We start from the raw sequence: 57406 nt of genomic DNA on the forward strand, positions 1-57406 counted from the left end.
AATGTAAGCCCAAAGGCTAAAATAGGAATAATCCCTTGCTTTGGTAACTCAATGGAGCCGACAATAATGGAAAGCGATTTGGTGGTATTTTGCCACGATGGGCAGGAGGCAATAGAGGGCGCGATATATGTTTGCAGATATGACAACGAGCTATTAGTTAAAAGGTTTAAAAAGCGCCCATATTTTGCGCTAATAAGCGACAATAGAGACTACGAGCCGATTAAGATAGAGGAGCTTTTAACAGTTGAAATTATCGGTCGCGTTGTAGGCTCATATTCTATAAATTCAAAGAGATTTTAGAGGGAAATTTTTATAAAAAGGAGAAACAATGCAAGAATTTGAAATTAGTTCGGTTGCCGATTTGATTGAGGCTAAGGATTTTATGATCCGAAATCAAAATGATATTAAAATAACAAATATTTCAGAGCTTGAATATAAAATTAAGCTCAGCGGAGGAAGATACGATAACTATAATTTTGAGTATATCGATGCTGACGTGGCAAGAATAATTTTAGAATATCAAGAGCAATATAATAATTTTGTTACTGCATTAGAAAAACGCTTCAATATTCAAATACCTCAAAGCCAAAAAGTGCTAAAATTCAAGCTTGAAAAAGGTTGTTTGGAAATTTCTACAGATCTAAAAGATATTATAAAAGAAGGATTTAAACACATGAACGGTTGGCATATAATGGTTGTTTTTATTATTGCCATTGGCGGATGGTATGCTAGGGATAGTTATCACAAATACATAGAATTAGAACAAAGTAAGGTAAAATTAGAACAAAGTAAAATAGAATTGGAACAAAGTAAAATAGCAAGCGAACAAGAGGTTAAGGATAAAGAGATAGAAAAAGAAAAACTTAGTATCGTTCTAAGCAATATTAACGACCTTGTATCAGGCAGAGAGCTACAAGAACCTGCCAACCGTGCAAAAAAAGCCATTGCAGCTACACTACAAGAAGGGGAGAGGGCGATCATAAACCCTGACATAAAAGAACAAGCCAATAAGCCGATAACAGTTGAAGACAAGGATAAATTTAGAGTAGTTTTGCCTCAAGAAGAAGAACTTCCTAGCACTGAAGAAGAGATTGACGATATTTTTCACATAGAAGCACAACATTTTACTCCAAATAAAATTTTTAGGATAAAAGAGTTGAAACTAAACGTAAGTTCTACGCCAATCAGCGCCACAAAAAGAATGGAAATTATAAGAAAAGCCGATAGGCAAGAGCCAGTAAGACTAAAAATAAAACTTATAAAAAATGCAAAAACTGGAGGCATAGAGGAAGCTTTAATTCTAGATGTCATCAATTAACTTCTTGGCTATCCTAGCGATAGCCTTTCCACTTCTTGCAAATCCCGCTAAAGTCGTCAAAATATCTGACGGCGATACCATTACCGTGCTAACACCACAAAAAGAGCAAGTCAAAGTAAGGCTTCACGGTATAGACGCACCAGAGAAAAAACAAGCTTACGGCAACAAATCGCGACAATTTTTATCAAATTTAATAGCTGGCAAAGAAGTTGAAGTCAAAGAAAAAGGCAAAGATATATATAAGCGCACGATCGGCACGATATATTTAAACGGCACAGACATAAACACCCAAATGGTCGCTAGCGGTTATGCTTGGGCTTACGTGAAATACTCAAAAGATTATGTAAATTTAGAAAAAGAAGCTAGGAGACAAAAGCTAGGGCTTTGGCGAGATAAAAAACCTATCCCGCCGTGGGAGTTTAGGAAGCGTTAACCTATTTTTTTACTACGTCTATAAAACATGCATGTTACAACAAAAGGGAGAGAAAAAATTACAACCGCAAACACTGCAGCCCCCGTGTCCATTTTATTGTCTTGCGTTATAGCAGTCCCCCAAGAAATTAAAGCCAAAGGGGCTGTTATAAGAAATGCTATTGTATAGCATATTTTTTGCCACCATGATAATTTTCTAGTTGTTATGTCCTTATAGTGCTTATCCTGCTCTTTTTCTATTTCTTTATACGTCTTGCCTTGTTTTTCTGCTATTTTTTGCAAGATAGCGTTATCGCTATACATTGCATCGGCTTGTTCAAAACCTTTAAATATTTCAAAAACATAGTCAGTCATTACTTCTCTTCGTTTACCGGTCAGAACATTTGAAAACTCTGTTTTGCTGATTATTTCATCCAATTCCCCATTTATTTTTGTTAAATTTTGAAAAATTTCGTAATTACGAGTATCTTGTATAAAATCTACAACTTGCATATTGCTATTAAGAGCAAAAAGAATTGTTTTTTCTGAATACCCACATTTTTTTATAAAATCAAATAAACAGTTATCATTAATATGTTTTACTTTATTCAAAAAATGCTCTTTGTCGGCTCGTGCCAACTCTGCTTGAGTAGGCTGTTTTTCTCTTGTTGGGCGATATGTGAACCTCAATCCCATAAAACTTTTGCTAAGACTAACCCCCATTTACTATCCTTAAAATAAAAAGTTAATGAAATTATAGCCAAAAACACCACGCTATTCAAAATTACCAAAATATAACTTTTTATTACCAAATAACTTACTTTAAGTAATCTTTAATCTTACTTTTAGTAAGATTTCACTATCCAAAGGCTGGATGACCTAAAAGGTCTTGACCGACAGAGCCTGAAACGAGAAAGTTTCAAATCTGGTTTTAATCGGAAGCACCACAGCAGAAGGTGCGAGCATTCGGAGGCAAAAAGCCAATGATTGCACCTGCCGTTTTAACAAAAAACGACCAAGTACCAGCCCTGATAGTTGCACGTTCAGGGGTAGAAAAATCCGTGCAAAACCTTAATATGTAAAGCGATATAATTTAAGGCAAAGGAGTTAATATGAAAGATCAAAAAAATATCGAACTATTTGATTATTATGCGGGCATAATTTTTGCGCGATTAATAGATGAGTTTCCGCTGCCTTTTAATGAAAAAATAGCCGACTTACTGCGTAATGATATTGATTTTAGCGATGATACGGAGCTTACAAGACACAACAATATCATCTACTATACCGTTATGTGGCTTCGCGATAACGGCTTTATAAAAGTAGATCAATGCACTAGGGGCGTGATAGTGAGTGCGGTTTTGACGCACAAGGGACTTGAAATTTTAAAACAAGTGCCTCAAAGCATAGACGGCAAAAGCTTAGGGGATAATCTAAAACAAGCCGTCAAAATAGGCAAAGACGAGCTTATAAAAACCGCCGTTAATAAAATCTTTTCCGTTTCACTTACCAGTTTGCAAAAACTATCTGAAAACTTTTAACTCAACCGGCTCGGTTTATCCGAGCTACCCTCTTTAAATTATATCGCTTTACATTTTCTTTAAACCATATCCCTACTAAACCCATTTAGGCAAATCCTTACTCTAACTCGTGAACAAACTGCTTAGAGGGGCTTAGTATGAGTAACACGCAAGGAGCAAAATAATGGAAAATTTTAAAAGCATAATACTAGAAATTCATCAGAGGGGGGACTACTTCAGCTCTGCCGAGTATAGAGCTGAAGTAGTAAAAGAGCTTGTCAGGCTATGTGGTGGTGTAGAGTTTGCGATAAAAGAGATAAATAAACTAAGACAAGAAAACTCACAGCTAAGCAACTCTATCGTCTGTACTAACATACTTTGCGTTTTAAAAGAGAAAAAGGATAGAAAGAGTATTTAAACGCCCTCGTGGCGGACTGATACAAAATATCAGATTTTGGTTAATAAAAAGGATATGAAATGTTTATATTTTTCATCACGTTTACCGCTACGTTTTGCGGTTTTTTACTAGGCTTTCACGTCGGCGCAAAAATAACAAAGGCTTTCTGATGAACGACGAATTTATCCCTGTAGGGATCTTCGCAAAAATAAACGAAGTAAAGATAAGATCGCTTTACGTGTCGTATTTTTACGATAGAAAAATCGGCAGAACCGACCGTTTCAAAAAGATAGACGGCAGGCTTTATGTCACAAGCTTCTACCCGCAAACAAAGAAAATACACGACGATATAGAGCGGGTTACGGAGCTTTATTACGAGATTTCAAAAAATTACGAAAGTGATTTTCTTCTCGCAAAAGACCTGCTTAAATTTTTGCCGTTTATAACCGTATATAACATATATCAAACACTAATTGTTTTTAAATTTCAAAAACATACAGTGAAATTTATAGAGGCCTTTGAAAAACTAAAGGCCGAAAGGAGCAAAGATGATAGCCAGGTTGTTTAGGATACTCGCAAGACGCGGCGGTTTTATAAAAAACATTAAATTCTTGAAAGTAGAGAGGGCTTGAAAATGCTAGAACACGTAGATTACGAGTTCATTAAAAATGAACAACGACAAAACGAGATAAGCAGATATTGCGACGAATATGAAGAAAAAGTGATTACGCTTCTTGAGACAATATCACGCAAACTCAAGGCTCTCCGCGAAGAGTATGAGCCAATTATCGGTTTTGGTAATTGCGACGAGATAGACGGCTATGTATGGGACAATAGATTTTAAAGAAGGCAAGATGAGATACGACGAATTTTTATCTTGGCGCGCAATGCTGCCAAAGGACATCACGGGCTGGAGCTTTGCGGATTTTATCCGTTTTGTAAGATCGCATAAAAGGAATGCAAACAGAGCCCGATCGCCTAGTGCGAATGTTGGAATTAATAGTAAGAAATAAAACGGAAAGGCAAAAAAATGATAACCATACTAAGTAAAATTCAAACGGAGCTAAAAGCCCCAAAGGGGCAATTTAATAAATTTGGCGGATATTCGTATAGAAGCTGTGAAGACATAACCGAAGCCGTTAAGCCTTTGCTAGAAAAATACGAAGCCGCGCTTACGATAAGCGACGAGATAGTGCAAACGGCTAATCGTATCTATGTCAAGGCTACGGCTACTTTGCGAACAAAATCGGGCGAAATAAGCGCAACGGCTTACGCTAGAGAAGCCGAAACCAAAAAAGGTATGGACGAAGCGCAGATAACAGGTTCAGCTTCAAGTTATGCTCGCAAATACGCCCTAAACGGACTGTTTGCGATAGATGACGAAAAAGACGCCGACGCTACCAATACGCACGAAAAAGAGCCGCAAGGGCAAAATGCGAGTAAACAAACGCAGTCTGCACCCCGCGAGCCTTTAAGCTTAGAGCAGATAAACGACCTAAGCCACTTAATCGAGATAACCAATACCGATACGCGCCAATTTTTAGCCGCTTTTAAAACAAGCGACATTAAAAACGTGCCGTTTGACAAGGCAAAGGCGCTACTAATGAAAAAGCTAGACAAAATGAACGGAGTGCAAAATGCAAGTTAAAAATAAAAACATTATCAGCGTCAGGCTGGATGACGAGCTACTAGAAAAGCTGAAAAAGGATGCAGAAAAAGAGTATAGACCACTAGCTATGCATATACGTAAAATTTTGATTGATTATTTAGTAACTAAAGGCTAAATTTTGTATAATTGAAACTAAATTTTAAGGAATAGTAATGACAGCAGACAAACTAAAAGCGTTTTGTAAAGAACGGAATTTGACTTATAAGGAGCAAAAAAATGTCTGAAAAAGCATTAAAATCCCTTGCCGACGGCGTTTTAAAAATAGGCGACACCGAGCTTGACGTATCCGTTTTGGAAAATGGGGTGCGCGTCGTTAAGCAAACTGATGTTTTTAGAGCATTAGGGCGCGACCCAAGAGGAAATTCAAGAATAGATCAAATACCCGCTTTTATGGACGCTAAAAACCTGCAAAGCCTGATTTCATCGGACTTACAAGCGGTGATCAAGCGAGTGCCGTATCTAGATAAAAACAACAAAGAAAAAGAGGGTTTTAACGCCGATATTTTGCCGCTTGTTGCTGATTTATATCTCAAAGCTAGAGACGCGGGAGTTTTGGTCGCAACGCAGATAGACACGGCTAAAAAAGCCGAAATGCTGATCCGCTCGCTCGCTCGCGTCGGTATCACTGCATTAGTCGATGAAGCTACGGGCTATCAATACGAACGCGAGCGCGACGAACTTCAAAAGATACTAAAAGCCTACATCAGCGAAGAACTTTTAAAATGGGAAAAACGTTTTCCCGATGATTTTTACAAAGAAATATTTAGACTTAACGGCTGGGATTTTACCGTTAGCGGTATCAAAAAACGCCCCGGCATTATAGGCAAATGGACGAATACGCTTATTTACAACGAACTTCCTGCGGGTGTTTTGCAAGAGTTAAAAGAAAATACGCCCAAACACGCGCGCTATCATCAACGCCTAACGCCCGACATCGGACAACCTAACTTAACGGCTCAAATTTACAAGGTTATCGGCATTATGCAAAGTAGCGACAATATGCAAGAAATGTGGGAACGCTTTAAAAAGATTAAAGCTAGAGAACAAGACGATAGCGTAGAGTTTGACGAAAACGGAAGGATAAAGGAATAATAATGGAAAACGAAAATCTAATAAAGCAAACCTGCAAAGAGCTAAATTTAACGTATAAACAGCTTGGCGGAGATTATCGGAAATTCAGAAGTAACGATACATTCAGCCATAGTAAAAGCCAAATTTTAGTCCCTTTTTTATAGAATTTAGGGATTTTGTTTCAAAAAAAGGGGAGTTGAAATGACTTGGATTTATAGAATTTTTGTTTGCATTATGCTTATTTTGATATACATTAGAATTGGCGATATGGAAGATTTTATAGATGATATTGTTGGTAGCTATGTTGGTGGTGTAGAGCAAGAACTAACAAACAGGCTTGATGATATAGATAGTAATTGCAGATAACTTGGAAAGGACACAAAATGGCGGATGAAAAAGATACAACAACAGGTAGCTACAATTTACAAATTAAAATTCCAGTGGAATTAAAAGAAAAATTGGAGCTTTTGGCAAAAGAAGCAGGCGTTTCACTGAACCAATACATAATGTTTATGTTTATTAGGGAAACCAAAAAATAGGCATTCGGATTTTAAACAGATGGATTACGCAAAGGAGATAAGATGGCAGAGGAAAAAGAAACAAAAGGAAGCAACCTTATACAAATAAGAGTTAGCGACAAAATGAAAGATGATTTACAGAAAAAAGCCGATGAATTGGGCTTACCACTTACAACATATGTAGTATTTTTGATAGCACAAGACTTAAAAAAGCCCTAAATTTGGGCTTTACCATAATTTTATGGAAAACTATACTACATTTAGTATCGCTTTAAAATATTTCTTTACTACATTAAGAATATATTAAACATATATATTATATGATTTCATCATATAAACTTACTACAAAGGACATATGATGAATATCACAATCTATAACAACCAAAACATAGGGGCTGAAATTAATTCAGCTAATGCAAGAGAGCTTCATTGTTTTTTAAATTCAGGTCAAGATTATTCTGACTGGATTAAAAACCGTATCACCCAATACGGCTTTATCGAAAATCAAGACTACATTATTCAGATAGTTTATACCAAAGGCAGACCCCGCAAAGAATACTTCATCACACTAGATATGGCGAAAGAGCTTTGTATGGTAGAAAACAACGATAAAGGCAAAGAAGCAAGGCAGTATTTTATAAAGTGTGAAAAAGAACTCCAAGCCTTAAAATTTCAACACTACGTTGATAAAATCTCCGCCCTTGAAACAGGTAGTCGCTTAGAATCCAAACATCATCAAAACCAAATCAACGGCTACTTAGGGCAAATCGCAAAGCATAATCAAAAAATAGAGGTTTTAAAAGCCGAGCTTGTATTGGCTAAACAATCGCCAAATTTATACGAGCGGATCGCTATGCTTGAGCTTGAACTGAAAAATGCAAAAGCGGACGCGCATAATTACAAGCTCGATATGAATTTTTATATGAGAAAGTATAGAGAGCTAAAAGACGAGAGCGTAAAGACCGAAAACGTATCTATAAAAGCCCTTGATACGATACAAGGACAAATGGAGCATATTTTTACGGCGATAGGTGCCGTCAAGAGCTTTATCAATGACGGCGATGAATATTTTATGAGAGAAAAAGGATTATTGAAAGGATAAAAATGCAAGTTAGTCTAAAACAAAACAGCCCCGAGTGGCTGGAATACCGCAAAAGCAAATTTAACGCTAGCGAAGCGGGCGATGTTATGGGCGTAGGTTTTAACAAGCCCTACCGATTAGCCGAGATCAAATACGCGGACGCACAAACTTTTCAAAACGAAGCGATGAGACTGGGGCACGAATACGAACCGGCTATACGCGAATACCTAAAGGCTAAATTTCATCTTGACCTGCTCCCCGTCGTTTGGTGTAGCGATGATGACGAAAGGTTTAGCGCGAGCCTAGACGGCTATGATTTGATGGAAAACGCCTTTTGCGAGATCAAATTTAGCGATAAAGAATTCGCTTATTTAAAAGAGCACGGACGCCCAAGCGATAAATACTTTTATCAAATTCAGCACCAATATTACGTAACGGGCGCTAAGCGGTGCATTTTTGCGGTCGGGCGTATTGATGAGGATTTTGAGCTCGAGATAGAGTGTATCGAAGTGGCGCGCGATGAAAAAGCCATAAAAGAGCTTATTAAGGCGTGGAATAAATTTGAAGCCGAGTATAAGCCAAGCGGTGCGCTAGACGACGAGTGGCTAGAGATTTCAGGCAAGCTAAGCGAGCTAAGCGCACAAAGCAAGGCTATTGAGCGCGAGATTAACGAGCTAAAAGAGCGTGCGATCGCTAAAGCGGGCGGGGTTGAGATAAAAGCCTACGGGCTAACGATTTTTAAAACCGAGCGCAAGCCAAGCTATGACTATAAAGCCTTTTGCGAGCACAGCGGGGCAAAAATCCCCGATGAATACATAAAGGCGGGCTCGGTTAGCTGGAGCGTGCGTGTAGCGAGCTAAGCCGTGTTAATTTCATCAAAATTTAACCGCTTTATACACGGGGTTATTTTAAGCGAAATTAGGCGACTTAGGTATCTTGCTTTTAACGAGCACCGCATAGCGATCCGCCCGTTTTATTTGACCGACGAAACGCTAAAACAACTCTTAAAGCGGTTAGATTTTGATTATCCAAGAGAGAAAAACGGTGAACCATTAAGTTACACCAAGCTTAGGGAAGCGGACTTTTTAAGCCATATCGCCTTTTTAGAAACGATAATGGCGCAAAACGGCTACGAGCCAAAATATTTAGACGAATTAAAAAAGGAAAAATTATGTTTAACAAAATAATTCTAGTCGGTCATCTCACACGTGATATTGAGCTAAGATATACAAATAGCGGAAGTTGTATCGGCAACTCCGCCATAGCAGTAACGCGCAAATACACAAACGCACAAGGGCAAAGGGCGGAGGAAACCTGCTTTATCGATATAACGTTTTTCGGCAAGCAAGCCGAAATAGCTAATCAATACTTACAAAAAGGTTCAAAACTTTTAGTAGAGGGGCGATTAAAATTCGAGCAGTGGCAGGATAACTACGGCAATAACCGCTCCAAACACAAAGTAGATGTCGAAAATTTAGAAATGTTAGGCGATCCACAAAATCAAAACGGCGGAAGCTATAATCAAGGCGGATACGGCAATCAAAACAGCGGTTACGGGCAACAAAATCAAACTGCACGAACGCAACAGCGAAAAACCCCACCGCCGCAGCAGCAAGACGAATATTACGAAGCTGACGACGGCAAATACGACAATGACGATACTATCCCGTTTTGATTTACTTGATCGTTGTTTGACAATTCCCTTAAAATCGGTTTATTATGATTAGTGCAATGCCGATATTTAGGGAATTTGGTAATTAAAATTTGTTTGACAAGCAAATTTCGAAAAAACAAAAAAGGATAAAAATGAGAGAGATTAAGATTAAATATACATATTCAAACGGCAAAGACTTTATGCATAAGGACTTTACGATTGACGAAATAGAACAGGGCTGCCAATTTGATGAGATATGCGATACTCCGCTATTAAAAGACTATTTCTTTGTCACAAGAAGTTTATACACCGGGCTAAAAGACAAAAACGGCGTAGAGATTTATGAGGGAGATATTGTGAAATTTGACCCATCTGTTCAACCGCTAGATGGTATGCCGCAAGATGGCGAAGTCGGAGTTATAAAATACGTCCTAAATAGTTTTGTAGTTATTCCACAGAACGATTGCAATATTAATTATAACATTGATGAACTTGGCGATTGGGTAGTCATCGGCAATATCTATGGAAACAAAGAATTAATAGGGGCACAAAATGAGTAGTGAAACATGGACTATGCTATTTTTGATTTTATGTGTCTTGAGCTGGCTAGGTGGTAGTATGTATTCTACATATTGCGATTTTAAGCGAGAGGTTGCAAGTATAGAGCATAGAGCTCAATCAGACAGAGAATTTTTAGCCGTTATAGAAAAACGCTTTGCCATTTATGAGGAACACTTAAAAATGGCACTTGAGATAATTAAACTACAACAAGACAGGGATATAAACAATGAAAACAACTAAAGAGATGGTAGAAGTAATGCAAGCTTACGAGAGAGGCGAAGAGATAGAATTTAATGATATTGACCGCCCCGATGTTTGGTATGATTTAGACGATGAGCCGCAATGGGCGTGGGATTTAAACGATTACCGCATAAAGCAAAAAGAGCCTAAATTTAAAGACGGCGATCGTTTGGTTGAAAAAAGCGACGAAATCACAGCTGACCCGTGTGTATATACTTATAGCGTTTTTTTAGCTGGTAAAGACGATGGCTACGCTAAATTTGATGACGTCCTTTGGTACTGGGAATTTAAAATGAGTGACGGCTGGCATAAAAGCGAAAAGCGTATGACGAAAGCCGAAGCGGTAGCCTTTGTCGGCGAAGATGTAGAGATAGCTCCGCTGTATGGGCTGGGGTTTAGGTTGCCGCAATGAAAAAGACCGAATACCTATACGGCGTGCCGCTTAGCGAGCTACCAAACGCCGACGAGCATTTTAAGGCAAAAATAGAGTGCGGCAAAAAGCTTTTAAAAGAGCTTACCGCCGTGCCGTTTGACAAGCGCGACGATACGAGAATAGCAAAGGTCAGTAACGCGATAATGTTTAACGAAATGATATTAAGAGGCGAGATATGACATACGCTCAAGCAATAGCAGTCTTTAAAAATGCGGAAAAGCAAGACCAGAAAAGCTTTAACGCCCCAAGACAAATACGTCCGCGCAATATTGTGATAAAAGAGACTAACGTCAAATTAGAACAAATCTGGAAAAATAAACAAAGGAGCGATAAAAAATGAGTGACGATTTTTTAACGGCAAAAGAGGCGTGCAAAATTTTAAAATGCAATCTTGTAACGCTTTGGCGATACGTAAAAGACGGCAAAATAAAAAAGCACGTCATCACTAGAAAAAACGTAAGATATTCAAAAAATGAGATACAAGCGTATATCAGATCAGTTGTCGCTTAGGCTGTCTAAATAATCCGCCCACCACTGCATTAAAGTCCGCATATCGTTTAAATTTTCGGCTCTATTGTATGCTTGGCGGATTTTATCGGTGCCTTTGTGCGCCAAACACTTTTCTATGATGTCAGAGGGCATTTTATGCACCTCTCTCATCTCGTTAGCCGCGCTTGAAAACATAGCACGAAATCCATGCGCCACTAGCTCGTCTTTTGTGTAGCCTAAGCGTCTCAATGCTGCGTTTAGCGTATTTTCGCTCATCGCCCTTTCACCGCTTCGTAAGCTTGGAAATAAATACCTGCTATTTCCGCAAAATTTCTTATACTCACGCAACAGATCCGCCGCCTGCCTAGATAGCGGCAATTTAAACTGCTCTTTCATTTTCATTTTATCACTTGAAATTACCCACAACTTATTACTTAAGTCAAATTCCGACCACTCCGCGCTACGTATATTAAACGGACGAACCGCTGTTAAAACGCCTAATTTTAGCGCCGTTTTTGTCTTGATGTCTCCTTGATAGCCGTCAATAGACAGCATCAGTCCTTTAATATCATTCGGGCTTGTTAGCGTCGGAAAATTCCTTGTCTTTTTTGTTTTAAACGTGTATTTAAAATTTATATCGGCTACCACGTTGTGCGTGATAAGCTGATAACTAAGCGCATATCTAAAAATTTGATTAAATAGTATAAATATTCTCTTGATAGTCTCAATACGCCCCGATTTTTCTATGATTTTTAAAACGTCTATTATCTCAACGGCGCTTATAGTATGTATCAGTCTATTGCCAAGATACGGCACAATATGCTTATTTAAAAGTAAAATTTGGCGTTTATGATACTCTGGTGTTATAGCTTCGCTTTTTACTTCTAGCCATTTTAAGGCGATTTGCTCTAAAGTGCTTTGTGTTTGTTTTTTTACGATAAGCGGATCATTGCCGTCTTTTATCTGCCGAATAAGCTCAAAACGCTTATTTCTTGCCTCTGCTAAACTCAATTCTGGGTAATTGCCTAGAGCAATACGGCGAATTTTATTTGTCAGTGGGCTTTTATATTCAAAGGCAAATAGTTTTTTGCCGGTCGGCTTCACGATTAAGAATAAATTCTGTCCGTCAGACTTTTTATAAATTTTATCTTTTGGCTTTAATGCCTTTATTGCAGTATCGGTTAGCGGAGCGTTGATCTTTGGCATAGCGTATCCTTTTTTTACGGACTTGTTTTTACGGATTTTTAAAAGTCCGTCATATTGTCCGTTAAAATTGCTTAAAACCATATAAAATCATTGGAATCTATTTAAATTTATTTAAATAAAAAAGTATATTAAAATAGCGATAAAATCGTTGTAAAATGTAATTTATTTAAAGGGTTTTAAAGTGATTTAAATAGTCTAAATGGTGGAAGCGAGGGGGATCGAACCCCTGTCCAAAAACAAAACAACCGCAGCCTCTACATGTTTAGCAAAAGTGAAAGTTTCATCTAGCAAGGCTCACTTTCCAAAACCAAAAGCTAGACTAAGACAAGGTTTCGACTCTCAGCTCGTCAAACTGCTAGCCTACACTATCTGGATTACTCGCGGACTCTTTTAGATAGTATCAAAAAGCGCAAGGCTCAACTGAACTTACGCAGCTTTAGCGTAAGCAGGAGCGAAATTAACGTTATTTGCGTTTAAATTTAATTTGAGCTTTTTACGCTTTGCTCAAAGCGACATGCCACCACGACCATCCTGCTCCTGTCGAAGCCAAGTCGCTCCCGTAAAGAGATTAGCCCAGTATTTTACAGCTTTTTAAATTTTTAGTCAAGCTGCGAAGGTATATCGATTATATTTGGATTGAGAACACTAAAATACTCAGCATCACCTTCTATATCGTTTTTGTATTTTGCAAATTGATCACTAACAAGCAAAAGCCAATCAATAAAACTATCATTTGCGGGTCCTTGCAAACTCCTAGCCTCCTCGCAGACATCTTCGGCAAGCGTGGTAAGTTTTAAAACAGGATCGATATGCATATAACCTGCGGCGGATTTGATATTATGAAAAATTCTAAAAAGTTCATCGATGTTGTTTTTAAATTTGTCCTCGCGTGATAAATTTACGATTAAAGGCTCCATTAGATCACACATCAACGAATAATGCGATAAAAATTCCTCAACAATATCATAAGAAAAGTCCACTTCAAGTCTTTTTAGCATACCCATTTTTACATCCTTAGCATAGGTTGATATGAATTGTAACAAAATTTTGATAAAATTAAATAATTTTTGTTAATATTTGGAGAATTTAATGACCGCTAACACAAAAAAAATAACAGTCACCGATATACAAAAGAAAAAAAACAAAGAGCCAATAGTTGCTATAACGGCTTATGATGCACTTTTTGCAAAAATCTTTGATGAAGCGGCGGATATCATTCTTGTCGGAGATAGCTTAAATATGAGCTTTAACAACAAGCAAGACACCTTAAGTATCGGTATAAACGAGATGATATATCACACAAATGCCGTATGTGCGGGCGCAAAACAAGCACTTATCATAACCGATATGCCATTTGGTAGCTACACAAATGAGGATATGGCATTAAAAAATGCAGTTAAAATTTTCAAAAAAACAAAAGCAGATGCAGTTAAATTAGAAGGCGGGCTAAGAGTGGCAAACACCATCAAACGCCTTTGCGATGAAGGCATAAGCGTATGCGGACATATCGGGCTAATGCCTCAATTCGTGAGATTTGAAGGTGGCTATAGCGTCAAAGGTCGCGATCCAAAAACCGCTCAAAATTTAATCAACGACGCAAGAGCGCTAGAGGCAGCCGGGGTGTTTGCCATCGTGCTTGAAGGAGTTGTTTCCGATGTTGCGCAAGCAGTTAGCAAAAGCGTAAATGTACCGATAATCGGCATAGGTTCAGGGAACCAAGTAGATGGGCAAATTTTAGTTTGGTCTGATATGCTTGGCTTTTTTGATAAATTTAAACCAAAATTTGTAAAACGCTACCTAGATGGCGCCAATTTGATCAAAAATGCCGTTCAAAACTATGCTGATGAAGTAAAAAGCAGAGCCTTCCCAAACGAAGAATTTGAGTATAAAAACTAAAAATAAAATTTAAAATAGAAGATGAAATGGATAGAATAGTAGAAATAGAAAAGATAAATTTCGAAAGCGAATACGAGGTTTCACTCCGTCCGTCGGTATTTGATGATTATATCGGGCAAGAAAAGATCAAGCAAAATTTAAACGTCTTCATAAAAGCTGCCAAAAAGCGTGGTGAGTGCTTAGATCATGTGCTTTTTTACGGACCTCCCGGGCTTGGAAAGACGACCTTAGCTCACATCATCGCAAACGAAATGGGAGTAAGTATAAAAATGACCGCCGCCCCGATGATAGAAAAAAGTGGCGATCTAGCAGCGATACTTACAAACCTACAAGAGGGCGACGTGCTTTTTATAGATGAAATTCATCGCCTAAGTCCAGCCATAGAAGAAGTGCTATATCCTGCGATGGAAGACTTTCGTCTTGACATTATCATAGGTTCGGGACCGGCTGCTCAAACGATAAAGATAGACTTACCAAAATTTACCCTCATCGGAGCTACAACGCGTGCGGGCATGATCTCCGCACCTTTGCGCGATCGCTTTGGTATGGACTTTCGTCTTCAGTTTTATACGCCGTCAGAACTATCTCGTATCGTAGAAATCGCCTCTGCAAAACTAGGCAAAGAGTGCAACATAAAGGCATCTTTGGAAATAGCCAAGCGCTCACGCGGAACACCGCGTATCGCTTTAAGACTATTAAAACGAATTCGCGACTTTGCCGAAGTAAACGATGAAAATTTCATCTCACATGAGCGAAGCAAAGAGGCGCTTGACGCACTTGGTGTAAACTCTCTTGGCTTTGACGAAATGGACATAAAATACCTAGAAATTTTACTAGAAGCAAAGCGCAGACCTCTAGGACTAAGTACGATAGCCGCAGCAATGAGCGAAGATGAGGGGACAGTTGAGGACGTACTTGAACCATACTTGCTAGCAAACGGATATATCGAGCGAACTGCTCGTGGCAGGATCGCCTCAGCAAAGGCATATGATGTGTTTAAAATTTCGCCGCCAAGCGATCTAAAAGCTAGCGAGAAAACACTATTTAATGAGTGAGCATTTCTCACTCAAAAGTTAGATAAAATTAATCCCAACTATTAACCCAAAGCTTCATGTTTTTGTATAAACTACTACTTTAATATGTCCACCTGACATCAAATAAACCATTCTCACTCACTCAGCTTGGCATGGTATTGTTTTTTATTTTATTTATCATTTTGAGGTTAATTTATTTAAAGCTTCTGTAATATTTTCATTATTTGCGCCGGTTTTACCTAGCAAATTTACCAAAAACCACCATAGAACTCCTACTTTCATAAAGCAATTTCGCATCGTCCGTAAACGGATAAAACTCGCTCATTTCTTCTCCTTTGTAAATTTAACTTATTTTACTCCTCATCACTTAATCACCCATAAAAAGAAGACATGCAAACAAACTGTTACACTAAACGTATAATACACAGCAAGATAGCAAACGCGAAATGTTATGAAATATTTAATACAAAATTGACCGTGGATTATTTGATATTATTTGCTATAATATTGTCTTTTAGCAAGGAAAGCAATGAATAGTCGCATATTTTTTGGATTTTTAGTATTTTTTGCACTCTCTTTAGTGCTTTATCTATTTAAACCATTTTTGTTAAATATCTTTATCGCCATGCTTTTGGCGGTCGCAACATCAAACATAAACGTCAAATTTCTAACCATTACAAAAAACAAAAGAACTCTATCGGCTTCGCTTACGACGATAGTTTTGTTCTTGTTGTTCATAGCGCCTTTGCTTTATGCAGTTATAAAAATAACCAAGCATGCAGCAGGCTTTGACATAGATAATATCACGACGACTATCGACTACATAAAAAATTACGACTTCAAGCTCCCTGGCGCACTTTCGTTTTTAGAGCCAAATTTCAAGGAATTTATAAACGAATTTGACATCAAAACACTCTTTACTCAACTCATATCAAACCTTACAAATTTAGGTAAAACCAGCATTAAATTTATAGCCGATATAATTGTTATACTTGTGTTTTTCTTTTTTTGCAACCTTTATGGAAGCGAGCTTGTTGCGTATTTAAAAAATGCTCTTCCGTTAGAAAAATACGACACACAGTATGTCTTAAGCGAGGTAGCAAACGTAATGAGCGTCGTATCATACTCAACCATAGCAAATATGATAATACAAGGTTTTTTGTTTGCTATTATCACTATGATATACGGATATGATGGCTTTTTGACGGGAATTTTATTTGCTTTTGCGTCACTTGTGCCAGTCATCGGCGGTCTTTTAGCATGGGGTCCGCTAAGCCTTTACGAGTTTGCAAACGGTAATGTTTCTGCAGCGATCGTGATCGCCATTTATACGATCGTAGTTATATCAATCATCGCAGATACCTTCTTAAAGCCTCTCGTGATAAAATTTATTAACTCTCGTTTGGTTAAAATTCCAACTCAAATAAACGAACTTTTGATATTTTTTGCAATGATCGCGGGACTTACTACATTTGGCTTTTGGGGCGTGATACTTGGTCCTGCTATCGTTACGTTTTTTATGTCCGTTATAAAACTTTACACTCTACTTAGAGAGAGATCATTTGTATAATTGAGGAGAAGACATGGTATTTGAAGATGAATTTATAAAAGTAGAACGCGAAGAAAACGAGCTTCCTTGGGTTAAAATTTTTACCAAATTCCCATACCGAGAGCTTAGTGAATGCGACAAAAAAACTCGTGCAAGACTTTTTGAAGCGATGTTAATAACCGAAAAAACTATGCTTGAGTTTTATAATCCAACAAAAATAAACATCGCAAGCTTTGGCAACTATGTCCCTCACGTGCACATACACGTCATAGCACGTTTTGAAGACGACGTATTTTTCCCAGAAAGCGTTTGGGGCAAGAAACAACGCGAAAGCAAGTTAAATTTAGCCAAATTTGATGACTTTGCAAAAATTTTAAGCGATAGCTTAAAAGGATGATTGTTGCAAGATAAAAAAAATGCCATAATCTCCGTCACGCTTATCGTAAGCCTAGTAGTTTGCACCATACTTTACAATCTATACTCACAGTATCTAAAAGAGCGTAAAGAAGAGAGTATAAAGGTTTATTTCGACTATCAGATCAAACAACTTAACAAAAACATAGAAGACGCAAAACTATCATCGCTGGCACTTGCTATCATCTTAAGCAAAAACGACGCGATACAAGAGTGTTTTACGAGCAACGACAGAACAAAGTGCTTGCAAGATGTTGAGGAGATAATAAACACCTTCGGCACGGTTTCCGTATATAAAAATTTACGTCTTCATCTGCATACAAAAGACTTAAGAAGCTATGTTAGAAGCTGGGATACAAAGCTTTATGGAGATAAACTTACTCACTTTAGACACCTCATCAGCGAGTCAGCAAAGCAAAAACGACCAATGACAGGGATAGAAGTCGGCATGGCTGGAGTTAAGATCCGCTCCATATCAGGAGTAATGGTAGGCGAGCAAAATGTTGGCACGATAGAGGTTATGCTTGATTTTGAGTACATGGGAGAGTTTTTTAAAGAACAAGGTATCGATCTTTTTGTGCTTTTAGATAAGGACCAAGCCATAAGCAAACAAGGCATAAGAAACGCAAATTTACTTAGCAAATACTATATCGAAAATTTAAATACCGCAAATTTAAATATACTTGAAATTTTACGCGATATAGACTTTGATCAAAATGACTTCATAAGATATAAGAAGCATTATTTTAGTGTCGTGCCACTTATGGATGCTAGCTCAAAGCGTATAGGATATTACGTGCTTCATATCAACAAAGATGAAAAAGAGCGCAACCTATCACAAAACTACATCCCAGACAACGAGTTCTTGTTTTAAATGTTATCAATCTGAAATTTGAAAATAATAATAAAAAGTGCTTCCCTCTTTAGGGACGCTTTTTACTTCGTATTTTATATCTTCCTTGTTACAAATTTCACTCACGATATTTAGCCCCAGACCAAAACCGCCTCGCACCTCGTCTTCTCTTACATAACGCTTCCAGATACGCTTTGTATCTTTAATACCATCACCAAAATCCTGAACACTAAGCACGGCCTCTTCGCCGTTTGATCTTAAATTTATTATCACCCTGCTATCTTGAGGACTGTATTTTATAGCATTTGTAATGGTGTTGTCGATTATCCTTTGAGCTGCAAGTTTGCTGATATTGACAAAAATTTTTTCTTCTAAATTTGGAACAAGCATGATATGTTTTGACTGGGCAACGCTATTTAAAAACAAAATTCTTTCATGTATATATAAGCCAAGGTCAATCCGCTCTTTTGGAAATTTTATATATCCGCGTTTGATGTAAAACTCGACATCTTCGTATGTTATTTGCATTTGTTTTAGGGCATTTTTGATACGATTTGTGTATTTGTTATCCATGCCAAGCATTTCAAGGTTCATACCTGCTACGCCAAGAGGTGTTTTTAGCTCATGCATGGCATCGTTAAAGAAGTTACTCATGTATCTTTGAACATCTTTGTATGGCTTTACACTACCAAGATAGCTCATATAAAGTATAAAAAATACCATAACCAAGGCAACAGTAAGCATAAGAGCGGTTAAGAAAACCATACGTTTGTTGCTTTGCTCTTGGGTTACTATGATATAGTAAAGCTTTTTATCCTTAAAGAAAAAACTCTTATAAAATAAAAATTTACCTTGCTCAAGCACAACAAATTTAAAATTTTCAGGTCTTACACTAAGGGTAGAAACGATCGGGTTAAAATCAGCATCATAAATAGCGTATTTAAATATAAGAGAAGTTGGCATCTCTTTGTTGTTTAAAAACAGTGTTCGTATTTGTTTTTCGTATTTAAGTAAGCTAAAAAGATTTTTTGAAGTCTCATCTTTTTGGCTTAATCCCAAAATAACCAAACTTTGAAATACAAATAACGCCATAATGACGATAGTGGCTAAAATGGGAATTTTAAAGCTTTTATCCATTTATTTTATAGCCGACTCGTCTTTTTGATGTTATAAATTCATTTGATGTTTTTTGACGAATTTTAAGAACATGCATCCTTATATCAGCGCCGTCTATCTCTTTGTCGCCCCAGACAAACTCACGCAACTCATCCATGCTTACATACATGTTTAGATGAGATACTAAGCACTCAACAAGGTCAGTCTCTTTAGCACTTAAGTCTATTAAAGCCCCATCTTTTTGCAAAACTCTTTTGCTTGTATTAAACTCAAATCCCCCATTTAGCTTAATTACATTTTTATCATCGACACTATAATACTTCCTCATAAGCTCGGCAACTCTAAATTTAAGCTCAGCTAGCTCAAACGGCTTTTTTAAATACTCATTACAGCCAAGCTCGTAGCCTATCGCCATATCATCGATATCAACAAGCGATGTTGTGATCATTATAGGCGTGTTTAAATTTAAATTTTTTATGTATTTTATAACCTCATGTCCGCTTATCTTTGGAACTTTTATATCAAGGATAAAAAGATGATAAAAGTTGCTAGCTATCAGATCACAAGCTTTTTGACCGTCACTAGCGCAATCAACATCATATCCAAGCATTTGCAAATACTCACAAACACTCTCTTGAAACTGTATGTCATCTTCTAAAAGTAAAATCTTCAACACAAACCTTTGCTCTTTAAATTTAAAGGAGCGTTTGTATAAAACAAACGCTCATGTTGCTCATGCACCGGTAAAAATTTGACCTGCATAAACAATGTAATATCTTAGCAAAATTACGCCACATATTACAAGTAAAGTATTTAAAAGTATTGCAGTTGGTTTATATGCATGACCTTTTAATACGGTAAGATCTATCACGATAGGCAAAACAAGCCCCATACCTACAACACCAAACCAGAAAATCCCTGCTAAAGCGCCGCTTCCTAAAGCTTGAACAGCAACAACCTCACTGCTACCGCCCTTTGAAAACATAAGAGCAAATAAAGCACCAAGCAAGGCTATCTCACAAACTATCGCAAAAAGGTCAAATTTTAATAAGCCTGCCACAACATGTTGGTCGATATTATCTTTAAAAAAGACCATACCACAAATAACGCTTGCAGCTATACCAGAGCTAAATCCTGAAACTAAAAATAGTATAGGAAGCACAGGGGTGTCCCATAGTGGAAGTTTGCTTATCGCACTTAGCAAAAAGCCCGTATATACGCCAACTCCTATAGCTAGGACGAAAAGTAAAATTTCCATTAATTTTACAAGACCTGACTTTAAAACTAAATTTGAAAGACTCTCTAAGATAGATATATTGCTTGCTTTTATTTGCGGTGCAAATGCAACTAACAAATAAATAAACGCAAGAGGCGTATAAAGCAAAAGCAAAGCAACACCTATAGACATAACTGAAGCAAAGTTATATTTTATAAGTATCCAGTAAAAACTAAGAGGCTTACCAAGGTCAAGCACCAAAAGTGCAAGTCCCACACAAATAGTTATAGGTGCTATTATCGCAGCTGCCTTAAAACAACCGTCAAATTTAGAAGATGATGAAATTTTATCAAGCTCTATACCCTTCCATCTAAGAAATAACGCAACTATCATCGCACCTGCACTAAGACCCGCCAAAAATAAATACACCGCGATCGGCCAAGGCCAATAAATTTCATTATATTGAGCCATACTTCCCCACATATTATTCATTGTTTCCTCCTTTGCGGTTAGCTATCATTCCAAGCTGTGGTCTTGTTTTAAATTCCTCTTTAGGAAGATAGACTTTTTTCTCTTTCATGATTTTTGAAACTTCAGAATTTTCATCGTTTAGATCGCCAAATGTAAGAGCATCTGTCGGACAAACTGTAACGCAAGCCGGCTGCTCGCCTTTTGAAAGGCGTGTTTCATAGCAAAATGTACACTTACCTATCTCACCTGTTTGCGGCTCAACAAAACGAGCATCATAAGGACAGGCCAGGATGCAGTATTTACAGCTAACACATGTGCGATGATCAAGCAGTGTAATGCCTTCTGCCGTTTTAAAACTAGCTCCCGTAGGACATACCGTAACGCAAGGACTATCTTCACACATAACGCAGCTGTGGCGTAAAAAATCCATCTTTAAATTTGGAAACGTTCCTGTCATTTTTGCATGCACTTGCAAGCGATAAACTCCGCTTGGAACGTTGTTTTCGCTTCTGCATGCAACCGAACAGCCTTGACAGCCGATGCATAAATTTTCATCATGTATCATAAAGTATTTTTTCATCATCTCCCCCTTACGCCTTAATAATATCCACGCCAACATTTGTTATCATCGTGGCTGCCACCGGACCCTCTTCCGGATTTAAAAGTCTGCTTTGGTTTGTTCCGTCGCCGTCTGTACGAGTCATGCCAGGCGTTGTATGACCAAATCCGTGATAAACGAACAACGTATCTTCTCTTATGCCCTCAGTCAGCATAACTTTACCTTTGTCTTTGCCAAATTTATTCTGCAAGATAACTTTATCTCCATCTTTTAGTCCTTTTCTTGCTGCAGTTTTTGGATGTATCCAGATCGGAGCTTCACTCATCATATCATTTAAGAAAGGAACGTTTTGCGTATGTCCGTTTGTATGTATAGGTGTTTTTCCACTCATCAAGCAAAGCTCATGACCGCCAAATACATCCATATCTAGCGTATTTAAGCAACCATACCCAGGGAACTGAGCCTCTACTTCCTCGCTAAATAGCTCTATCTTGCCACTCTTTGTTTTAAGTTTAGCCATACCGTCCATAAGACCGTTTTCATCTACAAATTGAGCTGCGCTTGGATATTTTTCAACGAATTTAGCAACAGAACCTTTTTCTCTATATAAAATTCCAGGTACTTTCCAGGTCACATAACCGTCTTTTTCAAGGGCAGCTAAAAGGTCTACATTGCCCTTTACTTGTTGCATACGCCACTCTCTGATGTCGTTCCATTTGTATAGTTCGTCTATTTTCATTTTGCGCGCAAGCTCTCTGAAAATTTCAGCGCCACTCTTTGTATCGCCGATAGGCTCGACTATTTTATTTCTTATCATATATGCAGGCTTTTGACCTGATTTATCCTCTATACCCTCATCTCTTTCAAGATAAGTGCTCTCAGGTAAAACCACATCCGCATAAGTTGCCATATCGTTTAGGTAAACATCACTTACTACGATAAAGTCAAGTTTTTTCATAGCATCTATCGTTTTTTGCGTACCGGCAACGTTTATTAGGTGGTTAAATCGTATATTAAACCAGCCTTTTACAGGATAAGGTTTGTCTGTTAAAATTGCGTCAGGAATATCCATCAAAACACCGTGTTGGCGGCTAACAAATTTATGTTTTCCATCCTCACCCGCAAAGTCAACCCTTGTTCCTTTTGGCACTTTAAAGTCTTTATCTGGGTTTGTTATCTCGGGGATTTCATTTAGTCCTGTTAATTTGTTATATGTTTTTGCATTTTTACCACCAAAAAGACCGCCTTTAACTTCCCAGTTGCCCATCATAGCATTTGCAGTCATAATGGCTCTTGTTCTCATGTATTCGGCTCTTGTAGTTGTAGTTTTGTGTCCAAAGTCAATGATAACGCGAGGTGCTGCAGCCCAAATTTCAGCCGCTATACGCTCAACTGTTGCAGCAGGTATGCCAGTGATACTTTCTTGCCACTGTGGAGTAGTATCTTTTGCCGCCTCTACGACCTTATCAAAGCCTATAGTAAATTTCTCTATAAATTCTTTATTATAAGTATCATTTTTAATCCATGTATTAATAAGCGCCATAACAAAAGCCAGGTCAGTTCCCGGTTTTACAGGTAGCCATTCGTCTGCTTTTGAAGCAACAACACTAAATCTAGGCTCGAGAACTACAAGCTTTGTATCTTTTTGGTCCGCAAATTTCGCAAGCTTTTTAGCATCTGATATAACTATGCCTTCAAATAAATTGTGTCCGAAGTTTACAATGTATTTTGCGTTGCTAAAGTCACGTTTTAACTTCGCGTCACCATACATGTGAGTACAAACCATTTGGTATGTTATCGGACAGTTTGAAAAGTGAGAAAAGCAGTTTGGCGAACCATAGCTTGAAGCAAAATTTACCATCAACTTATGTGTTTGACAGCTTTTACAGGTAAACACAAAGCTTTGCGGTCCGTATTTATCTTTAATCTCTTGCATTTTAGTTGCAACTAGATCTAACGCCTCATCCCAACTAGCTTCACGCCATTTGCCTTCGCCTCTTTCGCCAACGCGTATTAAAGGCTTAACTATACGTTGCGGATCGTAAAGCTGAGAGTGTCCAGAGCCACCTCTAGCACATACTGAAGTTCCTGTTCCGGACGCTTTGTGGTTACCTTGTATAAAAACGTTTTTACCGTCTACCACGCGTCCTTCGATAGGACATCGTGAAGAGCACATTTCACAGAAGCTAGGAGTAAAACTCTCGCTTCCTTTTAATGCTTTAGCACCAACCGCCCCTAGACTGCCAGGTGTAAAACAGGTTGCTAAAACACCCGCTCCAGCGCTTGTTTTTAAAAAATCTCGTCTTGATTTATTCATCTTCTCCTCCTTAGACTTCAGTATTATTTTACAATAATTTCGTAAAAATAGAGTAAAATTTTACTTAAAGATAAAATTTAGTTTCTAAGATTTATATTAAATGGGAGAAAATGTAAAAAATGTTACATTTTATTCTATTAAAAGGAAGAATAATCGGTTAAGATTTCTCTTAACCGATTTTAGTTTTTATAAAAGCACAGGTGCAACAAGGAAGCCCAAAGCAACTGATATTGCTACCATTATAGTACCTGGAACAAAGAATGAGTGGTTAAATACAAATTTACCGACTTTTGTTGTTCCTGTGTCGTCCATAGCGATAGCGCCAAGTGTTGTTGGGTAAGTTGGAAGCACGAATAAGCCTGAAACAGCTGCGAAAGAAGCAACTAAGATCCAAACGTGTTGTGCATTCTCAGGACTTGTCATACCAAGAGCAACGGCAACAGCAGGCATCATAACGCGAGTTGTTGCAGCTTGTGAGTATAGCAAGCAGCTTAGGAAGTAAAGTACCACAGCTAGGATAAATGGATACTGGACAACCACATCCTTAGCTACCTCTTTAATGCTTTCAATGTGTCCGTTAACAAATGTCGTTCCAAGCCATGCGATACCGATGATACATATACAAGCGTTCATACCGCTTTGGAATGTACTAGTTGAAAGTAATTTACCAGTTTCAACTTTACATAAAACAACGATAGCAAAACCGATAGTAAGCATAAAGCTGATGATGGCATTATCACGTGTTAAGATTGGATTTTCGATAAGACCAACACTTTTTGAGATCGCAAGCGCATAAGCAACGATAATCAAAACACCAACACCAAATATCGCAACTGATCTTTTTGCATAAGGGTTTAGCTCTTTATACTCAACATTTTTTACCTCTTCAACAAGACCTTTTGCAAGTCTTTCTTGATAGATAGGATCTTTTGAAAGATCAAGATCGTAAAATTTGTTTACAAAAAATGCAGTTACAACCATAGCAATGAAAGTTGTAGAAATACATATAAATAAAAGTATAGGATAGCTAACACCCAAAGGCTCACAAACGCCTGTCATTGCAACAAATGCTGCTGAGATAGGGCTAGCAGTAATTGCTACTTGGCTTGAAACAACAGCAAGTGCAAGTGGTGCGCTTGGTTTGATGTTTTGACCTTTTGCAACCTCAGTAATAACAGGAAGCATAGAAAACGCAGTGTGTCCGGTACCAGCAAATATAGTTAGTAAATATGTAACTATTGGTGCTAGGTAGTTGATTTGTTTTGGGTTCTTACGTAAAATTTTAGAAGCTACTTGAACCAAAAAGTCAAGACCACCCGCAACTTGCATAGCAGTAATTGCAGAGATAACAGAAGCAATAATAAGGATAACATCCATAGGGATGCCCTTCATCTCAACTTTCATACCAAGCATAGCTAGTATAATGATACCTAAACCGCCGGCATAACCGACACCCATACCACCAAGCTTAACGCCTAGGTAGATGCCTCCGAACAGGACTATAATCTGCAAAATCAGCATTATATCCATAACGAAACTCCTTTTGTTAAATTTTGTCTTTAAAAAAATTTTTTAAGAACATTTGGTTGAATTTTGACATATTCAACCAAATACTTATCTTAAATTTATTTGCCCATGCTTGGATTTAGCATATTTTTTGGCTCAAGAATCTTATCGATCTCTTCTTTAGTTAAATATCCTCTTTCTAAGCAGATATCACCTACGGCTTTGCCTGTTTGTAAAGCTTCTTTAGCAATAGATGCTGATTTTTCATAACCAATATAAGGGTTAAACGCTGTAACTATACCTACAGAGCCTAGTACTGATTTTAAGCAAGCTTCAGGATTTGCAGTAAGTTTTTTGATAGCTTTTTCAGACAATGTTTTCATTGCGTTTTCAAGGATTGTAATAGAGTTAAATAATCCATAAGCTATACCTGGCTCAAACGCATTTAGTTCAAATTCTCCTCTCTCACTGCAAAGCATTATAGTTACGTCATTACCGATAACTTCATAGCAAGCCTCGCCTACCACTTCAGCAATAACCGGATTTACTTTACCAGGCATGATTGAACTACCAGGTTGCATTTGAGGTAGATTGATCTCACCTAAACCGCATCTTGGACCTGAGTTCATTAATCTTAAATCGTTTGCGATCTTACTTAGTCTAACAGCAGCTGTTTTTAGAGCACCGCTTACATGAACAAAATCTCCTGTATCTTGTGTAGCAGCGATAAAATCTTCAGCCGGTTTAAAATCAACCCCCGTAATAGCGCTTAACTTTTTCTCAACTACGAATTTATAGTCAGGGTGGCAGTTAATGCCAGTTCCTATCGCAGTAGCACCCATGTTTAGATGAGTTAAAGTTTCGCGAGCAGCTGTGATTTTAGCGATATCGCTTTTAATATAGCTTGCAAACGCGTTAAAGGTATTACCAAGTGTTGTAGGAACAGCATCTTCAAGCTCTGTTCTACCCATTTTGATTATGTCTTTAAAGTCTTTTGCTTTTATTTCAAGCTCAGTCTTTAACTCTTCCATGGCTTTAAGAAGATCGCCAAGTTTGGCATGCGCAGCTACTTTTATTGAACTCGGATAAGCATCATTTGTGCTTTGACCAAGGTTGGTGTGATCGTTTGGATGTAGGTATTGATACTCACCTTTTTTATGACCCATTAGCTCAAGTGCAATGTTTGTGATAACCTCATTTGCGTTCATATTTGTAGATGTTCCAGCGCCACCTTGTATCATATCAACTACAAATTGGTCAAGATATTTACCTGCAATTATCTCATCGCAAGCTTTAGCTATAGCATCGGCCTTATCGGCATCCAAAACACCAACCTCTTTGTTAGCTAGTGCAGCTGCTTTTTTTATCTGAGCAAATGCTTTTACAAAAAACGGATAATCCTTAAGAGTTCTACCGCTCATATGAAAATTCTCAAGCGCTCTGAAAGTCTGCACACCGTAATAAACGCTGTCGTCTATCTCTAGCTCACCAATGAAGTCGTGTTCTTTTCTTGTTCCCATCATTTCTCCTTTAAGAAAATTGTTAGTGAAACTATATCTCTTTTTTTAATTTTTTAAATTAATTTGGATTTTATTTTTTAAACTTTCTTCAAAAATCTCATTTAATCGCACTTTTGGTTAATACTAAAAATATAATTTAAGTTAAAATTTATATTTTTGATTGACAAAAAATGATATTTTTTTAAAATGTTATTTTTTTATTATTAAAATATTGCGTATTTTCTCATATATCTACCATGCTTTTTAAGCTTAGAGCATGATTTTTTGATAATTTTTATCCAAAATAGTATTAAAAGTTTTATAAATTTTATGCAGAAATTCTAAATTTTGGCGCTTTTTATGATAATTTTCATTTTTGCCTTATCCTAGAAAATATTGTTTAAGACTTCTCTTACAAAATTTTTAAAATTTAGCTAATTTTTAGAAAAATATTATATCCATTTACTTTTATGAGAGCAAAATGTGTTAAATTTATCCCATTATAACCACAAACAGTAGCTTTATATAAAGATTTAAACATAAAACTTAAGTAAAAAAATTATATATGAATATTAAAAAGAAGAGGATGGCCCGACTTTATAAAATTTGTCGGGTCGAAATTTATAATAATTTTAAGCGTCTAATCCTAAGCTCGTGCGGTATTCTTCATAACTTCCACGGAAATCAACAACTTCGCCATTACCTTTTAGGTGCAAAATTCTATTTGCAAAAGCGTCAATTAACTCTCTATCGTGACTTACACAGATAACAGAACCGCTAAAATTATAAAAAGCTTCACCAAGAGCGATGATAGCTTCAAGGTCAAGATGGTTGTTTGGCTCATCCATGATCATCAAATTTGGCTTGTGTAGCATAAGCTGAGAAAGGCGAACGCGATGTTTTTCGCCGCCACTTAGCGTGCCTACAGCCTTTTCTTGATCGGCGCCGCTAAAAAGCATCCTACCAAGGCATTTGCGAATTTCATCTATGTCTTTGTTTTTTGCATCCTGCAGATATTCATATAGTTTTAGATCGCCATCAATCTTATTTACCGTATCTTGCGCAAAGCATCCTAGCTCAATGGTAGCACCGATATGGACGGTTCCACTGTCTGGTGCTAGCTCACCAGTAATGATCTTACAAAGCGTGGTTTTGCCTACGCCGTTGTGTCCTATAATAGCTACTTTATCGCCCTTTTCTAGTTTGAAATTTAAATTCTCAAAAATAACCTTATCATCAAATTTCTTTGAAATTCCACTTAGCTCGATAAGCTCATTTCCTATCTCACGATTTGCACGGAACAAAATGCTAGGATCGCGACGACTAGAGACCGCTATCTCTTGAATGTCAAGCTTTGCCAGCTGCTTTGCACGACTTGTTGCCTGACGAGCTTTTGAGGCATTTGCGGAGAAACGAGCGATAAATTTTTCAAGCTCCTCTTTCTCTTTTAGCTTTTTATCACGCTCCATCTCATGTTGTTTAGCTATCAAATTTGCAGCCATATACCATTCATCGTAGTTACCGGTAAATTCGCGAATTTTCTTAAAATCAACATCAAGGATATGCGTGCAAACACGGTTTAGAAAGTGACGATCGTGGCTGATAACTACAAGCGTTCCTTCGTGGCGGTTCAACTCGTTTTCAAGCCAAGCGATAGCATCGATGTCAAGGTTATTTGTAGGTTCGTCAAGAAACAAAATATCAGGCTTTGGAAACAACACTTGTGCCAAAAGCACTTTTACTTTATCTGAGTTTTCAACCTCGCTCATAAGTTTATCAAATTCATTTAGTCCAAGCGAACTTAAAATTTTCTCGATACGCGTTTCATACTCATAAGTCGGGTCTTCTTCTGCGGAAATGATCTCAAGCTCACTCAAGCGATCATTGATCTCATCCGTAAATTCCTCGCTCATATAAAGCTTTTCTTTCTCTCTTACTGCGTCATAAAGGCGTTTGTTGCCGTAAAGCACAGCATCTTTTAACGTAAAATTTTCAAAAGCAAACTGATCTTGACCAAGAACTCCGACACGAAGTCCATTTTCAATTACTATCTCGCCGCTACTTGCTTCTATATCACCGCTTAAAATTTTTAAAAATGTCGATTTACCTGCGCCATTTGCTCCGATAAGTCCATATCTGTTTTGGCGCTTTAACACCAAATTTACATCTTCAAAAAGCAAACTGCTAGCAAAACGCTGCGTAAGTCCCTTAACTTCAAGCATATTTATCCTTAGTGAATTTTTTAAATTTTATATTTTGCCAAAATGTTGATTAAAATTTGATAACTGGCATTTTTAGACTACTTACGAAATATTTTTATATATTTTAATGTAAGTAAAATTTATTTCTTGAGCATGGTTTTTAATATACGCTTGCCTATCTCAACGCCAGGCTGATCGTATGTATTAACACCAAGCATTACTCCCACGGCTGAAGTTAAAAGCTCATAGTAAAATATCAAAAATCCGACATGTCTCTCATCAAGCCTATCAAGCTCTAAAATATCCACACTTAAACCTTCTTGCACAAGAGCCATGGCTGTTGCGTCACACTGGGCGTTTAAAAGCCTATTTAGACTAAGTCCCGCAACAAAGTCACACTCCTCAAGTCCTTTTAAACTAATGCCAGGAACAGCCACCTCGGTACTTTCACAAATTTTGATAAAAGTTACGGTTTTATCCTTGATGCCATCCATGATAAGCTGTAAAAAACTATGTTGATCACTTGAGCCAATAAGTCCGATAGGAGTTCTGCCGACACGTTTGAAGCCTTTTTTCTTTCCAAGGCTTTCAGCCCAAAGCTGAACATACCAGTCGTTGAATTCACGAAATCTATCGCAATAACCAAAGACAACATTTATATGGGCGTTTCTGTGAATTGCGTAGTGGTACGCCTTTGCCATTAGACTTGTATCGTTTTTGTCTATGTAACGACTTTTGCATTCCAACGCCCCTTCTAAAAGCTCTTTTATGTCATATCCGCAAAGCGCCAAAGGAACAAGCCCAATAGCACTTAAAACACTAAACCTGCCACCTACATTTTGTGGGATATTAAACACTTTTATAGAGTTATTTTTTGCAAATTCTTCTAAATTTGTTCCAGAATCTGTTATTATCAAGAAATTTTTGCTTAAATTTTTAGGTTTAAATTCGTCCAAAATGCACTTAAATATCGTGATGGTTTCGATCGTATTGCCTGATTTTGAACTTACGATAAACAAAGTTTCTTCAAATTTTATATCATCCATGACCGCTTTGTAGCTTTGAGGGTCAACATTGTCAAGGACATACAATTGGCGTTTTTGCTTTTTTGACTTAAGCATGGATCTTATAGCTTTAACCCCAAGAGAGCTTCCTCCGATACCTACTAATACAATGTTTTTAATATAAGATAAACTTTTTTCATATACATAAATTTCATCAACCGTCTTAAGCCCCGTTGATGGCAGATGATAGTATCCTATCTGACCGTTTTTATATTCGTCATTTATGCGTGCAGCATAAGCGTCTATCGTAGTTGAATCTATTAAGTTAAATCTAAATATATTTTTTATCATTTTTTATACTCTTTTGCATAAAAGAAGTTTGTAGCCTCCATGAAGCCATCTATACTACCGCAATCAAAACGTCTACCTTTAAATTTATATGCCAAAACCATACCCTGCTTTGCCTGAGTTTTTAACGCGTCAGTTATCTGAATTTCACCGTTTTTACCAGGCTTTGTATGCTCTAAAATATCAAAAATATCAGGAGTTAATATATATCTACCAATAATTGCCAAATTTGTCGGTGCTTCGCTAGGATCCGGTTTTTCAACCATATCATCAACCATAAGCAAATCATCTTCTATAAATCTACCGCTTACCACGCCGTAACTTTTGGTTTGCTCTCTTTCAACTTCCATAACGGCAACGATAGAGCAGCGATACCGCTCATAAATTCTCATCATCTGCGACAAGACGTTTTCGCCATCTTCATTTATACAAAGGTCATCTGCCAAAATCACACCAAAAGCCTCGTCACGAACTAAGGTTTTACCGGTATATATGGCATGACCAAGACCTCTCATCTCATTTTGGCGAGTAAAAGAAAAAGTGCATGAGCCCATTATTTTTCTAATGTCAGTTAATAGCGGTTCTTTACTAGTGCCTGCTATTTGATGTTCTAACTCGTAGCTTATATCAAAATAATCCTCCAAAGCACGTTTTCCACGTCCCACTACAAACGCCATATTATCCATGCCCGACTCAAGTGCCTCTTCTACTCCGTAATGAACAAGAGGTTTTGTAATAATAGGGAGCATCTCTTTTGGCAAGGATTTTGTCGCAGGTAAAAATCTAGTTCCGTATCCTGCCGCCGGAAATAAACAAGTTTGTAGCATTTGTGTCCTTTGAAAATTTGCGTTATTTTATCACTCGATGGCTAAAAAAGCACTTTGAGGAACGTTAAATTTTACTCTTTTTCCGGTGGCAAGCTCTTCACTTTTTAGCCTATTGGAACCAACTATACACTTTAGTAAAAAATCCCCCGCCTTTATCTTGATAAGCGACTTGTTGCCAAAATAAAGTGAAACAGAGTGCAAAATTCCCTCAAATTTAGCATTTTCTTCGTTTATGGTTATTAAATTTTGATTTATCGCGATCTTTTGTGCATCTTTTAACTCTTGTGGCAAAAACAATGAAAAATCCCCAAAATTTATGGCTCCGTCTTTTGCATCGAAAATATTTTTAAGCTCAAATTCACTAACCCTACCGTTATGCAAAAATATATTCTCGTCGCTTATTGCGCTTAACCATTTTTCATCATGGCTGGCGATGATGAAATTTGAGTCGTGTTGCTCTTTTACATACTCTATCGCTTTACTAAAAAGCCTCGAAGTTCCCATATCCACGGCATTTGTCGGCTCATCAAGTAAATTTAACCGAGCCCGCAACGACAACAAAAGTGCAAAGGCTATGCGTTTATTTTGCCCTGAGCTAAGTTCAAAGTGAGCCTTATCTAAAAAACTCTCGTCAAGCCCGACAAGCTCAAGCACTTCAGGTACTATAGCATTAAATTTAGCTTCCTGATTTCTACTTCTTAAAGCGAATTTAAAGTTCTCCCTTACACTTCTTTTTAGCAAGCTAGGCTCGGGGAGTAAGACTGCTATTTGCTTAAGCTCGCCAAGACTCATCTTGTTAAGCTCTTTATCCCAAATTTTTATACTTCCCTCGCTTGGCTTTAAAAGTCCAGAAATACACTTTATAAGAGTGCTTTTACCACTTCCGTTAAAGCCAGAAAGTGCAGTAGTTTGACTTGTGCTTATATCTAAATTTTTTATATCAAGAGCGGTAAAATTTTTATAATCAAGCTTTAAATTTCGTATCTTTATCATCTATCAAGCCTTTTTAAAGCATGAATAAGCAAATTTACCAAAAATGCAATACTAATTAAAACAAGCGCCAAGGCTATGCCCATATTAAACTCGCCTTTGCTTGTTTCAAGAGATATGGCGGTTGTGATAGTGCGAGTAAAGTATTTGATGTTGCCGCCTATCAACATGGCAACTCCAACCTCTGCGACTATGCGTCCATAAGCCGTAGCAACAACAACCATAAGCGAATAACGAAGCTCATAAAGCACACAAAAGGCAAGTTGTGCAGGGCTTAAACGATATGAAAGTATGCTTAGATAGTGCCTTTCATCCATATTTTCAACCACACTTGAGCTTAGCGAAACGATAATAGGAAGAGCTAGAACAAACTGCCCTAGCATTACAGCCTTTAAGGTAAAAAGTAGTTCAAGATCTCCTAGTGGACCGTTGCGAGTGATAAAAGCATAGATAATAAGCCCAACCGCAACCGTAGGCATGGCAAGCATTGTGTCGCTAAGTAGCTTTAAAGCCTTTGCAAACTTAAATTTATAAAAACCAAGAGCAAAACCAAGCGGGAGTCCAACCAAAAGTGCCGCTACTATCGACACACTAGAGCTTTTTAACGTGGCAAATATAGCTGAATACGTCGATTCGTCTCCGCTAAAAAGTAGCCCAAAAGCCCCCCTAATCCCTTCAAGTATAAAATCCAAAAAATAACCTTTGTGATTTAAAATATTTTATGTAAAAAATGCATATTAAATTTAACTTTTTATGCTATTATAGCATATTTTTAATACCAAATCTTAAGGAGAATTCTATGAAGAAAATACTTTTAAGTTCTATGCTTCTTGCATCTGCCATGTTTGCCGCAGACACCGACCTAACTATGGCAACCACAACAAGCACGGCAGATACGGGCTTGCTTGATGCGATAGTGCCTGTTTATAAGGCAAAAACAGGGGTTGATCTAAAATTTACTGCAGTAGGAACAGGAGCTGCTTTAAAAATGGGTCGAAACTGTGACGTTGACGTGCTTTTCGTGCACTCTCCAAAAGCTGAAAAAGAATTCATAGAAAAGGGATATGGCGTAGAAAGAAAAGCTGTTATGTATAACGACTTTGTTTTAATCGCCGATAAATCAATCGCCGATAAATTTAAAGACAAAGATCTAAAGAGTGCGTTTGAGATGATAAAAGCTCAAAATATCAAATTCTTCTCACGTGGCGACAAATCAGGCACGGACAATAAAGAAAAAGGTATTTGGAAAAGCATACTTGGTGAAGTACCTGAAAAAGACGGCTTTTACTCACAAACAGGTCAAGGCATGATAGCTACCATTAACATCGCGGCAGAGCAAAAAGGCGTTACGTTTACAGATCGCGGAACATACATCAAATACGAAGCAAACGCCAAAGGCAACCCTGATCTAGTTATCGTAAATGAAGGAGACAAAGCGCTTAAAAACTTCTACTCAGTTATCTCTGTAAGCCCTAAACACTGTCCTAAAACAGATATAGAAAATGCAGATAAATTTGGCAACTGGATAATCAGCGAAGAGGGACAAAAATTCATAGGCGAATTTAAGCTAATGGATAAACAACTTTTCACTCCGGACGCAGCAACTAGAAAGAACTGATCTTTACAAAACAGAAATTTCTTAAATTTTACATCAAAAAGCTTTCGCCTTGAAATTTAGTTTCACTACGATCCAAATTTAAGAGGCGATCGCCTGAAATAATCAAACAACAACCCATCTTAATATCAACCATAAAATAAATTTATAAAAGATAAGCTAAAATTCTTTCTAAAAACAGAGGAAAATTTGCAAACCGTATCTAAAATTTCAACCGCCAAAACAGAGATCAAAAAATCAACTTTCATAAGCTACCTAGCGCCGATGGCAGAATTTAGAACTCTCCACGAACAGCTAAAAGACCAACATCCAAAAGCAGTACATATCGTTTGGGCTTATAGAGAACTAAATAAATACGCTCAGATAGTAGAAAACCAAAGCGATGACGGCGAGCCAAAGGGCACAAGCGGAGCACCAAGCCTTAACGCACTAAGAGGAGCCGATCTTGTTGACACATGTGTATTTATCGTAAGGTATTTTGGAGGTATCAAGCTTGGCACGGGAGGATTGGTGCGAGCATATGGCGGAGCGGTAAATTTGGCCATAAACGAAGCTGAGCTTATTGAATTTGAGATAAAGGATGAGAGTGTGTTTTTTACTCCATTTACCTTAATGAGTCGTTTTGAACACTATTTTAACGCACAAAATTTAAATGATCTAAAACGTGAATTTAATGAAACCGGAGCGATATGGTCGGTTAAATTTAACGACAAAGAGTTTAAAAATTTTTATGATTTCTCTCATGTTTTTGAACACGAAGGGGTTGAGTTTTTGGCGCTTGGACTTAACACAAAACCCTATTTTTAAGCCTTTTAGTAGTAAAATCATCAAAAAATATAAAGAACTTGAATGACAACTTGGAATAATATCTATAACCACTTTGACCCAGTAGCTTTTAGTTTATTTGGCTTTAACGTGCATTGGTATGGCATAATGTATGTTCTAGCCCTACTTGGCGCATTAGCAGCCGCAAAATACTTTGTTAAAAAAGACAAAATCCCAATCACCGACGCAATGCTTGATAATTACTTTTTTTGGGTGGAAATAGGCGTGATACTGGGCGCAAGACTTGGCTATATTGCCATTTATTCAGGTGAAGCATGGTGGTATTTTACAAACCCATGGCAAATTTTCAACCCTTTTTACAACGGTGAATTTGTAGGAATTCGCGGCATGAGCTATCATGGTGCGGTTGTGGGATTTTTACTAGCCACTTTGCTTTACTGTAAAAAATACAAACAAAATTTATGGCTTTTGCTTGATCTATGCGCCTTATCCATACCATTTGGATACTTCTTTGGGCGTGTGGGAAATTTTTTAAACCAAGAGTTGTTTGGACGAGTTAGCGATGTGCCGTGGGCGATAAATGTCCTTGGCGCACTTCGCCATCCAAGTCAACTTTACGAGGCATTTTTAGAGGGTGTTGTAATTTTTGTCATCTTGTTTTTCTATAGAAAATACAAAAAATTTCACGGAGAGCTTATCTGTATCTATGCCGTGCTTTACACTTTAGCAAGATTTATCTGCGAATTTTACCGAGAACCTGATGTCGGTATAGGCTTTGTATTTTTAAATTTTTCAATGGGGCAAATTTTATCCACATTAATGTTTAGCGCCGGAATTGGAATTTATATTTTTTTACGTAAAATTAACAATAATATTTAATAATGGTTAAAGACATATTGTAGTAGTATTACATTAAAATTTTAGATTTACCATTTAAGCTTTTTCTAAAATTAATCATTTAAAGGAGGGCTCATGAGTGAGCTGATAGAGGGTTTCTTAGGCAAGAGAGTCGATACTAAAAAGAGTCGATTGCCTGCGCTTTGGGATAGATGGCAAAGTATCACGGGTTTTATTTTAGCCTGTTTTATATTGTGCCATATGGTTTTCACTTCAACGATTTTGTTAGGTAAAGACGCATTTAACGCTGTCGTCGGTTTTGCTGAAGCGAAATTTTTGTTTGGAGAGGCAACGTGGTGGATTACGAACGTTATTGCTGCTGTTATCTTTGCAGTGTTCATTACTCACGCGTTTTTAGCCATGAGAAAATTCCCTGCGAACTATAGACAATATAAAATGTTTAGAGGACACAAAGATCGCATGAAACACGGCGATACTACGCTTTGGTGGTTTCAGTTTTTAACAGGTTTTGCTCTATTCTTCACAGCTAGTGCACACCTTGTGGACATAGTGTTTGGCGGACATATTACTGCTGAGAGTTCAGCACAAAATTTTGCTACACTAGAACTTTTCTACTTTGCACTTCTTGTATTTATGGTTGTTCATGCAGGCGTTGGAATGTATCGTTTGTATGTAAAATGGGTAAGCATAGATGGCGCGAACAGACATGAAATGCTTGAAAAAAGAAAGAAAGCAAAAGTCGTTGTTTTTGCTGTGTATGGCGCGTTAGCTGTGATCGCACTAATTGCTGACTTTGTTTGGCTAACCGTAAAGTAGGAGCAAAAAGATGAATGTAAAATATTGTGATGCATTAGTTATAGGTGGTGGTCTAGCTGGACTTAGAGCTGCTGTTGCGGCAGGAGAAAAAGGACTAAGCACTATCGTTTTAAGTCTTATTCCTGTAAAAAGAAGCCACTCGGCTGCAGCTCAAGGTGGTATGCAAGCAAGCCTTGGTAACTCAAAAATGAGCGAAGGCGACAACGAAGACGTACACTTTGCCGATACCGTAAAAGGTAGCGACTGGGGTTGTGATCAACAAGTGGCTCGTATGTTTTGTCAAACTGCACCAAAAGCTATTAGAGAGCTTGCCGCATGGGGCGTGCCTTGGACTAGAATTACAAAAGGCGAAAGAAGCGCTATTATCAACGCCCAAAAAACAACTATCGTAGAAAAACCTGAAGTTCACGGACTTATCCACTCTCGTGACTTTGGTGGTACAAAAAAATGGAGAACGTGTTATACAGCTGACGCTACAGGACATACTATGCTTTTTGCCGTAGCAAACGAAGCTTTAAAACACAATGTTGATATCCACGATCGCAAAGAGGCTATCGCATTAATCCACGAAAACAACCGCTGCTACGGAGCGATAGTTCGTGATCTAGTAACAGGCGAAATAACAGCTTATGTTTCAAAAGGAACATTGATCGCAACAGGCGGCTACGGTAGAGTTTATAAACACACTACAAATGCTGTTGTGTGTGAGGGTATCGGTGCTGCTATCGCCCTTGAAACCGGCGTAGCTCAACTTGGCAATATGGAAGCTGTTCAGTTCCACCCAACTCCAATCGTTCCAAGCGGTATACTTCTAACAGAAGGTTGTCGTGGTGACGGCGGAATTCTTCGTGACGTTGACGGCTATCGCTTTATGCCTGACTATGAGCCGGAGAAAAAAGAGCTTGCAAGCCGTGACGTTGTAAGTCGTCGTATCATGGAACACATCAGAAACGGCAAAGGCGTAAAAAGCCCTTACGGCGAGCATGTTTGGCTAGACATATCTATCCTTGGACGCGAACATATCGAGAAAAACTTACGTGACGTTCAAGAAATTTGCCAAATTTTTAACGGTATAGATCCAGCAGATGAGGGTCCAAAAGGTTGGGCGCCAATCCTTCCTATGCAACACTACTCAATGGGTGGTATTAAAACAAAACCAACAGGCGAGAGTCCAACTTTAGCAGGTTTATTTAGTGCTGGTGAAGCGGCTTGCTGGGATATGCACGGCTTTAACAGACTTGGCGGCAACTCAGTTTCTGAAACAGTTGTTGCTGGTATGATTGTAGGTGATTATTTTGCCGACTACTGCGCTTCTCATGAGATCGAGATAAAAACTGAAAATATACAAAAATTTGTTAACAAAGAGCTTGATTATATGAACGAGCTTGTTAATAAAGATGGTAAATTTAATATATTTGAAATCAAAAATCGCATGAAAGACATCATGTGGGAACACGTAGCTATCTTTAGAACAGGCGAGGGGCTTGAAAAAGCCGTTAAAGAGCTTGAAGAACTATATAAACAATCACTTGATGTTAAAGTTACAAACAAAACTTTATTTGGCAACCCTGAGCTTGAAGAAGCTTACCGTGTACCAAAAATGTTAAAACTAGCACTTTGTATAGCTTACGGCGCTCTTCTTAGAACTGAAAGCCGCGGAGCACACTACAGAGAAGACTATACAAAACGCGACGACCTAAACTGGCTAAATAGAACTCTAACAAGCTGGAAAGAAGGCGATACAATGCCAACAGTAGCTTACGAGCCACTTGATATCATGAAGATGGAAATTCCACCGGCATTTAGAGGATATGGTGCAAAAGGTAACATTATAGAGCACCCAGACAGCGCAGTTCGCCAAGCGCAAGTTGATGAAATTCGCGCAAAAATGGAAGCTGAAGGCAAAGGCAGATACGAGATACAAAATACACTTATGCCTTATGAGCTTCAAGAAAAATACAAAGCACCAAACGAAAGAGCAGGTATAGGATATGAGTAGAAAAATAACTATTAGAGCGTTTAAATATAACCCACTCTCTAAAATTTCAAAACCGCATTTTGCAAGTTATGAGCTTGAAGAGACTCCAGGTATGTCATTATTTATCGCGTTAAACGTAATACGCGAAAAATTTGATCCGGATCTAAGCTTTGACTTCGTTTGCCGTGCGGGTATTTGCGGAAGTTGCGGTATGCTAGTGAACGGCACACCAAAACTTGCATGTAGAACACTTACAAAAGACTACGAAAGTGGTGTTATCGAACTTATGCCACTTCCTGTGTTTAAGCTATTAAAAGACTTAAGTGTAGATACCGGCAACTGGATGAATGCGATGAGTAAACGCGTTGAGAGCTGGATACACACAGATCATGAGCCACAAATCGCTAAACTTGAAGAAAAAGTCGAGCCTGAAGTGGCACAAGAAGTTTTTGAGCTTGATCGTTGTATAGAGTGTGGTATATGTGTAGCAGCATGTGGCACAGCTATCATGAGACCAGACTTCATCGGTGCAGTTGGTCTTAACCGTGTTGCAAGATTTAAAATCGACGCACTTGATAAAAGAACAGATGAGGACTTTTATGAGCTTATCGGTGATGATGACGGAGTGTTTGGTTGTATGAGTTTACTTGGCTGTGAAGATAACTGCCCTAAACACCTACCACTTCAAAGCCGTATAGCATATATGCGTAGAAAAATGGCGGTTCAAAAGTAACTCGTCCTTTTATCTTCTTCTTATGGAGTTTGAACTATGTTTCAAACTCCTTCTTCTTGTAAATTTTTATATCTTTTATCTAAAATTTAAACGGTTTCAAGTAAGCGATCATCATTTATTTTTCTGCTGTTTTGTTTATTGCTTTACAGATCTTATTTAAAAATATTACTAGTAAAGACCATTTTAATAACACAATAAAAAGGCTCAATTTAACTTAAGAGAATTTCTACTTAGTTTTGCTCGTATCTTTGCAAGAACTCTTATCGGTTTTGATAAATTTTCTACCTCATCTCATTTGTAGTTGCAAGTAGAAGATAAAAACTTTCCTTATTATTGCATCTAAGCTCATACTCTTTTAAATGTGTGATAAAACTATCTCTTTTTATCCACTTCTTAAAGAGAGTGCAAACACAAGAAATTTAGTTAAGCAATGCTTAATTCTATAATGAACTTTAGTACTATAATCCATAAGTACATCATATGCTCTCCAACCATTAGAGCAAATCACACTCTTGTCAAATTTGCTAAAAGTCTTTAAATAAATAACAGTTCTTTACTAGAATAATTATTTACTACCTATGTATATACTTTACCATCTCGCTTTAACACTATTTCTGTTTACGGCTACGAGCTAGCAAAATAAAAACACCGGTTGTTTTACTAGCTTAACACCCAATGACACATTTTTGGCTTTAAAATAGCTCTCAGTTATCTATATTTACCACTAAATTTAGTTAGATACTTTTTAGCATTTGTTTGCCATTAAAATTCTTATTTGTTTAAAATATCTACATAAGGCTACTTCTAAAATTTCTATGATCTGTGATATTTTACCTGTCTTTATGTCTATACAAACATTTTTCAAATTTCTCTAAATTTAGCCTCTAAAATTCCACGAGGTATTATATGCTTATTTTTAACTTCACTGTATTAGTTGCTTTTAGAGAACATAAGTTAAATTGAGCCTATAAATTTTAGATGCTAATATCAATATTCGCAGTCTAAAAATTTAAAAAATACATATACTAAGAATGCAAATTTACTCTATATGGACAAAAATAAACTAAGCGTGTATTGTGGTTTTGATTAAACTAATTTTATAATATACTTCAAGGCAAGATCAAATAAAAATTTAAAATTATTTATAAAAATTAATTAAGAAGAAAAAGACGGGGATAGCCCCGCCTTGAGTATTTTAGTTTAGGATATTAAATTTATAAGATAATTGTAGCCAAAGCTCTTTGTCGCCAAAGTCATGTTCTTTATTACCTGATGCATTAGTTGCTTTTCTATCAAGATCTGTGTATGTTACACTTGCTTGAAGACCTTTAACCGATGGAATATCATACGAAGCTTGAATAGCCCAACCATCTATCTCTGCAGCCTGACCAGCTGTTTTGCCAAAAGCGCTTCCGCCATGAGTATTTTTAGATAGTCTATCTTGCTCACCTGTTACATAGTGTAAAGCTGTTTTTAGACCTTTGACACCAATAGTACTAAAGTCATAGTTTAGTATAAACTTATGAGTGTCCATACCTGCAAAACCTGTGTATATAAATGGTCCACGAATAGGCATAGCAGTGTATGAACCAGGTCCGTTACCTACGCCAAGGATTACCGCGTCATCATCACTAACTGTTGTATATGCATATGACGCACCAAATCCGTAAAAATCAGAAACGCCAACACGCACACCTAGCATATCACCATCTAGATTTACATTTTTAGCATCTAGTGAACCATCAGCACGTGAGCCCTTCCATTGTAGGTCGAATTTTAATTTTAGTAGGTCGGCTACCGGCAATACATAATTAGCTTCTGCTAAATATAAATCGATATCGCCATTTTTAGCAACCGTTGTAGGATATAATTCAACATCAGTAACTGCTGCATAAGCGCCGGTTAATTTAAGACCAGGAAGTGATTTGTTCTCAATATATACTGAGTAAATATCATCAAATTTAGCAGTATTTGGTCCAGTTAGGTTGCCAAGGATTACTCTATCTTTGAAAAGTGGAGCGCGTCCCGTGGTGTCATTTGCATGAGTTTTACCAGCGTCTATTTTACTACCCATAGCAACACTACTTCTGCCTTGGAATTTATAAAACCAGCCAGCCCATAAAGATGTATCAGGGATGTCTTTGTTTGTGATAGTCACACCCTCAAATGCCTCTTTGAAAGCACGAGTGTAGTTGCCAGCAACTAGTGGAGTAACTACGTATTGGCGACCTGCTTTGATGTCAGTTTTGCCAACAGCATAGCCTAAATATGCCTCAGAAAGTACAAAGCCATTAGCCCACCACTCTTTGTTATTCATCATTTTTGAATTTTGATCTACATGGAAAGGCGATCCCCAGCCTTGACCTGTAAGACCGATTCTAAATCCATAAAGTGGATCTGTAACATAACCAAGCTCAACACCAACACCAAAGATGTTTTCATTGTTTTGATCAGCAGTGCCTTCTTTTTCAGTATGGTCAGCATAAGTAGCTTTAAGTGTAGCAGAAAGTTTGCCGTTGCTTAGAGCTTCGGCAAGATTGTCAGCAGCATTTGCACTAGCTAAACAGCCAAGAGCTACAGCAGCAACCAAACTAAGTTTGCCTAGTTTCATATCGAACTCCTATTTTGATAATTTAAAAAAATCTAATATTAAAAATCTAATATTAAAAATTTTTATCTTTGCATTATAACATAGGAATTTTTATTTTTTACATAAATTTAGAAAAATGGTTACATTTTGGTAAACGTTGTGTATTTTTGCATATTTTTAAGTTAAGTTATACTAAAATCGCCACAAATTTTAACACCAAGAGTGAGAAATGTGTGAGTTTTTAGACCAATTTTGGAAGCATAAATTATTTTTAGATAAAGAAAAAGTCATCATTGCAGATGAGAGAATTTTAGCAGTTTTAGTGTGTGCCGATGAAGAGAATTTTGATAGATTTATCGCGCTTAGCGAATTTAGACAGATACTGCATTCGCTAGGCTTAAGAGCCGATGTTTTTAGTATACAAAGCGCACAAATAGGCATAATAAACGCGCTTAAAAATGCAAAAATATCAAAACAAAAACTGCTAAAAAATATAAAACTTATTAAAGATGAAAATATAATCAGCAATGAAAAATTTATTAAATTAGAAAACTTTATAAATAATTTATCACAAGAGCTAAATTTTAACCATCAAACAAGCGAAAGCAAGCATGACTTTTTTCATGATAAGATAGAAAAATTAAATGAAATTTCAAAGATTATCACTGATCTTGATAAAGATGGTTTTTTTACCCAAAGAGCTCAAAACGCAACACAAAAGATCAAAGAACTAAAATTTAATGTCGCACTCACGGGAGTGATAAATTCCGGCAAATCAAGCTTACTAAATGCACTTTTAGGCGAAAAACTCCTAGGCACCTCAAATGTGCCTGAAACAGTAAATTTAACCATATTAAAACACGCCAAAGAACCTTATGCAAACGTAAATTTCTGGAACGAAGAAGAGCTAAAACAACTTGAGATCACGCCTGATAATGAGCATTTAAATTTAGTTGGTAGCAGTAAAAAAATAAAAAAAGAGGAGCTAAAGAACTACACTTCGGCAAAAACTAAAATTTCACAAACCGTAAAAAGCGTCGAACTGTATGAAAACTTGGAGCTTTTACGAGATAACATCTGCATAATCGACACTCCCGGCATCGATGATGCGGTGTTTTTAAGAGAAGAGCTTGTTAGGAGATTTATGAGCGAATGCGATTTGATGGTTCACCTTATGAACGCCTCGCAAAGCACGACTCAAAAAGATGTAGAATTTATAAAAAATTCACTAAAAAACTCACATATCGTGTGCCTTGTAGTGGTGCTAACTCACGCTGATCTGCTAAGCCAAAAAGAGCTAAGCGAAGTTATAGAATACACGAAAAAAAGCATGGAAAAAGAGGGCTTAAGGGATGTGAAATTTTTTAGTGTAAGCTCAAAAAGATACTTTGAAGGCAAGGATGATAGCGGCGTAAGTGAATTTAAAGAGTATCTTTACGAAACATTTTTTGGAGAAGACAACGACAAATCAAAACTAAGCATAAACGCCTACAAGATGGAACTTGGCGCTGTTGCAGACGAGTTCTTAAGACAGTGCAAAACCCAACTTTTAACTCTAAACGGCTCAAATTTAGAATTAAACAAAAATTTAAATGACATCAAAGAGCAAAAACTTGCCTTGCAAAACGAGATAAAAAATATCAACGAAACAGTTAAATTTGAACTTGACAAGATAGACGTAGACAGCTTAAATTCACAGTTTCTGCTCACTCTTAAAGGACTTGCAAACACCATCAAAGACAAAGTCATAAACGAAAATGCATACCAAAAAAGACAAGGCAAGAGCGACGAAAAGCGCATAAATTATATCATTCAAAGTGCGTTAAATGATGGAATTTTAAATGCCGCAAGACTTAGTAGAAACGAAATTTTAAGACAGATAACATCTTGCACCGATACTTTAAATTTAAATTTTAACGACTTGAATATAAAAGTGGATAGTAAAATTTTTAACATCGGAGAATATCTTAGCAAGCAAAATATCGTTTTTGACTACGTAAAAATTTGCACCGATATATCAAAAAGCCTAAAACAAAAGGATCAAAGCGGCGTTTTGAGTGCGCTTGATGAGTTCTTAAAAGATAAAAACATAATAAATTTTGCAAAAAATTTAGCCATATTTGAGAGAGAAAAATTTCAAGCCCAACTTGATGAAAATTTAAAGACAAAACAAGAAAAACTATCACAAAATGAAAAAATCCTAAGTCTTGAGCTTAAAAATTTAAATAAAACAAGCGAAGAATTTAATGAAAAACTAAACCAAACAATAAAGCTTGAAGCCGAACTTGAGGGGATTATGAAGAGGTTGAAAGATGCTTAAAAACTTTATAAATTCATATAAAAGTGCATACTTTAAAATTTTTAGTGATGATTTTTACGGGGATTTTAAACGCTTCGAACAAGCGCTTTTGGAGCCTAAATTTCACCCAAGTGCCGAGCTTAAAAACGAACTAAGGAAACTTGATCTGTTTTTATGCGAGCCTGCACAAGTTGCTATCGTCGGTCAATTTTCAAGCGGTAAGTCAACATTTTTAAATGCCCTACTTGGTCAAAATGTCTTGCCAACAGGCGTTACGCCGGTAACCGCTCGCCTTACACACATTAAATACGGAGAAAATTTTTCGCTTAGGGTTGATTACAAAAACGGCAAAGAGCTAAATTTAAACATATCAGAGATAGAGAAATTTGTCGACCAACGCGTATTTAACGACGATGTAAAGGATCTTTGCATATATGCTCCGCTTGAGATTTTAAAACGTGTAAATTTTATAGACACCCCTGACCTAAACTCGCTTTCAAGTTCAGACACAAATATCACCAAGGAGGTTTTAAGTGATGTTTGTGGGGTTGTGTGGCTAAGTCTTATTGAAAATGCCGCAAGAGCAAGTGAACTAAGCCAAATAAACGAGCTGGTAAAAAGCGAAGAAAAAAGCGCGATATGCGTGCTTAACCAAAAAGATAAGCTAACCAAAGCCGAGCTTGATAATGTCATGACGCATGCAAAGGCAACATTTGACGGTATTTTTAAAGAAATAATACCGATATCTGCAAAACAGGCAAATTTAGCACGTGAAAACGGCGATGAGGCTCTGGCAAATAGCTCAAATTTCAAGGCTGTTTTAGAGGCGATAGAAAATACCTTTGCAAATGAAGAGATAAAGCAAAATTTTGTCCTTAAAAAGTGCAAAAACATCTCGCAAGAGTTGATAAGCGAACATGAGTATTTCATGCAAGTTTATGAAAAAGGGATGAAAATTCTTAGCGATTTTGATAAAAATTTAGAAAAAAACCTGGCTCTTGTAAAGCAAAATTTCTCCCCTAAAATCGAGATAGCATTTAACGAGATCAAGCAAATCGCAAAAGTCATAGCAGACGAGATAGTCTCAAGCATGAAGCCAAAGAAAATGAGGCGATTTGAGCACAAAAAGACGATATTAAAAGGCAAAAAGATCGATCAAATCGAATACGAAATAATGAGTTTTGACAATGATGAAATTTTTTCAAAGCTGATCTATAACGATGTTAAACTAGCAAAATTTTTTAGAATTTACAGACAAAATTTAAAGAATTTACAAGATGAGCTTTGCACGGCCTTAAGTGAAATTTATGAAAATTTAGAAAGTGAATTTTTAATATACAAAAGCGAATTTGAAGGTGTCAGAAAAGAGAGTGCGGTGCATTCTGATATCGAATTTGCCACGATACGAGCTTATGCAGGAAGAATTTACGAGCTTGTGCTTAGGGATTTTGAAGCGATAAAATTTGCCAAGATCCAAACACTTTTACTATTTTTTGAAAAATTAAATTTAAAAATCATAACAAACTACGAGAATGCAATAAAAATCGCAGTTCACTTCATCAAAGAAAAGATCGAAAATTCCATTGTTTCACACGAAAAAGATCCGATAAATTTCTCCGTTTACATACCAAGTGCAAATGAAATTTACGAAAGAGTTTTGATCTCGTTAAATTTATATGAATTTGAAAATGAAATGCTATCAAACGCTTCATTTTTAAATAAAATTTTATCAAGCATGAGAAAAGAATTTAAAGAGACGAAAGAGGCCAAAGAAGCTAGCCTATCCCACCTTAAAAATCATCATGAAACAATCATGCAAGAGCTTGCTGGGATTAAAATTTAATTAGTATTGTTTATGATATTGCTGCTAGTATTAGTGGCATTATCGGTGTCATTAGTGTCATTAGTATATTGTGTTGTAGTTGTTAGATTAATTGATTATGTGACTAAGCATATATATAGGCTAGAATAATTAAATATAAATACATATGATAGCTTGCAGTGATTAAATATATAAGTTTTCTTCGTTTTTAAAAACCAACGACTTAAATTTAAACGCGTATAAAACCACTGATGAAAATTTAAGAAAAGTATAGTTTTAAAAACCAATGGCTTAAATTTAAACAGTAAATCTTTGAAACTATATTACAAGATAGTTTGGTAAATTAATTTTTAGGAGCAATTAGGGAATTTCTTCCCTAATTAATTATTTAATAGATAGGTAATCAATACTGATTGCTTAAGTATTGATTGTTTGATCTTTTTACTTAGCCTACTAATCTAGTAGCATCTTGTATATTTAGATCAAGTCCTAACTCTTTATTAGATAGACCAAGGGCAAGACCTACTAGTTGAGATAGGTGAATGATAGGTTTTCTAATGTTTGAGTTGTTTTCATCTTGATACCTCTCTTGGTAGATATCAAGTTGCATTTGGCATAGCGGGCAAGGAGTAACTACAACATCCGCTCCGTTACTATCTGCATTACCTACTATTTGACTTGACATCTTTCTTACTGATTTACCTGCTGGATAGCTAGCATGAAAGCCACAGCAATCAAGTCTTTTTTCAAATGGAACTATAGTAGCACCAAGTGCTTCAACTACCGCTTCAAAGCTCTTTGGATTAGTTGAGCTCTCTTTAGTTAGCTCACGTTCTGGTCTTAAAGAGTGACAGCCGTAAAATAGAGCTACTTTTAAATTTGAAAGAGGATTAACAACTTTTGCTTTTAAAGTATCTAGGTTTTGATAAAGCACCCATAAAAGGCTAGTTATCTCTGTATTGCCTTCGTATTTCATATTTCCTTCAGCCAGGAAGGTGTTTATACGATCTTTAGCGCCCTTATCAAGTGTGTTTTTAGCTTTTGTAAGGGTAAGCATACAAGTTGAGCATGTTGTTAGTATTGGCATACCCATCTTCTCACCAAGTGCTATGTTTCTAGCATTAGCTACTAAGCTAGCTATAGGATCAACACATTGAGCCTGGCTAGCACCACAGCAGCTCCAGCCTGGAATTTCATGTAGTGTTATACCAAGTATTGGAGCTATAGCCTCAAGTGACATCTTTGACTCTTTTGCGGCTTGGCTTAATACGCAACCCGGGAAAAATGCAAATTCTTTATTATTACTCATTTTATAGTTCCTTCTTTCTCTGCTTTTCTAGCTGCTTCTACCATCTTAACAAGCTCTGCGTGTCCTTCTATCTTCTCTCCGCCAAATATATGAAGAGGATTCATCTTGCCGGCTTTCATTAGGTTATAAGCGATATCTAGTTTAGTAGTATTTGCTAATACTCCCTCACTTCTAAGGGCTAGCTTGATCTCATTTAGTCTACCGTCACCCTCTACCATATCAAGTAAGAATGCCTCTGCGTGAGCAGGTCCCATTCCCTCATTTAGTCCTTTTTTCATAGCCATAACACGAAGTGACTCTATATCTCCGAATGAGCTTATACCTTTTGGACATCTATCAACACACTCTTGGCAGTGAACACAGTTCCATAGTCCATTAGCTATAGCAGGTTTTAGATGTATCATAGGATCTTTACTTCTTGAATCATCAGCAGCCCTATAAGCATGTGTAAATACAAATGGCTGCATATAATCACTCGCATCTGCTTCAAGTTTGTTACACTCAGATGCGCAACATCCGCATAGGATGCAGTCCCATTGCTTTTTGATAGCATCCACGTCTGCTTGCGTCTGAACACAACCTGTTTTTTCACTAAATTCTGATTTTGGTGTGATAGTTGGTTTTACTTTACGTAAATTTTCGATACTTGGCTCCCAGTCAACTACTAGGTCAGTTATGACTCTAAAGTTATTTAGAGGTGAAATTCTCATGCTTTCTGGGTTTTCATACTCTTCAAGTAGCTCTTCCATCTTTGTATCACAGGCAAGGTATGAGTGTCCGTTTACACGCACCGCACAAGCACCGCATATAGCAGAGCGGCAAGATGCCGTGAAATTTAACGATACATCTTTTGTTTGCTTTATAAGTAGTAAAACACCAAGAAGCGTTTTGCTCTCTATCTCTGCTGAAGTTAATTCATAAGTTGATTCGTATTTTTTCTTTCCGTCAAAACGGTCGATGATTATTTTCATTGTGGTTTCCTTCCATCAAGTGAGAACTCAGTAACAACAACATTTTTATAGCTAAGTTCAAGTTTGTTATCTTTCATGCTTACGATACTGTGCTTTAAGAAATTTGCGTCGTCGCGCTTAGGGAAATCCTCTCTAGTGTGAGCGCCACGACTCTCAAGTCTTTTTTGTGCAGCTAAACAAGCACAGCGTGAAAGAAGTATCAAGTTACCAAGCTCTACATAGTCGGTAAATGCGGTATTCATCACAGCATTGCTATCTGCAACACGAATTTTCTCATAACGAGCCTGGATATCCTCAAGTGCACTTGATAAAGCATCAAGTTTATCTTGAGTTCTAAAAATTCCCATATTATCCCAGTTTTGTTTGCCAAGCTCTTCACGAAGCGTGTAAATATCAGACATTCCGCCTTGTCCGTTTGCTACCTCTTTAAATTTAGCTTGCCATGCTTTTGCAAGTTCAACTGTTTTAGCACCCTCGCCAAATGTAGCGTTTGTAGCGTATTTTGTAGCACCCTCGCCTGCTAGTTTACCTGTTACTACGGCATCGGTTAGACTGTTGCCGCCCAAGCGGTTTGCACCGTGGATCGAGATACAAGAAGCTTCTCCACCTACGTAAATTCCAGGAATTTTAGTGCTCATATCATCAATGCTTACAACCTCGATACCACCCATAGAGTAGTGAGCTGTCGGGCGAATAGGCACAGGCTGCTCAACAAGGTCGATATCTTGGAACAAGAACGCAGTATGGCGAATTTTAGGTAGTTTTTTCATAATAGTTTCTTTACCTAAATGGCGCACGTCACAAAGCACATATGAGCTAAGACCTTCACCGTATCCGCGACCTTCGCGAATTTCCATCTCAATAGCACGAGCAACAACATCACGAGGAGCTAGTTCCATTTTCTCGTGATAATTTTTCATAAAGCGCTCGCCTTTATTATTTATAAGGTATCCACCCTCGCCACGTGCCGCTTCGGTGATAAGTGTTCCGCCGTTTTGAACGCCTGTTGGGTGAAACTGTATCATTTCAGGGTCTTCAAAGCCAAGTCCAGCTCTTAAAGCCGCAGCTACACCGTCTCCGGTAGCGATGTAAGGAGTAGATGTTCTGTTATAAAAAATTCTCGTATATCCACCAGTTGCAACAACTAGCGACTTACAAAGTATCGGATAAATTTCACCGGTTTGGATATCTCTAAGAACGGCACCTTCGCATTTACCGCCATCAACACCTATCTCAAGAAGCTCATGATCCATTAAAAATTTAACACCGTGACTGATAGCATCATCTAGGCAAGAGTGCATTAAGATATGACCTGTTTTATCGGCAGAAAAGTTACATCTTCTCTTTGAAGCGCCACCCATCATACGTTGAGCAACACCACCCTTTTCTGTTCTTGAAAAAAGCGTTCCCGCAAAATCCATCTCAGCGATAGCTTTACCAGCTAACTCACAAAATTTAATCGCCGCATCTTGATCAACCAAGTAAGCTCCACCCTTTACAGTATCGTAAGCATGCAGCTTGTATGAGTCACCGTTTGAAAAATCAGTAACGCCGTTTATACCGCCCTCAGCCATACATGTTGCGTTTCTGGAAGGCATCATTTTTGTTGCGACAACAACTGTTAAATTTGGATTATTTTTTCTAGCTGCAACGGCTGCTCTAAGTCCTGCACCGCCTGAGCCGATGATTAATATATCGCAAGAAGGAAGCCCTTTTGAATTTCCTGATTTCTTGGTGTCTTCTGCCCCAAATGCACTAACGCCACTGCCGCTAACGGCAAGAGCACTAACGCTAATACAGGCAGACTGAAGAAAATCTCTTCTGGTAAATTTTTGTTCACTCATTGATAATTCCTTGTGATTTTTAAGCATGAACGCCTAGTCGTAAGCATCTGGATATGAAAACATATCACTATGCACACTGTCTCTTATTTACTCAAATTTCATAAAATTTTTACTATGTATTTACGAAATTTAAAATCGGGGCGTATTTTACAAAAAGAATTCTTTATTTTTCTTTATATTCTTAGTTTAGTTTTAAATAAACTATGTAAATTGTAACTTTATGTTAAAAATACAATTTTTATATCATGCCGATAAGGGTGTAATAGTTAAAAGGCGAATATATCGCCTTTTATTAGAAGATATTTATAATTTAATATTTAAGTTTAAATAGTAAATTTTATCAATTAATTTAAATTTTAGTAATCCTCGGCTTCCTAAACGCCGTAACCTCAGGCAAATCACCCCTAAATTTCTCAACCTCAACCATACTTGTATGAGCCGTGTTGCTTTGAGATAATTTACTTGAGGCGACATCTTTGGTCAAGACATTTAAATTTCCATGCTTGCAAAGACTTTTTTCGCCAAATTCCACAGGATCATACCACGCCCCCTCACTTACGATAACCACATCATCTTGCACATCAGAAGTCACTAACGCACCGCATAAAATTTCACCTCTGTCGTTAAACACACGAACAACGTCGCCATCTTCTATGCCTCTTTGTTTTGCTGTTTTAGGGCTTATTAGCATAGGCTCACGCTCGCTTATCTCGTTGTATTGTCTTAGCATAGAGTTGTTTAACTGAGAGTGAAGTCTAAATTTAGAGTGCGCACCGCTAATTGCGATAGGAAATTTCTTATCTTTTGCACCAAGCCACTCAAACGGCTCAAACCAAGTTGCGTGTCCGGGGCAGTCATCATAACCAAAGTCGGATATCGTTTGAGAAAAAATTTCTATCTTTCCAGACGGCGTTTTAAGCGCATTTGCGACTGGATCTGCACGAAATTCAGAGTAATTTGTAAAATATCTTTTCTTCTCGTCAAGCTTGTCAAATCTAAAATATCCCTTTTGCCAAAACTCATCAAAACTAGGCATATCATAACCCATCGCACTTGCCCTACTTACGACATCTGCATAAATTTCTTTAACCCAGTCAAGCTCGCTCTTGCCCTCACTAAACGCCTCTTCTTGCTCCTTGCCCCATTTTTCACATATAAGACGTGCTATCTCAAAGTCGCTTTTACTCTCTCCAGCAGGCTTTACAAGAGGTTTTATCGCGAAAATATACTCATTTGTGGAGTTTGACATCTCTATATCGGTTCTTTCACATTCTAAACAAACAGGCAAAACTATATCGCTAAATTTTGCATTTGAAGTCCAAAATGGCTCGGTTGTGATGATGGCACTTACTTTTTTTATCGCCGCTACTGCGCGGTTAGTGTCTGGATGACGAGTGAAGGTAGACCCGTTGGCATTAAACATAACACGGATATGAGGAAGCTTATACATCTTGCCGTTACGTGGAATTTCTTTACCAGGCTGCATCAAAGCATCTATAAGCCTTGAATTTGGCATTTCGTGAGCTTTGCTTTTTGCTAGTTTGCCGTTTGGAGTGATGTATCTGTCGGCAACTTTTGCATCAAAGGCGCGAAGTCTAGGCGCGATGTAACTCTCATCAGCATTTTTATGCATTTGGTCATTCATAACAAAACCACCGCCAATCTTACCGATGTGGCCTAGCATGGCACTAAGCGTAATTAAGGCTTGATACGCTTGCTCGCCATATGCTTGACGCTGTATCGCATATCCGCTAACTATCACGGCATTATCTTTAACCAAGGTATCGCAAAGTTCTTTTAACTTTGCCTCTTTTACACCGCAAATTTTACTAGCCCAGGCTAAATTTTTAACGATCCCGTCAACTTTACCAAGGAAATAATCCCTAAATTTATCAAATCCTACCGTATATTTTTCGATAAATTCCTTACTATAAAGTCCGCTTTCATATAGATAGTGGCACATTCCTATCATCATCGCCGTATCGGTACAAGGCACAACACATATGTAGTCGCTGTCAAAGTAGTTAGCGCTTTCGTTTTTATAAACATCTACACTATAAATTTTTATCTCACCGGACGCATTTTTTTGGCGCATTTTATCGTAGTAAGCGTATGAGTTATGCATAGGAACACCTATGGCTATTTTGTTTGATACGACAGGGTTTGTTCCCCAAAATACAATTGTCTTAGCCTCTTTTAGTATCGCTTCCCATCTTGTAGGATTATGCGTTGGATCAACGCTTCCTGTTATGTGAGGCAGCAAAGCCGTTGCGCCGCCGTATGAGTAGCCACCCAACTCGGTCACATATCCACCAAGGATATTTAACATCTTTCTGGCTGTAAATCTAGCATGCCCTACTCTGCCTAAACTTCCCCACTGATAAAGCTGTCCCCATATCGCTTCAGAGCCGTATTTGTCAAAATTTTCTTTTAAAACATTAGCTGTTAGTTCTATGGCTTTATCCCAGCTAACGCGCACGAATTCCTCTTTTCCGCGAAGATGCGGTTTTGAATTATTTGGATCTTTTAAGAAACTTTTACGAACATACGGATATCTCACTCTAGTCTCGTTTTGTATATGATCGATTAACGCGTTATTTAGCACCGTAGGCATAGCATCACCCTCAAACGGCTCTGTATCGACAACTCTTTTGCCTATGCTTTTTACCCAAAAAGCGCCAAATTTATTTGCGCTTAGTCCTGAATTTGCGTCATAAACAGCCTGTGCATCACCACTTAAAACCCTTGCGCTAAGCGAAGATAAAGGCACACTTGCAGCCGTAGCCGCGCCTAATTTTAGAAATTTACGTCTTTGCATTTTGATAACTTTGTGTTAAGATAACGCGAACTCGCGTCTAAAGCCGTATTGTAGCACAATTTTAAGAGACGTTTTTAAGATTTTATGTTAGATTAGCAAATTTTAAATACAAAGGTTTTAACGATGAAGATATCTGCTCTTGATCATTTTGTTTTAACGGTTAAAGATGTTAATTGTTCTATCAAATTTTACACGCAAATACTTGGTATGAAAGAGATAAGCTTTGAAGATGGCAGAAAAGCTGTAAAGTTTGGCTCTATGAAGATAAATTTTCATCAACTAGGCAAAGAAGTAAAACCAAATGCGCTAAACGCAACCGTCGGCTCAGCCGATATCTGCTTACTAACTACGACTTTACTTGAAGATGTGCTTAAAGAATGCAAAGCCAAAAATGTCGATGTCATAAGCGATATCGTAAAACGAACAGGTGCAAAAGGAGCGATAAACTCGATCTACCTTAGAGATCCTGACGGAAATTTAATAGAAATTAGTCAATACGTCTAAACGGAATAAAATTTGCTTAAAAATTTTGAAAACAGATAACGGATAAAATATGGACCTTTACACAAATAAACAAATGATACTAAAAATGCTTAACGCAACACTTGATGAGATGTTTTTAGCCATCGCAAGAGGTGGTGCGACAAATGAGTCTTGCAGAGACGACAGAGACTATTTATGGGATATTCGTGAAAAATTTGACGCAGCTGACAAAGAGGGATTTGACTTCATAGAGGCTTCAAACGATCTGATATTTTTGTTTGAAAAATACCGCGCAAAAAGCATAAATACATTTTTACCTATCTAAAAATTTAACAAAACCTTCTACTCGAAATTTCCGTAAAATAAATTTAAAATCATTTTGCGGAAATTTAAACCTCAATATCACAAAATATCTTGACATTTAAATTTTTTATCTATATACTTTCATATGAATATATGCTCATATATCAAATAAAGGCAAAAAATGATAAACGAAAATGACAAAAATTTAGAAATTTGCGAGGTAGAGTGTATACACAAAGAGATTATCGATAGCGTTAAAAAAGATATGCCAGATGACGCAAGTCTTATAAATTTAGCCGACTTTTTTAAAAATTTCGGAGATACAACGCGTATCAAAATTCTCTGGGCTTTGAGTATATCAGAGATGTGCGTATGCGATATTTCAGTGCTTTTAAACATGTCGCAATCCTCCATCTCGCACCAACTAAGAGTCTTAAAACAAAGTAAGATCGTAAAAAACAGACGCGACGGTAAGATAGTTTACTACTCGCTAACAGACGAACATGTAGCACAGGTATTTAAGCAAGGCTTTAACCATATAAACGAATAAGGATAAAAAATGATACAAAAATATGAAATTTCAGGACTTTGTTGCTCAAACTGCGCAGCGAAAATAGAAGCAAACATCGCCAAACTTGACGGAGTAAACGAAGCTAGCATAAATTACATCGGCATGAAGATATTGCTTGATTTTGACGAAAGCAAGAAAGATGAAATTTTAAAAGCTACTCAAAACATAATGAACAAAATAGAACCGGGCATGAGTATAAAATTTTAAGGAATTTAGATGAGTTTAAAAACGGATAAAATTTGCATAGCGCTTAGCTTTTTACTTGTGATCTTTAGCTACTTTACACAAGAGATAGGTGTAAAAACAGCGCTTTTAGGCGTAGCCTTAATCATCGCGGGATACGAGATAATCTTTAAAGCGTTTAAAAGTCTAAAAAACGGCTTTAGCTTGGATGAAAATTTCCTCATGTCCATTGCATCTTTAGCCGCATTTAGCATAGGAGAGATGGTCGAAGCGGTAGCGATCTTGCTCTTTTATCGTATCGGCGAGGCGTTTGAGGACTACTCTCTTAACAGATCAAGACGTTCGGTGTCAAGTTTGGTTGATTTGGCTCCAAAACAGGCAAATTTAAAACAAAACGGCGAGATAACAACCGTAGATGTTCAAAGCGTCAAAGTCGGCGAAACCATAGTAGTTAAAGCTGGAGAGAAAGTGCCTATAGATGGCATTATAACTAGCGGAATAAGTCTTTTTAACACTGCCTCTATAAACGGCGAACCACTGCCTCTTGAGCTTGGCAAAGGAGACAAGATCACAAGCGGTTTTATAAATTTAAATGCGACAGTTGAGATAAAGACAACAAGCGAATTTGAAAATTCAGTTGTTAGTAAAATTTTAGATATGGTTGAAAACGCGGCGTTTAAAAAGTCAAAAAGCGAGAAATTTATAACAAAATTTGCAAGAATTTACACACCTATCGTGGTTGGTTTTGCCTTTGTCTTAGCGTTTATACCGCCTGTTTTATTTGGCGGAGACTTTAGCGAATGGCTAAAAAGAGGCATTATATTTCTAGTCGTCTCTTGCCCTTGTGCACTCGTTGTTTCAGTGCCTTTAAGCTTCTTTGGTGGCATAGGCGGAGCCAGTAAAAACGGTATCTTGATAAAAGGAAGTAGCTTTATAGAAACGCTATCTAAAGTCAAGCTCGTTGCATTTGATAAAACAGGCACGCTTAGCAAGGGCGAGTTTGTCCCTTATAAATTTAGCCCAACAAACGGATTTAGCAAAGATGAGCTTTTTAAATTTATCGCATTAGCCGAGAAAAACAGCATACACCCCATCGCTGTTTCTATCGTCAAAGCTTACAAGGAACCTCTTGATGAAAATTTGATAAAACACGTAAAAGAGTCTGCCGGTTTTGGCATTAGTGCGGTTATAGACGGCAAAGATGTTCTTGTAGGAAGCGCTAAATTTATTAAAGACTTTAACCCGCATGATACCGACGAAACAGCCGTTCATTTGGTAGTAAATAATTCATATGCCGGTTATATAAGTCTAAAAGACGAGCTTAGAAAAGAGAGTCGCAAAACCATAAAATGGCTTCATAAAAACTCTATAAAAACCGCAATGATAACGGGCGACAAAAAGGCTCCGGCTCTTGCGGTTGCGAATGAACTTGGGATTTCAAGCGTAAATTACGAGCTTTTACCTGATCAAAAAGTTAGTGTTTTTGAGAACTTTTTGGATAAAAAAGACAAAAACACAAGTATAGCCTACGTAGGAGACGGCATAAACGACGCTCCTGTTATAGCAAGAGCGGATGTTGGAGTGGCGATGCTTGGAACTGACGCTGCGATAGAAACTGCCGATGTTGTGCTTATGCATAACAACTTAGCCAAGCTAAAAACCGCGATACAAATTTCTAAAAAAACTATCGGCATAGCTAAATTTAATATCATTTTTAGCATCAGTTTTAAAGTTGGAGTTTTGATTTTGGCGATTTTTGGTCTTGCAAATATTCCTCTTGCGATATTTGCCGATGTTGGCGTAACTATAATCGCCGTTTTAAATGCCCTTCGAGCGTTTAAAATTTAATGAGATAAAACTTACTTTTAATCATTTTTTGGTAAAATACCCCCTAAAAAGGGGTAAAGATGAATATTTTAATTACCGGTGGAGCCGGCTATATCGGTTCTCATGTTTTAAAGGCGCTTTTAACCCAAGGCGGACATAAAATCACAGTCCTTGACAACCTCTCTAAAGGCTCTGCCGAAGCCTTGAAAACACTTAAGAAATTAGGCGAATTTGAGTTTGTAAACGCAAATTTAGAAGATGATTTAAGCGAAGTTTTCTCACGCGGTAAATTTGATGCGATAATACATTTCGCGGCATTTATAGAAGTTGCCGAAAGTGTGGCAAAACCGCTAAAATACTACCTAAACAACACTGCAAACGTGGCTAAAATTTTAACTTATTGCGATAGATTTGGTGTTAATAAATTTATATTTAGTTCAACTGCTGCTGTTTATGGAGAGCCCGAAGTTGGCGAAGTAACCGAAGAAAACCAAACCGCTCCGATAAATCCATATGGCATGAGCAAACTCATGAGCGAGCAAATCATAAAAGACTTTGCCGCTACAAACAAATACTTTAAATACGCCATTTTGCGCTACTTTAACGTAGCAGGAGCCGACGAAGAGGGACTTATCGGACAAAGGTATCCAAACGCAACCCATCTTATAAAAGTAGCCGTGCAAACCGCACTCGGTAAACGCGAAAGCATGTCGATATTTGGCGATGACTATCCTAGTAACGACGGCACTTGCGTGAGGGATTATATACATGTTAGCGACCTTGCGGATGCACATTTATCGGCACTTGAGTATCTTGCGCAAAACGGTAGCGAAGTGTTTAACGTGGGTTACGGACACGGTTTTAGCGTAAAAGAAGTTATACAAACTGCAAAAAAAGTAAGCGGGGTAAATTTCTTGGTAAATAAAGCTCCTAGAAGGGAGGGCGACCCTGCAATACTTATCTCAAACGCAACAAAGATCAGGACTAAGACAAACTGGAAACCAAAGAGAGAAAATTTAGAACTCATTATAAAAACCGCGCTAGAATGGGAAAAAAAGATTTAATAAATTTCAAAAGTGTTTTTGAAATTTTAAGAAATAGATATTTTAAAATTTGCGCTCTAAGTCAATTGCCAGTCTCTTTAAGAGTTAAGTAAAAGCTATTAAAACGTAGCTATAATGGGCAAAGTGGCATTAAAATATCTCAAAAATAGTTAGAATTTTAAAACTTAA

At 37.4% G+C, this 57406-nt stretch carries 62 protein-coding genes and 1 other RNA gene (1 of these 63 cut by a window edge); 42 read left to right on the top strand and 21 right to left on the bottom strand.

Translation table 11 applies throughout. The annotated features are described in order from the left end of the window. The 3 genes in view from CCAL_RS06895 to CCAL_RS06905 are tightly spaced (at most 28 nt apart) and all read left to right on the top strand, a layout consistent with a single transcriptional unit that may run on beyond the window. On the top strand, positions 1-300 hold the end of the coding sequence (locus tag CCAL_RS06895) for an XRE family transcriptional regulator (protein WP_172285107.1). Its footprint begins 363 nt before the window's first position; 300 of the gene's 663 nt are visible here — the last part of the coding sequence; its start codon lies off the left edge, out of view; its stop codon occupies positions 298-300. A 28-nt stretch (positions 301-328) separates the two neighbouring features. After that, positions 329-1318 (top strand): hypothetical protein, encoded by a 990-nt coding sequence (locus CCAL_RS06900; protein ID WP_172285108.1) that lies wholly within the window; start codon positions 329-331, stop codon positions 1316-1318. After that, positions 1305-1751 carry a thermonuclease family protein gene (locus CCAL_RS06905; RefSeq protein WP_172285109.1) on the top strand — a complete coding sequence of 149 codons (447 nt, stop codon included), beginning with the start codon at positions 1305-1307 and terminating at the stop codon, positions 1749-1751. Before CCAL_RS06900 ends, CCAL_RS06905 begins: the two co-directional genes overlap by 14 nt. Here the strand turns inward: CCAL_RS06905 and CCAL_RS06910 are convergent. Next, the gene (locus CCAL_RS06910) at positions 1748-2452 is read right to left on the bottom strand and encodes a hypothetical protein (RefSeq protein WP_169972492.1); all 705 of its coding nucleotides are present in this window, start codon (positions 2450-2452) and stop codon (positions 1748-1750) included. The two genes, CCAL_RS06905 and CCAL_RS06910, sit on opposite strands and share 4 nt — an antisense overlap. 389 nt (positions 2453-2841) lie before the next feature. Between CCAL_RS06910 and CCAL_RS06915 the strand changes: the two genes are divergently transcribed. The 20 genes from CCAL_RS06915 (at position 2842) to CCAL_RS07010 (ending at position 11383) form a co-directional block, all read left to right on the top strand. After that, entirely contained in the window at positions 2842-3270 is a 429-nt protein-coding gene (locus tag CCAL_RS06915; RefSeq protein WP_172285110.1) for a hypothetical protein, read from the top strand. Between the two features lie 163 nt (positions 3271-3433). Next, positions 3434-3667 carry a hypothetical protein gene (locus CCAL_RS06920; RefSeq protein WP_172285111.1) on the top strand — a complete coding sequence of 78 codons (234 nt, stop codon included), beginning with the start codon at positions 3434-3436 and terminating at the stop codon, positions 3665-3667. 148 nt (positions 3668-3815) lie between these two features. Beyond that, a complete protein-coding gene (locus CCAL_RS06925; RefSeq protein ID WP_172285112.1) occupies positions 3816-4214 on the top strand; it encodes a hypothetical protein in 399 nt (132 codons plus the stop codon). A 66-nt stretch (positions 4215-4280) separates the two neighbouring features. Further along, entirely contained in the window at positions 4281-4490 is a 210-nt protein-coding gene (locus CCAL_RS06930) for a hypothetical protein (protein WP_170017073.1), read from the top strand. A gap of 186 nt (positions 4491-4676) precedes the next feature. Then, the gene (locus CCAL_RS06935; RefSeq protein WP_169972497.1) at positions 4677-5294 is read left to right on the top strand and encodes an ERF family protein; all 618 of its coding nucleotides are present in this window, start codon (positions 4677-4679) and stop codon (positions 5292-5294) included. Continuing rightward, complete coding sequence (locus CCAL_RS06940) at positions 5284-5430, top strand: ribbon-helix-helix protein, CopG family (RefSeq protein WP_169972498.1); 147 nt, start codon at positions 5284-5286, stop codon at positions 5428-5430. The genes CCAL_RS06935 and CCAL_RS06940 overlap by 11 nt, the downstream gene beginning before the upstream one ends. 101 nt (positions 5431-5531) lie before the next feature. Next, positions 5532-6407: a P63C domain-containing protein gene (locus CCAL_RS06945; RefSeq protein ID WP_169972499.1), complete on the top strand. Its 876-nt coding sequence runs from the start codon at positions 5532-5534 to the stop codon at positions 6405-6407. A 2-nt stretch (positions 6408-6409) separates the two neighbouring features. Further along, the gene (locus CCAL_RS06950; RefSeq protein WP_172285113.1) at positions 6410-6550 is read left to right on the top strand and encodes a hypothetical protein; all 141 of its coding nucleotides are present in this window, start codon (positions 6410-6412) and stop codon (positions 6548-6550) included. 37 nt (positions 6551-6587) lie between these two features. Then, positions 6588-6752, top strand: coding sequence for a hypothetical protein (locus CCAL_RS06955; protein WP_170017070.1), 165 nt, complete (start codon positions 6588-6590; stop codon positions 6750-6752). 17 nt (positions 6753-6769) lie between these two features. Further along, complete coding sequence (locus tag CCAL_RS06960; RefSeq protein WP_170017068.1) at positions 6770-6925, top strand: toxin-antitoxin system HicB family antitoxin; 156 nt, start codon at positions 6770-6772, stop codon at positions 6923-6925. Positions 6926-6967: 42 nt separating this feature from the next. Continuing rightward, positions 6968-7123 carry a hypothetical protein gene (locus tag CCAL_RS06965; protein ID WP_170017066.1) on the top strand — a complete coding sequence of 52 codons (156 nt, stop codon included), beginning with the start codon at positions 6968-6970 and terminating at the stop codon, positions 7121-7123. 139 nt (positions 7124-7262) lie between these two features. Then, entirely contained in the window at positions 7263-8006 is a 744-nt protein-coding gene (locus tag CCAL_RS06970; protein ID WP_170017064.1) for an antA/AntB antirepressor family protein, read from the top strand. Positions 8007-8008: 2 nt separating this feature from the next. Then, positions 8009-8845 carry a lambda-exonuclease family protein gene (locus CCAL_RS06975; protein ID WP_172285114.1) on the top strand — a complete coding sequence of 279 codons (837 nt, stop codon included), beginning with the start codon at positions 8009-8011 and terminating at the stop codon, positions 8843-8845. Positions 8846-8848: 3 nt separating this feature from the next. Next, positions 8849-9172, top strand: coding sequence for a hypothetical protein (locus CCAL_RS06980; RefSeq protein WP_172285115.1), 324 nt, complete (start codon positions 8849-8851; stop codon positions 9170-9172). Then, positions 9157-9660, top strand: coding sequence for a single-stranded DNA-binding protein (ssb, locus tag CCAL_RS06985; protein ID WP_172285116.1), 504 nt, complete (start codon positions 9157-9159; stop codon positions 9658-9660). Before CCAL_RS06980 ends, ssb begins: the two co-directional genes overlap by 16 nt. 131 nt (positions 9661-9791) lie before the next feature. After that, a complete protein-coding gene (locus tag CCAL_RS06990) occupies positions 9792-10199 on the top strand; it encodes a YopX family protein (protein ID WP_172285117.1) in 408 nt (135 codons plus the stop codon). Next, positions 10192-10440: a hypothetical protein gene (locus tag CCAL_RS06995; protein WP_170017055.1), complete on the top strand. Its 249-nt coding sequence runs from the start codon at positions 10192-10194 to the stop codon at positions 10438-10440. Before CCAL_RS06990 ends, CCAL_RS06995 begins: the two co-directional genes overlap by 8 nt. Continuing rightward, a complete protein-coding gene (locus CCAL_RS07000; RefSeq protein WP_172285009.1) occupies positions 10427-10852 on the top strand; it encodes a hypothetical protein in 426 nt (141 codons plus the stop codon). Before CCAL_RS06995 ends, CCAL_RS07000 begins: the two co-directional genes overlap by 14 nt. Then, complete coding sequence (locus CCAL_RS07005) at positions 10849-11052, top strand: hypothetical protein (RefSeq protein ID WP_170017053.1); 204 nt, start codon at positions 10849-10851, stop codon at positions 11050-11052. The genes CCAL_RS07000 and CCAL_RS07005 overlap by 4 nt, the downstream gene beginning before the upstream one ends. A gap of 157 nt (positions 11053-11209) precedes the next feature. Further along, positions 11210-11383, top strand: a complete 174-nt coding sequence (locus tag CCAL_RS07010; RefSeq protein WP_170017049.1) for a helix-turn-helix transcriptional regulator — start codon at positions 11210-11212, stop codon at positions 11381-11383. On the opposite strand, the gene CCAL_RS07015 is transcribed toward CCAL_RS07010, so the two are convergent. The 3 genes from CCAL_RS07015 to CCAL_RS07025 all read right to left on the bottom strand — a co-directional run bounded on the left by CCAL_RS07015 (position 11369) and on the right by CCAL_RS07025 (position 13572). Beyond that, the gene (locus CCAL_RS07015; protein WP_170017047.1) at positions 11369-12568 is read right to left on the bottom strand and encodes a tyrosine-type recombinase/integrase; all 1200 of its coding nucleotides are present in this window, start codon (positions 12566-12568) and stop codon (positions 11369-11371) included. The two genes, CCAL_RS07010 and CCAL_RS07015, sit on opposite strands and share 15 nt — an antisense overlap. Positions 12569-12768: 200 nt before the next feature. Then, positions 12769-13127, bottom strand: a transfer-messenger RNA (tmRNA) gene (gene ssrA, locus CCAL_RS07020). A gap of 40 nt (positions 13128-13167) precedes the next feature. Then, positions 13168-13572, bottom strand: coding sequence for an Hpt domain-containing protein (locus CCAL_RS07025; RefSeq protein WP_169937718.1), 405 nt, complete (start codon positions 13570-13572; stop codon positions 13168-13170). An 85-nt stretch (positions 13573-13657) separates the two neighbouring features. Here CCAL_RS07025 and panB point away from each other — a divergent pair, with 85 nt between their 5' ends. From panB to CCAL_RS07050, 5 genes are all read left to right on the top strand, one after another. Beyond that, the gene (panB, locus tag CCAL_RS07030) at positions 13658-14464 is read left to right on the top strand and encodes a 3-methyl-2-oxobutanoate hydroxymethyltransferase (RefSeq protein ID WP_170017153.1); all 807 of its coding nucleotides are present in this window, start codon (positions 13658-13660) and stop codon (positions 14462-14464) included. A 26-nt stretch (positions 14465-14490) separates the two neighbouring features. Continuing rightward, on the top strand, positions 14491-15519 hold the full coding sequence (gene ruvB / locus CCAL_RS07035; protein ID WP_169937714.1) for a Holliday junction branch migration DNA helicase RuvB: 1029 nt from the start codon (positions 14491-14493) through the stop codon (positions 15517-15519). 508 nt (positions 15520-16027) lie between these two features. Then, complete coding sequence (locus CCAL_RS07040; protein ID WP_170017155.1) at positions 16028-17068, top strand: AI-2E family transporter; 1041 nt, start codon at positions 16028-16030, stop codon at positions 17066-17068. A gap of 13 nt (positions 17069-17081) precedes the next feature. Continuing rightward, positions 17082-17444, top strand: coding sequence for an HIT family protein (locus tag CCAL_RS07045; RefSeq protein WP_170017157.1), 363 nt, complete (start codon positions 17082-17084; stop codon positions 17442-17444). Between the two features lie 3 nt (positions 17445-17447). Continuing rightward, positions 17448-18335, top strand: a complete 888-nt coding sequence (locus CCAL_RS07050; protein WP_170017159.1) for a cache domain-containing protein — start codon at positions 17448-17450, stop codon at positions 18333-18335. A gap of 6 nt (positions 18336-18341) precedes the next feature. Here CCAL_RS07050 and CCAL_RS07055 read toward each other — a convergent pair whose 3' ends face one another. The 12 genes from CCAL_RS07055 to tupB form a co-directional block, all read right to left on the bottom strand. Next, complete coding sequence (locus CCAL_RS07055) at positions 18342-19451, bottom strand: sensor histidine kinase (RefSeq protein ID WP_169937707.1); 1110 nt, start codon at positions 19449-19451, stop codon at positions 18342-18344. After that, entirely contained in the window at positions 19444-20103 is a 660-nt protein-coding gene (locus tag CCAL_RS07060; protein ID WP_169937705.1) for a response regulator transcription factor, read from the bottom strand. Before CCAL_RS07060 ends, CCAL_RS07055 begins: the two co-directional genes overlap by 8 nt. 60 nt (positions 20104-20163) lie before the next feature. Then, complete coding sequence (nrfD, locus tag CCAL_RS07065; RefSeq protein WP_169937703.1) at positions 20164-21138, bottom strand: NrfD/PsrC family molybdoenzyme membrane anchor subunit; 975 nt, start codon at positions 21136-21138, stop codon at positions 20164-20166. Further along, the gene (locus CCAL_RS07070; RefSeq protein WP_169937701.1) at positions 21131-21697 is read right to left on the bottom strand and encodes a 4Fe-4S dicluster domain-containing protein; all 567 of its coding nucleotides are present in this window, start codon (positions 21695-21697) and stop codon (positions 21131-21133) included. The genes nrfD and CCAL_RS07070 overlap by 8 nt, the downstream gene beginning before the upstream one ends. Before the next feature lie 10 nt (positions 21698-21707). After that, on the bottom strand, positions 21708-23993 hold the full coding sequence (phsA, locus tag CCAL_RS07075; RefSeq protein ID WP_169937699.1) for a thiosulfate reductase PhsA: 2286 nt from the start codon (positions 23991-23993) through the stop codon (positions 21708-21710). 186 nt (positions 23994-24179) lie between these two features. Further along, entirely contained in the window at positions 24180-25523 is a 1344-nt protein-coding gene (locus CCAL_RS07080; protein ID WP_172285118.1) for an anaerobic C4-dicarboxylate transporter, read from the bottom strand. Between the two features lie 95 nt (positions 25524-25618). Then, positions 25619-27019, bottom strand: coding sequence for an aspartate ammonia-lyase (locus CCAL_RS07085; RefSeq protein WP_169937695.1), 1401 nt, complete (start codon positions 27017-27019; stop codon positions 25619-25621). A 611-nt stretch (positions 27020-27630) separates the two neighbouring features. Beyond that, positions 27631-29220, bottom strand: coding sequence for an ABC-F family ATP-binding cassette domain-containing protein (locus tag CCAL_RS07090; RefSeq protein ID WP_170017163.1), 1590 nt, complete (start codon positions 29218-29220; stop codon positions 27631-27633). Between the two features lie 119 nt (positions 29221-29339). Beyond that, on the bottom strand, positions 29340-30554 hold the full coding sequence (locus CCAL_RS07095; RefSeq protein ID WP_170017165.1) for a glucose-6-phosphate isomerase: 1215 nt from the start codon (positions 30552-30554) through the stop codon (positions 29340-29342). Then, on the bottom strand, positions 30551-31378 hold the full coding sequence (galU, locus tag CCAL_RS07100) for a UTP--glucose-1-phosphate uridylyltransferase GalU (RefSeq protein WP_172285119.1): 828 nt from the start codon (positions 31376-31378) through the stop codon (positions 30551-30553). Before galU ends, CCAL_RS07095 begins: the two co-directional genes overlap by 4 nt. Positions 31379-31408: 30 nt before the next feature. Beyond that, a complete protein-coding gene (gene tupC, locus CCAL_RS07105) occupies positions 31409-32371 on the bottom strand; it encodes a tungstate ABC transporter ATP-binding protein TupC (RefSeq protein ID WP_172285120.1) in 963 nt (320 codons plus the stop codon). Next, positions 32368-33060, bottom strand: coding sequence for a tungstate ABC transporter permease TupB (gene tupB / locus CCAL_RS07110; RefSeq protein ID WP_169937685.1), 693 nt, complete (start codon positions 33058-33060; stop codon positions 32368-32370). The genes tupC and tupB overlap by 4 nt, the downstream gene beginning before the upstream one ends. Positions 33061-33167: 107 nt before the next feature. Here tupB and tupA point away from each other — a divergent pair, with 107 nt between their 5' ends. The 6 genes from tupA (at position 33168) to CCAL_RS07140 (ending at position 39154) form a co-directional block, all read left to right on the top strand. Next, positions 33168-33986, top strand: a complete 819-nt coding sequence (tupA, locus tag CCAL_RS07115; RefSeq protein ID WP_170017171.1) for a tungstate ABC transporter substrate-binding protein TupA — start codon at positions 33168-33170, stop codon at positions 33984-33986. A gap of 186 nt (positions 33987-34172) precedes the next feature. Continuing rightward, positions 34173-34790, top strand: a complete 618-nt coding sequence (locus tag CCAL_RS07120) for an IMPACT family protein (RefSeq protein ID WP_169937681.1) — start codon at positions 34173-34175, stop codon at positions 34788-34790. Positions 34791-34832: 42 nt separating this feature from the next. Then, positions 34833-35648, top strand: a complete 816-nt coding sequence (lgt, locus tag CCAL_RS07125) for a prolipoprotein diacylglyceryl transferase (protein ID WP_170017173.1) — start codon at positions 34833-34835, stop codon at positions 35646-35648. 93 nt (positions 35649-35741) lie between these two features. Then, on the top strand, positions 35742-36443 hold the full coding sequence (locus CCAL_RS07130) for a fumarate reductase cytochrome b subunit (protein ID WP_169937677.1): 702 nt from the start codon (positions 35742-35744) through the stop codon (positions 36441-36443). A 10-nt stretch (positions 36444-36453) separates the two neighbouring features. Further along, a complete protein-coding gene (locus CCAL_RS07135) occupies positions 36454-38442 on the top strand; it encodes a fumarate reductase flavoprotein subunit (protein WP_170000311.1) in 1989 nt (662 codons plus the stop codon). Then, the gene (locus tag CCAL_RS07140) at positions 38435-39154 is read left to right on the top strand and encodes a fumarate reductase iron-sulfur subunit (protein WP_169937673.1); all 720 of its coding nucleotides are present in this window, start codon (positions 38435-38437) and stop codon (positions 39152-39154) included. The genes CCAL_RS07135 and CCAL_RS07140 overlap by 8 nt, the downstream gene beginning before the upstream one ends. Positions 39155-40349: 1195 nt before the next feature. On the opposite strand, the gene CCAL_RS07145 is transcribed toward CCAL_RS07140, so the two are convergent. Then, entirely contained in the window at positions 40350-41765 is a 1416-nt protein-coding gene (locus CCAL_RS07145; protein ID WP_170017175.1) for an OprD family outer membrane porin, read from the bottom strand. 208 nt (positions 41766-41973) lie between these two features. On the opposite strand from CCAL_RS07145, the gene CCAL_RS07150 reads away from it, so the two are divergent. After that, entirely contained in the window at positions 41974-44064 is a 2091-nt protein-coding gene (locus tag CCAL_RS07150) for a dynamin family protein (protein ID WP_170017177.1), read from the top strand. Then, positions 44057-45886, top strand: a complete 1830-nt coding sequence (locus tag CCAL_RS07155) for a dynamin family protein (protein ID WP_172285121.1) — start codon at positions 44057-44059, stop codon at positions 45884-45886. Before CCAL_RS07150 ends, CCAL_RS07155 begins: the two co-directional genes overlap by 8 nt. A gap of 424 nt (positions 45887-46310) precedes the next feature. On the opposite strand, the gene sdhE is transcribed toward CCAL_RS07155, so the two are convergent. The 4 genes from sdhE to CCAL_RS07175 all read right to left on the bottom strand — a co-directional run bounded on the left by sdhE (position 46311) and on the right by CCAL_RS07175 (position 52807). Beyond that, positions 46311-47174 carry an 8-methylmenaquinol:fumarate reductase membrane anchor subunit gene (gene sdhE, locus CCAL_RS07160; protein WP_169938891.1) on the bottom strand — a complete coding sequence of 288 codons (864 nt, stop codon included), beginning with the start codon at positions 47172-47174 and terminating at the stop codon, positions 46311-46313. Beyond that, a complete protein-coding gene (gene sdhB, locus CCAL_RS07165; RefSeq protein ID WP_172285122.1) occupies positions 47171-48145 on the bottom strand; it encodes an 8-methylmenaquinol:fumarate reductase iron-sulfur subunit in 975 nt (324 codons plus the stop codon). Before sdhB ends, sdhE begins: the two co-directional genes overlap by 4 nt. Then, positions 48142-49989, bottom strand: coding sequence for an 8-methylmenaquinol:fumarate reductase flavoprotein subunit (sdhA, locus tag CCAL_RS07170; protein ID WP_170016978.1), 1848 nt, complete (start codon positions 49987-49989; stop codon positions 48142-48144). The genes sdhB and sdhA overlap by 4 nt, the downstream gene beginning before the upstream one ends. Positions 49990-50338: 349 nt before the next feature. Beyond that, positions 50339-52807 carry a molybdopterin-dependent oxidoreductase gene (locus CCAL_RS07175; protein WP_169938450.1) on the bottom strand — a complete coding sequence of 823 codons (2469 nt, stop codon included), beginning with the start codon at positions 52805-52807 and terminating at the stop codon, positions 50339-50341. Positions 52808-52930: 123 nt separating this feature from the next. Between CCAL_RS07175 and CCAL_RS07180 the strand changes: the two genes are divergently transcribed. The 6 genes from CCAL_RS07180 to galE all read left to right on the top strand — a co-directional run bounded on the left by CCAL_RS07180 (position 52931) and on the right by galE (position 57238). Next, a complete protein-coding gene (locus tag CCAL_RS07180) occupies positions 52931-53311 on the top strand; it encodes a VOC family protein (protein ID WP_169938448.1) in 381 nt (126 codons plus the stop codon). A gap of 49 nt (positions 53312-53360) precedes the next feature. Then, the gene (locus tag CCAL_RS07185) at positions 53361-53615 is read left to right on the top strand and encodes a nicotinate phosphoribosyltransferase (RefSeq protein WP_169972435.1); all 255 of its coding nucleotides are present in this window, start codon (positions 53361-53363) and stop codon (positions 53613-53615) included. A 159-nt stretch (positions 53616-53774) separates the two neighbouring features. Continuing rightward, a complete protein-coding gene (locus tag CCAL_RS07190) occupies positions 53775-54143 on the top strand; it encodes an ArsR/SmtB family transcription factor (RefSeq protein ID WP_169938444.1) in 369 nt (122 codons plus the stop codon). Between the two features lie 9 nt (positions 54144-54152). Further along, the gene (locus CCAL_RS07195; protein WP_170016975.1) at positions 54153-54371 is read left to right on the top strand and encodes a cation transporter; all 219 of its coding nucleotides are present in this window, start codon (positions 54153-54155) and stop codon (positions 54369-54371) included. A gap of 9 nt (positions 54372-54380) precedes the next feature. Continuing rightward, on the top strand, positions 54381-56195 hold the full coding sequence (locus CCAL_RS07200; RefSeq protein WP_170016973.1) for a heavy metal translocating P-type ATPase: 1815 nt from the start codon (positions 54381-54383) through the stop codon (positions 56193-56195). A 59-nt stretch (positions 56196-56254) separates the two neighbouring features. After that, positions 56255-57238, top strand: coding sequence for a UDP-glucose 4-epimerase GalE (gene galE / locus CCAL_RS07205; RefSeq protein WP_170016971.1), 984 nt, complete (start codon positions 56255-56257; stop codon positions 57236-57238). Positions 57239-57406: the final 168 nt, after the last annotated feature.

Origin of the sequence: Campylobacter sp. RM6914 (genome assembly GCF_004803835.1) — a bacterium.
GTDB lineage: Bacteria > Campylobacterota > Campylobacteria > Campylobacterales > Campylobacteraceae > Campylobacter_A > Campylobacter_A californiensis.

Bases quoted from the DNA above. Each gene is read 5' to 3' on its own strand.
- CCAL_RS06900 (WP_172285108.1), top strand. From the start codon at position 329: ATGCAAGAATTTGAAATTAGTTCGGTTGCCGATTTGATTGAGGCTAAG.
- CCAL_RS06905 (WP_172285109.1), top strand. From the start codon at position 1,305: ATGTCATCAATTAACTTCTTGGCTATCCTAGCGATAGCCTTTCCACTT.
- CCAL_RS06910 (WP_169972492.1), bottom strand. From the start codon at position 2,452: ATGGGGGTTAGTCTTAGCAAAAGTTTTATGGGATTGAGGTTCACATAT.
- CCAL_RS06915 (WP_172285110.1), top strand. From the start codon at position 2,842: ATGAAAGATCAAAAAAATATCGAACTATTTGATTATTATGCGGGCATA.
- CCAL_RS06920 (WP_172285111.1), top strand. From the start codon at position 3,434: ATGGAAAATTTTAAAAGCATAATACTAGAAATTCATCAGAGGGGGGAC.
- CCAL_RS06925 (WP_172285112.1), top strand. From the start codon at position 3,816: ATGAACGACGAATTTATCCCTGTAGGGATCTTCGCAAAAATAAACGAA.
- CCAL_RS06930 (WP_170017073.1), top strand. From the start codon at position 4,281: ATGCTAGAACACGTAGATTACGAGTTCATTAAAAATGAACAACGACAA.
- CCAL_RS06935 (WP_169972497.1), top strand. From the start codon at position 4,677: ATGATAACCATACTAAGTAAAATTCAAACGGAGCTAAAAGCCCCAAAG.
- CCAL_RS06940 (WP_169972498.1), top strand. From the start codon at position 5,284: ATGCAAGTTAAAAATAAAAACATTATCAGCGTCAGGCTGGATGACGAG.
- CCAL_RS06945 (WP_169972499.1), top strand. From the start codon at position 5,532: ATGTCTGAAAAAGCATTAAAATCCCTTGCCGACGGCGTTTTAAAAATA.
- CCAL_RS06950 (WP_172285113.1), top strand. From the start codon at position 6,410: ATGGAAAACGAAAATCTAATAAAGCAAACCTGCAAAGAGCTAAATTTA.
- CCAL_RS06955 (WP_170017070.1), top strand. From the start codon at position 6,588: ATGACTTGGATTTATAGAATTTTTGTTTGCATTATGCTTATTTTGATA.
- CCAL_RS06960 (WP_170017068.1), top strand. From the start codon at position 6,770: ATGGCGGATGAAAAAGATACAACAACAGGTAGCTACAATTTACAAATT.
- CCAL_RS06965 (WP_170017066.1), top strand. From the start codon at position 6,968: ATGGCAGAGGAAAAAGAAACAAAAGGAAGCAACCTTATACAAATAAGA.
- CCAL_RS06970 (WP_170017064.1), top strand. From the start codon at position 7,263: ATGAATATCACAATCTATAACAACCAAAACATAGGGGCTGAAATTAAT.
- CCAL_RS06975 (WP_172285114.1), top strand. From the start codon at position 8,009: ATGCAAGTTAGTCTAAAACAAAACAGCCCCGAGTGGCTGGAATACCGC.
- ssb (WP_172285116.1), top strand. From the start codon at position 9,157: ATGTTTAACAAAATAATTCTAGTCGGTCATCTCACACGTGATATTGAG.
- CCAL_RS06990 (WP_172285117.1), top strand. From the start codon at position 9,792: ATGAGAGAGATTAAGATTAAATATACATATTCAAACGGCAAAGACTTT.
- CCAL_RS06995 (WP_170017055.1), top strand. From the start codon at position 10,192: ATGAGTAGTGAAACATGGACTATGCTATTTTTGATTTTATGTGTCTTG.
- CCAL_RS07000 (WP_172285009.1), top strand. From the start codon at position 10,427: ATGAAAACAACTAAAGAGATGGTAGAAGTAATGCAAGCTTACGAGAGA.
- CCAL_RS07005 (WP_170017053.1), top strand. From the start codon at position 10,849: ATGAAAAAGACCGAATACCTATACGGCGTGCCGCTTAGCGAGCTACCA.
- CCAL_RS07010 (WP_170017049.1), top strand. From the start codon at position 11,210: ATGAGTGACGATTTTTTAACGGCAAAAGAGGCGTGCAAAATTTTAAAA.
- CCAL_RS07015 (WP_170017047.1), bottom strand. From the start codon at position 12,568: ATGCCAAAGATCAACGCTCCGCTAACCGATACTGCAATAAAGGCATTA.
- CCAL_RS07025 (WP_169937718.1), bottom strand. From the start codon at position 13,572: ATGGGTATGCTAAAAAGACTTGAAGTGGACTTTTCTTATGATATTGTT.
- panB (WP_170017153.1), top strand. From the start codon at position 13,658: ATGACCGCTAACACAAAAAAAATAACAGTCACCGATATACAAAAGAAA.
- ruvB (WP_169937714.1), top strand. From the start codon at position 14,491: ATGGATAGAATAGTAGAAATAGAAAAGATAAATTTCGAAAGCGAATAC.
- CCAL_RS07040 (WP_170017155.1), top strand. From the start codon at position 16,028: ATGAATAGTCGCATATTTTTTGGATTTTTAGTATTTTTTGCACTCTCT.
- CCAL_RS07045 (WP_170017157.1), top strand. From the start codon at position 17,082: ATGGTATTTGAAGATGAATTTATAAAAGTAGAACGCGAAGAAAACGAG.
- CCAL_RS07055 (WP_169937707.1), bottom strand. From the start codon at position 19,451: ATGGATAAAAGCTTTAAAATTCCCATTTTAGCCACTATCGTCATTATG.
- nrfD (WP_169937703.1), bottom strand. From the start codon at position 21,138: ATGAATAATATGTGGGGAAGTATGGCTCAATATAATGAAATTTATTGG.
- CCAL_RS07070 (WP_169937701.1), bottom strand. From the start codon at position 21,697: ATGAAAAAATACTTTATGATACATGATGAAAATTTATGCATCGGCTGT.
- phsA (WP_169937699.1), bottom strand. From the start codon at position 23,993: ATGAATAAATCAAGACGAGATTTTTTAAAAACAAGCGCTGGAGCGGGT.
- CCAL_RS07080 (WP_172285118.1), bottom strand. From the start codon at position 25,523: ATGGATATAATGCTGATTTTGCAGATTATAGTCCTGTTCGGAGGCATC.
- CCAL_RS07085 (WP_169937695.1), bottom strand. From the start codon at position 27,019: ATGGGAACAAGAAAAGAACACGACTTCATTGGTGAGCTAGAGATAGAC.
- CCAL_RS07090 (WP_170017163.1), bottom strand. From the start codon at position 29,220: ATGCTTGAAGTTAAGGGACTTACGCAGCGTTTTGCTAGCAGTTTGCTT.
- CCAL_RS07095 (WP_170017165.1), bottom strand. From the start codon at position 30,554: ATGATAAAAAATATATTTAGATTTAACTTAATAGATTCAACTACGATA.
- galU (WP_172285119.1), bottom strand. From the start codon at position 31,378: ATGCTACAAACTTGTTTATTTCCGGCGGCAGGATACGGAACTAGATTT.
- tupC (WP_172285120.1), bottom strand. From the start codon at position 32,371: ATGATAAAGATACGAAATTTAAAGCTTGATTATAAAAATTTTACCGCT.
- tupA (WP_170017171.1), top strand. From the start codon at position 33,168: ATGAAGAAAATACTTTTAAGTTCTATGCTTCTTGCATCTGCCATGTTT.
- lgt (WP_170017173.1), top strand. From the start codon at position 34,833: ATGACAACTTGGAATAATATCTATAACCACTTTGACCCAGTAGCTTTT.
- CCAL_RS07130 (WP_169937677.1), top strand. From the start codon at position 35,742: ATGAGTGAGCTGATAGAGGGTTTCTTAGGCAAGAGAGTCGATACTAAA.
- CCAL_RS07135 (WP_170000311.1), top strand. From the start codon at position 36,454: ATGAATGTAAAATATTGTGATGCATTAGTTATAGGTGGTGGTCTAGCT.
- CCAL_RS07140 (WP_169937673.1), top strand. From the start codon at position 38,435: ATGAGTAGAAAAATAACTATTAGAGCGTTTAAATATAACCCACTCTCT.
- CCAL_RS07145 (WP_170017175.1), bottom strand. From the start codon at position 41,765: ATGAAACTAGGCAAACTTAGTTTGGTTGCTGCTGTAGCTCTTGGCTGT.
- CCAL_RS07150 (WP_170017177.1), top strand. From the start codon at position 41,974: ATGTGTGAGTTTTTAGACCAATTTTGGAAGCATAAATTATTTTTAGAT.
- CCAL_RS07155 (WP_172285121.1), top strand. From the start codon at position 44,057: ATGCTTAAAAACTTTATAAATTCATATAAAAGTGCATACTTTAAAATT.
- sdhE (WP_169938891.1), bottom strand. From the start codon at position 47,174: ATGAGTAATAATAAAGAATTTGCATTTTTCCCGGGTTGCGTATTAAGC.
- sdhB (WP_172285122.1), bottom strand. From the start codon at position 48,145: ATGAAAATAATCATCGACCGTTTTGACGGAAAGAAAAAATACGAATCA.
- sdhA (WP_170016978.1), bottom strand. From the start codon at position 49,989: ATGAGTGAACAAAAATTTACCAGAAGAGATTTTCTTCAGTCTGCCTGT.
- CCAL_RS07175 (WP_169938450.1), bottom strand. From the start codon at position 52,807: ATGCAAAGACGTAAATTTCTAAAATTAGGCGCGGCTACGGCTGCAAGT.
- CCAL_RS07180 (WP_169938448.1), top strand. From the start codon at position 52,931: ATGAAGATATCTGCTCTTGATCATTTTGTTTTAACGGTTAAAGATGTT.
- CCAL_RS07185 (WP_169972435.1), top strand. From the start codon at position 53,361: ATGGACCTTTACACAAATAAACAAATGATACTAAAAATGCTTAACGCA.
- CCAL_RS07190 (WP_169938444.1), top strand. From the start codon at position 53,775: ATGATAAACGAAAATGACAAAAATTTAGAAATTTGCGAGGTAGAGTGT.
- CCAL_RS07195 (WP_170016975.1), top strand. From the start codon at position 54,153: ATGATACAAAAATATGAAATTTCAGGACTTTGTTGCTCAAACTGCGCA.
- CCAL_RS07200 (WP_170016973.1), top strand. From the start codon at position 54,381: ATGAGTTTAAAAACGGATAAAATTTGCATAGCGCTTAGCTTTTTACTT.
- galE (WP_170016971.1), top strand. From the start codon at position 56,255: ATGAATATTTTAATTACCGGTGGAGCCGGCTATATCGGTTCTCATGTT.